This is a genomic window from Vibrio sp. MED222 (assembly GCF_000153005.1).
GTDB lineage: Bacteria > Pseudomonadota > Gammaproteobacteria > Enterobacterales > Vibrionaceae > Vibrio > Vibrio tasmaniensis_A.
The window spans coordinates 773,066-830,736 of record NZ_CH902607.1 but is presented as its reverse complement, the minus strand read 5'-3'; the positions used below and the strand labels follow the sequence as shown (position 1 = coordinate 830,736).

The 57,671-nt window shown below is 43.5% G+C and carries 56 protein-coding genes (1 of these 56 cut by a window edge); 31 read left to right on the top strand and 25 right to left on the bottom strand.

Features of this window, described 5'->3' with window-relative positions; genetic code table 11:
- The 3 genes from MED222_RS11210 to MED222_RS11220 form a co-directional block, all read right to left on the bottom strand.
- Positions 1-284 carry the 5' portion of a TerB family tellurite resistance protein gene (locus MED222_RS11210; RefSeq protein WP_009847013.1) on the bottom strand. The gene continues 166 nt to the left of window position 1, outside the view, so 284 of the gene's 450 nt are visible here — the first part of the coding sequence; it begins with the start codon at positions 282-284; its stop codon lies beyond the left edge, outside the window.
- Positions 285-663: 379 nt separating this feature from the next.
- Entirely contained in the window at positions 664-2,727 is a 2,064-nt protein-coding gene (locus tag MED222_RS11215; RefSeq protein WP_009847012.1) for a peptide-methionine (S)-S-oxide reductase, read from the bottom strand.
- A gap of 24 nt (positions 2,728-2,751) precedes the next feature.
- The gene (locus MED222_RS11220) at positions 2,752-3,237 is read right to left on the bottom strand and encodes a hypothetical protein (protein WP_083784073.1); all 486 of its coding nucleotides are present in this window, start codon (positions 3,235-3,237) and stop codon (positions 2,752-2,754) included.
- 81 nt (positions 3,238-3,318) lie between these two features.
- Between MED222_RS11220 and MED222_RS11225 the strand changes: the two genes are divergently transcribed.
- The 3 genes from MED222_RS11225 to MED222_RS11235 all read left to right on the top strand — a co-directional run bounded on the left by MED222_RS11225 (position 3,319) and on the right by MED222_RS11235 (position 9,580).
- Positions 3,319-4,632 carry a MipA/OmpV family protein gene (locus MED222_RS11225; RefSeq protein ID WP_009847010.1) on the top strand — a complete coding sequence of 438 codons (1,314 nt, stop codon included), beginning with the start codon at positions 3,319-3,321 and terminating at the stop codon, positions 4,630-4,632.
- A gap of 227 nt (positions 4,633-4,859) precedes the next feature.
- A complete protein-coding gene (gene hrpA, locus MED222_RS11230) occupies positions 4,860-8,942 on the top strand; it encodes an ATP-dependent RNA helicase HrpA (RefSeq protein WP_032555217.1) in 4,083 nt (1,360 codons plus the stop codon).
- Between the two features lie 143 nt (positions 8,943-9,085).
- Positions 9,086-9,580 (top strand): outer membrane beta-barrel protein, encoded by a 495-nt coding sequence (locus tag MED222_RS11235; protein WP_009847008.1) that lies wholly within the window; start codon positions 9,086-9,088, stop codon positions 9,578-9,580.
- A 161-nt stretch (positions 9,581-9,741) separates the two neighbouring features.
- Here MED222_RS11235 and MED222_RS11240 read toward each other — a convergent pair whose 3' ends face one another.
- Together MED222_RS11240 and MED222_RS11245 are read right to left on the bottom strand one after the other, a co-directional pair.
- Entirely contained in the window at positions 9,742-10,518 is a 777-nt protein-coding gene (locus MED222_RS11240; protein WP_009847007.1) for a hypothetical protein, read from the bottom strand.
- On the bottom strand, positions 10,439-11,236 hold the full coding sequence (locus MED222_RS11245; RefSeq protein ID WP_009847006.1) for a hypothetical protein: 798 nt from the start codon (positions 11,234-11,236) through the stop codon (positions 10,439-10,441). The genes MED222_RS11240 and MED222_RS11245 overlap by 80 nt, the downstream gene beginning before the upstream one ends.
- Before the next feature lie 207 nt (positions 11,237-11,443).
- On the opposite strand from MED222_RS11245, the gene MED222_RS22320 reads away from it, so the two are divergent.
- From MED222_RS22320 to pheT, 7 genes are all read left to right on the top strand, one after another.
- Positions 11,444-11,644 (top strand): hypothetical protein, encoded by a 201-nt coding sequence (locus MED222_RS22320; RefSeq protein WP_157044854.1) that lies wholly within the window; start codon positions 11,444-11,446, stop codon positions 11,642-11,644.
- Positions 11,645-11,866: 222 nt separating this feature from the next.
- Entirely contained in the window at positions 11,867-12,652 is a 786-nt protein-coding gene (locus tag MED222_RS11250; protein ID WP_009847004.1) for a TetR/AcrR family transcriptional regulator, read from the top strand.
- Between the two features lie 120 nt (positions 12,653-12,772).
- Entirely contained in the window at positions 12,773-15,289 is a 2,517-nt protein-coding gene (locus MED222_RS11255) for an efflux RND transporter permease subunit (protein ID WP_083784071.1), read from the top strand.
- A 44-nt stretch (positions 15,290-15,333) separates the two neighbouring features.
- Positions 15,334-16,125 (top strand): outer membrane lipoprotein-sorting protein, encoded by a 792-nt coding sequence (locus tag MED222_RS11260; protein WP_009847002.1) that lies wholly within the window; start codon positions 15,334-15,336, stop codon positions 16,123-16,125.
- Positions 16,126-16,134: 9 nt separating this feature from the next.
- Entirely contained in the window at positions 16,135-17,367 is a 1,233-nt protein-coding gene (locus MED222_RS11265; RefSeq protein ID WP_009847001.1) for a hypothetical protein, read from the top strand.
- 387 nt (positions 17,368-17,754) lie between these two features.
- Positions 17,755-18,738, top strand: a complete 984-nt coding sequence (gene pheS / locus MED222_RS11270; RefSeq protein WP_004734764.1) for a phenylalanine--tRNA ligase subunit alpha — start codon at positions 17,755-17,757, stop codon at positions 18,736-18,738.
- An 18-nt stretch (positions 18,739-18,756) separates the two neighbouring features.
- The gene (pheT, locus tag MED222_RS11275) at positions 18,757-21,144 is read left to right on the top strand and encodes a phenylalanine--tRNA ligase subunit beta (protein ID WP_009847000.1); all 2,388 of its coding nucleotides are present in this window, start codon (positions 18,757-18,759) and stop codon (positions 21,142-21,144) included.
- A 190-nt stretch (positions 21,145-21,334) separates the two neighbouring features.
- Here pheT and MED222_RS11280 read toward each other — a convergent pair whose 3' ends face one another.
- A complete protein-coding gene (locus tag MED222_RS11280) occupies positions 21,335-24,052 on the bottom strand; it encodes an NB-ARC domain-containing protein (RefSeq protein ID WP_009846999.1) in 2,718 nt (905 codons plus the stop codon).
- A gap of 492 nt (positions 24,053-24,544) precedes the next feature.
- On the opposite strand from MED222_RS11280, the gene MED222_RS11285 reads away from it, so the two are divergent.
- Complete coding sequence (locus tag MED222_RS11285) at positions 24,545-25,417, top strand: alpha/beta fold hydrolase (protein WP_009846998.1); 873 nt, start codon at positions 24,545-24,547, stop codon at positions 25,415-25,417.
- Positions 25,418-25,518: 101 nt separating this feature from the next.
- On the opposite strand, the gene MED222_RS22735 is transcribed toward MED222_RS11285, so the two are convergent.
- Positions 25,519-25,641: a hypothetical protein gene (locus tag MED222_RS22735; protein ID WP_009846997.1), complete on the bottom strand. Its 123-nt coding sequence runs from the start codon at positions 25,639-25,641 to the stop codon at positions 25,519-25,521.
- A gap of 60 nt (positions 25,642-25,701) precedes the next feature.
- Positions 25,702-25,959 (bottom strand): hypothetical protein, encoded by a 258-nt coding sequence (locus tag MED222_RS11290; protein ID WP_009846996.1) that lies wholly within the window; start codon positions 25,957-25,959, stop codon positions 25,702-25,704.
- A 436-nt stretch (positions 25,960-26,395) separates the two neighbouring features.
- Here MED222_RS11290 and MED222_RS11295 point away from each other — a divergent pair, with 436 nt between their 5' ends.
- Entirely contained in the window at positions 26,396-27,322 is a 927-nt protein-coding gene (locus tag MED222_RS11295) for a hypothetical protein (protein ID WP_009846995.1), read from the top strand.
- Positions 27,323-27,438: 116 nt separating this feature from the next.
- On the opposite strand, the gene MED222_RS11300 is transcribed toward MED222_RS11295, so the two are convergent.
- Complete coding sequence (locus MED222_RS11300) at positions 27,439-28,947, bottom strand: DUF3360 domain-containing protein (RefSeq protein WP_009846994.1); 1,509 nt, start codon at positions 28,945-28,947, stop codon at positions 27,439-27,441.
- A 412-nt stretch (positions 28,948-29,359) separates the two neighbouring features.
- Between MED222_RS11300 and MED222_RS11305 the strand changes: the two genes are divergently transcribed.
- From MED222_RS11305 to MED222_RS11315, 3 genes are all read left to right on the top strand, one after another.
- A complete protein-coding gene (locus tag MED222_RS11305) occupies positions 29,360-29,914 on the top strand; it encodes a hypothetical protein (RefSeq protein ID WP_009846993.1) in 555 nt (184 codons plus the stop codon).
- A gap of 335 nt (positions 29,915-30,249) precedes the next feature.
- Complete coding sequence (locus MED222_RS11310; protein ID WP_009846992.1) at positions 30,250-31,122, top strand: patatin-like phospholipase family protein; 873 nt, start codon at positions 30,250-30,252, stop codon at positions 31,120-31,122.
- Positions 31,123-31,137: 15 nt separating this feature from the next.
- Complete coding sequence (locus MED222_RS11315) at positions 31,138-31,506, top strand: hypothetical protein (protein ID WP_083784069.1); 369 nt, start codon at positions 31,138-31,140, stop codon at positions 31,504-31,506.
- 88 nt (positions 31,507-31,594) lie between these two features.
- Here MED222_RS11315 and folM read toward each other — a convergent pair whose 3' ends face one another.
- From folM to folK, 4 genes are all read right to left on the bottom strand, one after another.
- Positions 31,595-32,311 (bottom strand): dihydromonapterin reductase, encoded by a 717-nt coding sequence (gene folM / locus MED222_RS11320; protein WP_009846990.1) that lies wholly within the window; start codon positions 32,309-32,311, stop codon positions 31,595-31,597.
- A complete protein-coding gene (gene folE, locus MED222_RS11325) occupies positions 32,308-32,946 on the bottom strand; it encodes a GTP cyclohydrolase I FolE (RefSeq protein ID WP_009846989.1) in 639 nt (212 codons plus the stop codon). The genes folM and folE overlap by 4 nt, the downstream gene beginning before the upstream one ends.
- Positions 32,947-32,956: 10 nt before the next feature.
- Positions 32,957-33,334: a dihydroneopterin triphosphate 2'-epimerase gene (gene folX / locus MED222_RS11330; protein ID WP_009846988.1), complete on the bottom strand. Its 378-nt coding sequence runs from the start codon at positions 33,332-33,334 to the stop codon at positions 32,957-32,959.
- A 127-nt stretch (positions 33,335-33,461) separates the two neighbouring features.
- Complete coding sequence (gene folK / locus MED222_RS11335) at positions 33,462-33,959, bottom strand: 2-amino-4-hydroxy-6-hydroxymethyldihydropteridine diphosphokinase (protein ID WP_009846987.1); 498 nt, start codon at positions 33,957-33,959, stop codon at positions 33,462-33,464.
- A 171-nt stretch (positions 33,960-34,130) separates the two neighbouring features.
- Here folK and MED222_RS11340 point away from each other — a divergent pair, with 171 nt between their 5' ends.
- From MED222_RS11340 to MED222_RS11360, 5 genes are all read left to right on the top strand, one after another.
- On the top strand, positions 34,131-34,469 hold the full coding sequence (locus MED222_RS11340) for a hypothetical protein (protein WP_009846986.1): 339 nt from the start codon (positions 34,131-34,133) through the stop codon (positions 34,467-34,469).
- Positions 34,470-34,819: 350 nt separating this feature from the next.
- Positions 34,820-35,419, top strand: coding sequence for a hypothetical protein (locus MED222_RS11345; protein WP_009846985.1), 600 nt, complete (start codon positions 34,820-34,822; stop codon positions 35,417-35,419).
- Between the two features lie 191 nt (positions 35,420-35,610).
- Positions 35,611-36,210: a hypothetical protein gene (locus tag MED222_RS11350; RefSeq protein ID WP_009846984.1), complete on the top strand. Its 600-nt coding sequence runs from the start codon at positions 35,611-35,613 to the stop codon at positions 36,208-36,210.
- 191 nt (positions 36,211-36,401) lie between these two features.
- Positions 36,402-37,001 (top strand): hypothetical protein, encoded by a 600-nt coding sequence (locus MED222_RS11355; protein ID WP_009846983.1) that lies wholly within the window; start codon positions 36,402-36,404, stop codon positions 36,999-37,001.
- Positions 36,994-38,517, top strand: a complete 1,524-nt coding sequence (locus MED222_RS11360; protein ID WP_009846982.1) for a hypothetical protein — start codon at positions 36,994-36,996, stop codon at positions 38,515-38,517. Before MED222_RS11355 ends, MED222_RS11360 begins: the two co-directional genes overlap by 8 nt.
- A 237-nt stretch (positions 38,518-38,754) precedes the next feature.
- Here the strand turns inward: MED222_RS11360 and MED222_RS11365 are convergent, their stop codons facing one another.
- Together MED222_RS11365 and MED222_RS11370 are read right to left on the bottom strand one after the other, a co-directional pair.
- Positions 38,755-39,762, bottom strand: coding sequence for a tetratricopeptide repeat protein (locus MED222_RS11365; protein ID WP_009846981.1), 1,008 nt, complete (start codon positions 39,760-39,762; stop codon positions 38,755-38,757).
- Positions 39,763-40,047: 285 nt separating this feature from the next.
- The gene (locus MED222_RS11370) at positions 40,048-40,503 is read right to left on the bottom strand and encodes an Lrp/AsnC family transcriptional regulator (protein ID WP_009846980.1); all 456 of its coding nucleotides are present in this window, start codon (positions 40,501-40,503) and stop codon (positions 40,048-40,050) included.
- Positions 40,504-40,645: 142 nt separating this feature from the next.
- Here MED222_RS11370 and MED222_RS11375 point away from each other — a divergent pair, with 142 nt between their 5' ends.
- The gene (locus MED222_RS11375; RefSeq protein WP_009846979.1) at positions 40,646-42,457 is read left to right on the top strand and encodes a PLP-dependent transferase; all 1,812 of its coding nucleotides are present in this window, start codon (positions 40,646-40,648) and stop codon (positions 42,455-42,457) included.
- A 290-nt stretch (positions 42,458-42,747) separates the two neighbouring features.
- On the opposite strand, the gene MED222_RS11380 is transcribed toward MED222_RS11375, so the two are convergent.
- Both MED222_RS11380 and MED222_RS11385 read right to left on the bottom strand, forming a co-directional pair.
- On the bottom strand, positions 42,748-43,641 hold the full coding sequence (locus MED222_RS11380; protein WP_009846978.1) for a nuclear transport factor 2 family protein: 894 nt from the start codon (positions 43,639-43,641) through the stop codon (positions 42,748-42,750).
- A gap of 414 nt (positions 43,642-44,055) precedes the next feature.
- The gene (locus MED222_RS11385) at positions 44,056-44,898 is read right to left on the bottom strand and encodes a LysR family transcriptional regulator (RefSeq protein ID WP_017085524.1); all 843 of its coding nucleotides are present in this window, start codon (positions 44,896-44,898) and stop codon (positions 44,056-44,058) included.
- 382 nt (positions 44,899-45,280) lie between these two features.
- On the opposite strand from MED222_RS11385, the gene MED222_RS22730 reads away from it, so the two are divergent.
- Positions 45,281-45,406 carry a DOPA 4,5-dioxygenase family protein gene (locus MED222_RS22730; RefSeq protein ID WP_269667540.1) on the top strand — a complete coding sequence of 42 codons (126 nt, stop codon included), beginning with the start codon at positions 45,281-45,283 and terminating at the stop codon, positions 45,404-45,406.
- A 342-nt stretch (positions 45,407-45,748) separates the two neighbouring features.
- Here MED222_RS22730 and MED222_RS11390 read toward each other — a convergent pair whose 3' ends face one another.
- Positions 45,749-46,252: a YcxB family protein gene (locus tag MED222_RS11390; protein ID WP_009846976.1), complete on the bottom strand. Its 504-nt coding sequence runs from the start codon at positions 46,250-46,252 to the stop codon at positions 45,749-45,751.
- Between the two features lie 484 nt (positions 46,253-46,736).
- Entirely contained in the window at positions 46,737-47,234 is a 498-nt protein-coding gene (locus tag MED222_RS11395) for a GlcG/HbpS family heme-binding protein (RefSeq protein ID WP_009846975.1), read from the bottom strand.
- Positions 47,235-47,461: 227 nt separating this feature from the next.
- Between MED222_RS11395 and MED222_RS11400 the strand changes: the two genes are divergently transcribed.
- The 4 genes from MED222_RS11400 to nqrM all read left to right on the top strand — a co-directional run bounded on the left by MED222_RS11400 (position 47,462) and on the right by nqrM (position 50,455).
- Positions 47,462-48,136 carry a response regulator transcription factor gene (locus tag MED222_RS11400; RefSeq protein WP_009846974.1) on the top strand — a complete coding sequence of 225 codons (675 nt, stop codon included), beginning with the start codon at positions 47,462-47,464 and terminating at the stop codon, positions 48,134-48,136.
- Entirely contained in the window at positions 48,120-49,535 is a 1,416-nt protein-coding gene (locus MED222_RS11405) for a sensor histidine kinase (protein WP_009846973.1), read from the top strand. The genes MED222_RS11400 and MED222_RS11405 overlap by 17 nt, the downstream gene beginning before the upstream one ends.
- Positions 49,536-49,814: 279 nt before the next feature.
- Positions 49,815-50,261: a NifB/NifX family molybdenum-iron cluster-binding protein gene (locus MED222_RS11410; protein ID WP_009846972.1), complete on the top strand. Its 447-nt coding sequence runs from the start codon at positions 49,815-49,817 to the stop codon at positions 50,259-50,261.
- On the top strand, positions 50,258-50,455 hold the full coding sequence (nqrM, locus tag MED222_RS21940; RefSeq protein ID WP_009846971.1) for a (Na+)-NQR maturation NqrM: 198 nt from the start codon (positions 50,258-50,260) through the stop codon (positions 50,453-50,455). The genes MED222_RS11410 and nqrM overlap by 4 nt, the downstream gene beginning before the upstream one ends.
- Before the next feature lie 76 nt (positions 50,456-50,531).
- On the opposite strand, the gene MED222_RS11415 is transcribed toward nqrM, so the two are convergent.
- Positions 50,532-50,810, bottom strand: coding sequence for a DUF134 domain-containing protein (locus MED222_RS11415; protein ID WP_009846970.1), 279 nt, complete (start codon positions 50,808-50,810; stop codon positions 50,532-50,534).
- A 44-nt stretch (positions 50,811-50,854) separates the two neighbouring features.
- Between MED222_RS11415 and MED222_RS11420 the strand changes: the two genes are divergently transcribed.
- The gene (locus MED222_RS11420) at positions 50,855-51,346 is read left to right on the top strand and encodes a PaaI family thioesterase (RefSeq protein WP_009846969.1); all 492 of its coding nucleotides are present in this window, start codon (positions 50,855-50,857) and stop codon (positions 51,344-51,346) included.
- Here the strand turns inward: MED222_RS11420 and MED222_RS21515 are convergent.
- From MED222_RS21515 to MED222_RS11430, 4 genes are all read right to left on the bottom strand, one after another.
- Positions 51,327-51,530: a hypothetical protein gene (locus tag MED222_RS21515; RefSeq protein WP_012604160.1), complete on the bottom strand. Its 204-nt coding sequence runs from the start codon at positions 51,528-51,530 to the stop codon at positions 51,327-51,329. The two genes, MED222_RS11420 and MED222_RS21515, sit on opposite strands and share 20 nt — an antisense overlap.
- A 317-nt stretch (positions 51,531-51,847) precedes the next feature.
- Positions 51,848-51,991 (bottom strand): hypothetical protein, encoded by a 144-nt coding sequence (locus MED222_RS22500; RefSeq protein WP_009846967.1) that lies wholly within the window; start codon positions 51,989-51,991, stop codon positions 51,848-51,850.
- Positions 51,992-52,017: 26 nt separating this feature from the next.
- A complete protein-coding gene (locus tag MED222_RS11425; RefSeq protein ID WP_009846966.1) occupies positions 52,018-52,293 on the bottom strand; it encodes an HU family DNA-binding protein in 276 nt (91 codons plus the stop codon).
- A gap of 392 nt (positions 52,294-52,685) precedes the next feature.
- A complete protein-coding gene (locus MED222_RS11430; protein ID WP_017096977.1) occupies positions 52,686-53,381 on the bottom strand; it encodes a VC0807 family protein in 696 nt (231 codons plus the stop codon).
- 435 nt (positions 53,382-53,816) lie between these two features.
- On the opposite strand from MED222_RS11430, the gene MED222_RS11435 reads away from it, so the two are divergent.
- Positions 53,817-54,551, top strand: coding sequence for a DUF1826 domain-containing protein (locus MED222_RS11435; protein ID WP_009846964.1), 735 nt, complete (start codon positions 53,817-53,819; stop codon positions 54,549-54,551).
- A gap of 87 nt (positions 54,552-54,638) precedes the next feature.
- Here MED222_RS11435 and MED222_RS11440 read toward each other — a convergent pair whose 3' ends face one another.
- On the bottom strand, positions 54,639-55,262 hold the full coding sequence (locus MED222_RS11440; RefSeq protein WP_009846963.1) for a cytochrome b/b6 domain-containing protein: 624 nt from the start codon (positions 55,260-55,262) through the stop codon (positions 54,639-54,641).
- Between the two features lie 185 nt (positions 55,263-55,447).
- Here MED222_RS11440 and MED222_RS11445 point away from each other — a divergent pair, with 185 nt between their 5' ends.
- From MED222_RS11445 to MED222_RS11450, 3 genes are all read left to right on the top strand, one after another.
- The gene (locus MED222_RS11445) at positions 55,448-55,963 is read left to right on the top strand and encodes a c-type cytochrome (protein WP_009846962.1); all 516 of its coding nucleotides are present in this window, start codon (positions 55,448-55,450) and stop codon (positions 55,961-55,963) included.
- A gap of 76 nt (positions 55,964-56,039) precedes the next feature.
- The gene (locus tag MED222_RS22495; protein ID WP_009846961.1) at positions 56,040-56,183 is read left to right on the top strand and encodes a hypothetical protein; all 144 of its coding nucleotides are present in this window, start codon (positions 56,040-56,042) and stop codon (positions 56,181-56,183) included.
- A 477-nt stretch (positions 56,184-56,660) separates the two neighbouring features.
- On the top strand, positions 56,661-57,671 hold a 1,011-nt coding region (locus MED222_RS11450), incomplete at its 3' end, for a HAMP domain-containing protein (RefSeq protein ID WP_009846960.1).

Sequence of the window (57,671 nt, the reverse complement as noted above, 5' to 3'; positions counted from 1 at the left end):
GAAAGCTCTCGCAGTTGAGAAGTGAAATCGTACAGAGAAACAGATTGTTCAACTTGAGGCTCAGCTTGTGTTAATAAAGCTTTTGATTCTTCTTCGGTTATGTTCAGTAAACGCTGAAGTAAGTGCAGTTTGGCTTGTTGCTCTGATTCGTTGATCGCGTGGTCTGCACCAGCGACTTCGCATAACAAGCTGGCGATGGCTAAGTTAGGTGAGGCAGTGGGCGTTTTGCCTAAATCAGAGCCGTCAACTAATTGTTTAAATAACGAGGTAAGTGAGTTAAACATAAGAGCATTCCAGTTATGGTGAATATTATTACTATTGGGCCTACGGAGTGTGATCGCAAGCGTCTTTACTTAAAACTGACATTACGAAGAGGTCAGCAATAAGGAACACTTGTTTAGGGCGTGTTGACCTTTCGCGGTTAAACTTTGTTCGAGATAAAAGCGTTTTAATCGCGGCGAGGGGGAAGTAGCCTAGTCATTCTAAGCAAATCTCCCTCAACAAAGAGTAAAACGCTTTTAGCCGAACCCTTCGGGCAGCGTTTGCTGGTCATTTCTACTACGTTATCGGCTTCTCAAGTAGGCTAGCTACACATCGAAGCCTCTGCCTTGTATAAATACCCAGCAACTCGCTGCAAAAATTAGCTCGAAAGGTCAACACGCCCTAGTAAGGTTCAGGAAAGCGGGTGGTTTTACCGTCACCACTAAGTGTTGTGATCGACTGTGGTTTACCATCCTCATCTAGCCTTAATTCACCAATCGCACTTCGGTTTGAAAGGCGATAGAAGGTTTGATTGTCTGGGCTCCGCTTCTCGATCTTTAAGCGCTTTCGCTTGGTGAAATAGTTCAAAACTGAGCGAGGGCTGTATAACAGGCGGTCCCACACATCACAGAATTTAAGCAGCGGCGCTGGGAATTGATTTTTAATGCCACTACAGGTGATTTGATAAATGTTCGGGCTATTTCGGCGGTATCTAAGCTTGATATCGTAAGCAAAGGAGTAGTGAACATCGCCCGAAAGCACCACGAAATTGGTCGGTGTTTTGGTATGGGTAAAGATACTGATCAGCGTATTGGCACTGCCCGGATGTGCCATCCAGTTTTCAGCGTCAATCACCAATGGCTTACCAATTGTAGTCGCCATCTTTTGCAATGTTTCAATAAACTTCACGCCAAACATCGGTGCAGCTGAAACGATCACGACTTTATCTTGATGCATCAATTGATGTTGAAATTCAATCAAGGCCTCCCAGTCCATCAAACCTGAAGGTTTATTCATACGAGATTCCGAACGCCAGCGACGGGTTCGGGTATCCAACACAATGACTTTGGGTGAAGTATCTATTGTGTAATGCCACTCCTCAAAGCGACTCAGCATCTCAATGAAGGCTCGATGCTTGTTTGGCTCGATGTCGCTAACAGAGTGAGTAGTCGCGGCATCGCCGGTTTCACTGTTCGTTTGTTTAAGGTTGTCCGTTTGTTCAACGTCATGCGTTTGTTTAGCGTTATGCGTTTGTTTAGTAACGCGCGGTTGATCGATAAAAAGCTGTTTTGCTTGCTCGATGAATGTCTCGTCGAAGCTCTCCGGTTTATTACCCCAGCCCTGACACATCCAGTAGGCCGCAAGGCCGTTACCAATGACTTGAGTTGCGAACTGGTTTTGGTCTACGGCATGTTCCCAACCCACGGTAAGGTTCCAATCATCGGTCACATCGTGATCATCAAAGATCATGTACGTAGGGATATGTGCGAACAGACGTTGTACTTGCGGTAAGCCAGCAATGAAATCATCCATGATGACGCTTTCATCACGCCACTGTTGCTGCTCAGTCGGTGTTAATTGGCGTCCACCTTGAGTGAAGTTATTCTCAATTAAGCGCTCTCGATTGACACACTGCCACAGTGTCGGCGACCAAACTAACAGGTACATCGCGATAAACTCAGACAGCGTGACCAAGTGGTTTTCACAATCGGTAGAGCTAAAAATCGGTACGCCACGATTCGGGAAGAACTTATCGAGCATGGATTCTGAAGTGGTGTGGTGTGGCAAGTACTTATCACGTTGATATAAGTGATATTCGCTCTCAAACAAGGCGTCACTGCTGTTGATTCGGTTAACTTGCGAGTCAGTCGGTAAGCTCTCTCCCACTAGGCCAAGCAATTGAATCACTTGCTGAATAGCATCAAGTGTTGGGCCTGCCACATGGTCAGCGTAGATCTGATCGCCGCTCATCATCAGCATATCGGGTCTTTCAGCGACGGTTTGATCGGCCATCTTGTTATCGGCTGCGACTAGGCTGTCTTCGCTTGGATGATGTGGATTACGGCAAGAGCCATGAAGAATGTAATCAGCCGAGGTCGATATCTTAAACTCAACGCGAGATTTACCGTTGTAAACAAGGTGAGGGGCAAGCTCTTTTAATGAGCCTGACTCTGTGTGAACGTCATACTCTAGAGGTGTATTCGTCGGGAACTCACCTTGTAAGCGGATGAGCGTTACCCACGCATGTGTACCGATTTGAATCGAATCATGATCTTCAAGCGATGAGGTATAAAACGGTTGGTCTTGTGCTGCTTCAGAATCGTCTATTTCTTGAGTATGAAGTTCGGCTCTGCCTGTCAGAGGCGAGCTGGTGGCTAACCAAAGTACGACTTCAGTTGCAGTCGTTTTTCTTAAAATGGGTCCGGCGAGTAACAGGGGAAGAGATGATGTCGTAGAGGGTTTCAATACGGTACCTAAAATCGTTGGTGGCTAGTCGTCGTGGCGTTGTTTTGTTTCGAGCTTGTTCGTTTCAGGCTCTGTTATGTCAGGCGCGATCATTTCAGACTCAGGTGTTTCAGAACCATCTGCTTCAAGGAGTTCGATAACTTCCGAGCTAGAAAGTTCATGACCCATTAGAAATATTGCCAATAGGGCATCGGCTTTGGTCTTGGTATCGGATGTGTCGTCTAACACTTGCTCCAGTTTTTCACGAATCATAGTAATTTCGTGTTCAACAAAACCACGGCCTTCTTCATCCCCTTGATTGTCTTCAGGGGCATTATCGAACTCAAGAAATAGCATGTCGCCGTCTAGGTTGGTATTCACCAAACGCTCGGGCAACCATGCCTCACCAATAACAATATCCGGATCGGAATCTTTGGGTAAGTGATCTATAATGTTTTGTAATTCGGAGACTTTCACAATGCTTTCATTTAACCGAGAATATTCTACATTGTAACGGTCAATGCCGCTCAAACCTAAATTTAGTTAGCCGTTATCGCTAATAAATGTCTATTCAGTAACACAAAATTTATTACAAAGAGTAATTACATAAGAATGAAGCTCAAATATTTACCGACTCTCGCTTCGTCGGGCGCGGTTTTCCTAAGTAGCATTTTTCTAAGTGCTAATGCGTGGGCTGCTGAAGAGCAAGAGTGGGGGATTGCCGCGATGTTTCGTACGGCAAGTATTCCTTACGACACGTCAGGTGGTGACCAAACGGTTAGCTCTTTTGTTCCAATGCTATTTTTCAAGAACGATTATGTGTTCATTGATGGGACTGAGATGGGGGCTTACCTTTACCAACCCGACGACGAGAAATGGTCTCTGAATGCTATATCTCGCCTGCGCTTTATTGACATTCCAGCTTCTGAACAGAACGCTATTGAAGGCGATACAGCGGACTTCGGTGCCCAGTTAACGTATCAACTGGATGAACAATGGACTCTTGAGACAGAGTTTATGAGTGACAGTGAATACAACTTCCACGGTAACTTACGAGCGAAAGCCAAGTATGAAACCGGAGACTGGGAGCTCACTCCGCGTGCGACACTGCGTTATAAAAGTGCTGACTTCAACAGCGAGTATTACTCAGCAGCCAATGAAACCATCGGCGCAGGTGTGGACCTGAATGTCGGTGTAGAAGCGCGTTACCATGTGGTTTCGAACTTATACTTATTAGGTTCAACCAGTGTGACTCGACTGGATGACAACGCTTACGATTCGTCGATTGTTGAAGACCGTTATCAAGGCGAACTTTACCTTGGTTTTGGCTTTTTCAATGATAAAACCAAAGCGCCAAAACCTAAGCTGAGCAATGCGCCGTATTTACGTGTTGCACACGGCTGGGCGACGCCATCGAATATTGGCGACATCATGAAATTCAACAGGGAGAAAGACGAATACAACAACCAGTTGACCTCCTTCTTCTATGGCCACCCGTTAACCGATGAGATCTTCGGTTTCCCATTGGACATCTACTTAACGCCAGGTATCGCGCATCACTGGAATTCAGAGGTTCAGTCAAGCAGCACTGAATACATTGTCGCTATCAAAGCGTATTACACTTTCGACTGGCCGACACAATGGCGTGTTGGTGTGGCAGAAGGTATGTCTTACATCGATTCGCTGACTTACATCGAAGCGAAAGAGATGAAAGAGAAGGGTTATAACGGGAGCCACTTGCTTAATTATCTCGACTTTTCGGTCGATGTAAACGTAGGCGATTTGGTGGGTAAGAATGACCTGAACAACTTATGGTTCGGCTATTCGTTGCATCACCGTTCTGCTATTTTTGAAAACGCCTCTCAGTTTGGTCGAATCAAAGGCGGCAGTAACTACAACACGGTTTATCTACAGTACGAGTTTTAAGCGCGTTTTTTAGCAGGCAGTTTATAACAGGCGTTTTTAGCGTTTAGTTTTTAACTGTGATTTTTGAAACATTCGGTTTGCGTTCGTCACGCTTCCATCGCTTTTACTAACGTGAGAGTGACTAATCAGCCTGATAGCAAAAGGTTTTCCCTTTGTTGTCAGGCTTTTTTGTTTGAGACTTGTGATATAATCGCGCGAGTTTAATAAGTACAAGAATAGGACACGCTTTGACTTCGTCTCCGGAAAAAGCAGATAACAACAAGAATGCAGCACAGCCAAGTTCTCCACAGAACGAAGCGAAATCAAATAAGCCTGCATCGAACCGACCTGCTAAACAATTAAATGCTGAACAAGCAAATGCCAAGAAAGCTGAACAGTCAGCGACAAAGACAAAATCATCTCAAAATAGCCCAGTATCTCTTCGTAAAGCGCTCCACGAATGTATGATGCGTGATCGCTTCCGTTTGAGTAAGCGAATTACTGGCGCGAGTAAAATCAAGAACGAACAATCTAAGCACGCTGTCTTCGATGAGATTGCGTTAGATATTGCCAAGTCAATGATGACGGCAACTCAGCGTGCTGCGCAGAAACCAACCATCGAATACCCAGAGATTCTCCCAGTAAGCCAAAAGCGCGATGATATTGCGAAAGCCATTGCTGAAAACCAAGTAGTTATCGTGGCGGGTGAAACGGGGTCGGGTAAAACTACTCAGTTACCCAAGATCTGTTCTGAGCTTGGCCGAGGTCGTTTTGGCCTAATTGGTCATACTCAGCCTCGTCGCCTTGCGGCGCGTTCGGTTGCAAACCGTATTGCGGAAGAGATGGAAACGCAGTTGGGTGAATTCGTTGGTTACAAGGTTCGATTCAACGACCAAATTTCTGAAAACACCCAAATTAAATTGATGACCGACGGTATTCTACTGGCGGAAATTCAACACGACCGTTTCTTAAGCCAGTACGACACCATCATTATCGATGAAGCGCACGAACGTAGCCTGAACATCGACTTCATCATGGGTTACTTGAGAGAGCTTCTACCAAAGCGCCCAGACTTGAAAGTGATTATCACGTCGGCGACTATCGATCCTGAGCGTTTTTCGAAGCACTTTAACAACGCACCGATCATCGAAGTGTCAGGCCGTACTTACCCAGTTGATACGCGTTACCGCCCACTAGGTGGTGATGACAGTGATTCAGACCGCGATCAAATTGAAGGCATTTTTGAAGCCGTTGATGAGCTGTGTGATGAAGGCCAGGGCGATATCTTGATCTTCATGAATGGTGAGCGTGAGATTCGTGATACTGCCGACTCTTTAAGTAAACGTAACTTGCGTGACACCGAAATTGTTCCGCTTTACGCACGTCTATCGGCGGGTGAACAGAACCGTATCTTCCAGTCTCATACTGGTCGACGCATTGTTCTGGCGACCAACGTGGCAGAAACCTCGTTAACGGTTCCGGGTATTAAGTATGTCATCGACCCGGGTACGGCGCGTATCAGCCGTTACAGCTATCGCACTAAAGTACAGCGCCTACCGATTGAGCCAGTGTCTCAAGCGAGTGCTAACCAGCGTAAAGGTCGTTGTGGTCGTGTTGCTGAAGGTATCTGTATTCGCCTGTACTCTGAGGAAGATTTTGAATCACGCCCAGAGTTTACTGACCCTGAGATTCTTCGTACTAACCTAGCATCCGTTATCCTTCAGATGACAGCGCTGGGCCTAGGCGACATTCAAGCATTCCCATTTGTTGAAGCGCCAGATAAGCGCAACATTCAAGATGGTGTAAGGCTACTTGAAGAGTTGGGTGCGATCGCAACAGTCGAACCGTCTGCGAACAAAAACAAGAACCATGGCGACGACAAGAAGAAGCTAACCGCGATTGGTCGCAAGCTCGCTAAGCTGCCGATTGATCCACGTTTAGCTCGTATGGTGATTGAAGCGCCAAGTAATCGATGCCTGCACGAAGTGATGGTGATTGCTTCTGCATTGTCGATTCAAGATCCGCGTGAGCGTCCATCAGACAAGCAACAATCATCTGACGATAAGCACAAGCGCTTCTTCGATAAAGAGTCGGATTTCATCACGTTTGTGAACCTTTGGGATTACGTTAAGCAGCAACAAAAAGCGCTGTCGAGTAACCAGTTCCGCAAACAGTGTAAGCAAGATTATTTAAACTATTTACGTATCCGTGAATGGCAAGATGTGTACTTCCAAATTCACCAAGCGATGCGTGAATTGGATACCAAGCTGAATACAGAGCCGGGTAGCTACGATGGCATTCACATGTCTCTGCTATCAGGTTTGCTTTCACACATCGGTATGAAAGACCAAGAGAAGAATGAATATCAAGGTGCTCGTAACGCACGCTTCCATATCTTCCCTGCGTCTGGCTTATTTAAGAAACAGCCTAAGTGGATCATGTCTGCTGAGCTTGTGGAGACCTCAAAACTTTGGGGCCGTGTTATCGCCAAAATTCAGCCTGAATGGATTGAGCCATTAGCGAAACACTTGATTAAGCGTAGCTACAGCGAACCACATTGGTCGAAGAAACAAGCGGCGGTAATGGCTCACGAAAAAGTGATGCTTTACGGAATCCCAATCATTCCAAAACGCTTAGTAAACTACGGTGCGATTGACGCAACCGTCAGCCGTGAGTTGTTTGTACGTAGCGCACTTGTTGAAGGTGAGTGGGAAACTAAACATGCCTTCTTCAAACAAAACCGTAAGCTTCTACAAGAAGTGGAAGAGCTAGAACATAAATCGCGTCGTCGTGACATCTTGATCGACGATGATGAACTGTTCGATTTCTATGACCAGCGTGTGGGTGAAGAGGCAGTTTCAGGACGTCACTTCGACACATGGTGGAAGAAGACCAGCCAGAAAACACCGGAACTGCTTAACTTTGAAAAGTCGATGCTGTTCCGAGGCGATGCTAGCCACGTTACTGATTTGGATTACCCGAACTTCTGGCATCAAAATGGTATCAAGCTGAAGCTGAGCTACCAATTTGAGCCGGGCGATGACAACGATGGTGTAACGGTACACATTCCGCTGCCTATCTTGAACCAAATCGACCAGAACGGTTTTGATTGGCAGATCCCAGGACTACGTCAGGAACTGGTGATTAGCCTAATTAAGTCGTTACCAAAAACGCTACGCCGTAACTTTGTGCCTGCGCCAAACTACGCTGATGCGTTCTTGGCTCGTGTTACGCCGCTTGAAGCTCCACTATTGGATTCCCTTGAGAAAGAGCTGCGCCGTATGACCGGTGTGGAAGTGGTACGTGATGACTGGAAGTTAGACCAGATTCCAGAGCACTTAAAGGTAACATTCCGTGCTGTGGATCATCGCAAGCGCAAACTGAAAGAGCAGAAAGACCTGCATGAGTTGAAAGAGAGCCTGAAAGACAAGGTTCAAGAAACACTTTCTAAAGTGGCAGACGATGACATCGAGCAGCAAAACCTGCATACGTGGAGCTTTGGTGAGTTACCAAAAGTCTACCAGCAGAAACGTGGTGGCTATGATGTTAAAGCCTTCCCAGCACTGGTGGACACCAAAGACAGCGTAGAGATCAAATTGTTTGAAACAGAACAAGAGCAGATCACTGCAATGAAATCGGGTCAGCGTCGTTTAATTCTGTTGAACGTACCATCGCCGATCAAATACTTGCACTCGAATTTACCGAACAAATCTAAGCTCGGTTTGTACTTCAACCCATACGGACAGGTGCTCGATCTTATCGATGACTGTATCGCTTGTGGTATTGATAAGCTGATTGAGCAGAAGGGCGGCATAGTTTGGGAGCCAGAGCAGTTTGAAGCTCTAAAAGAACATGTACGTGCAGAGTTGGATGACACAGTTGTTGAGATTGCTCAACAGGTTGAAACTATCTTAACCACGGCATTCGCCATCAGTAAGAAGTTGAAAGGGCGTGTGGATCTTTCAATGGCATTTGCGCTTTCAGACATTAAAGCTCAAATAGAAGGTTTGATTTTTAAGGGGTTTGCCACAGAATGCGGCTGGAAACGCTTGCCGGATATTCTACGCTATATGAAAGCGATAGAGCGCCGAATGGAAAAACTGCCGATTGACCCGAATAAAGATCGCCTTCATATGATCAAAGTGGACTCTGTAATGAATGATTACAAAGAGCTGCTGAATAAAATTCCAAAAGGGATCGCGGTTCCAGAAAATGTAAAAGAGGTGCGTTGGATGATAGAAGAGCTTCGTGTAAGCTTCTTCGCACAGCAACTCGGTACACCTTACCCAGTATCAGATAAGCGTGTTAAAAACGCGATTGATGCTTGCTAAACGAATAAAGCTAGACGCAGTGGCAAGGTTTGGGTATAAATCTTGCTTATTGCATTACTAATTGAATAGTTATTACATACAGGGCGACTTGGTGGCAATTCATTACCACGCAAGGCCTGCCAACAGGACGAAAAAGGTCGAATATGAAAAAAACGTTATTGGCTCTAGCACTGCTAGGTGCATCTTCAACAGCGATGGCTGATTCTTGGTTGTACGGCGGCGCAATGGGTGGTCAAAACTCATTAGGTAATCAAGAAGAGACAGCGATGGGTATCCACGTGGGTACGGGCATCCTTCCATTTATTGGTGTTGAAGCGGGTTACTGGGATCTAGGTTCTTTCGACAGTGTTAAATACGGCAACCAAACACTGACTAAACTAGACGCAAGCACAACTTACCTAGCAATCAAACCAAGCATCGACTTTGGTCCTCTTCACGTATACGCGAAGGGTGGTCTTCACTCTTACGAGCTTAAAGCGAACGGCTTCAAGCAAGACGAAGTTGATATCATGTACGGTGTAGGCGCAGAATACTTCATATTTGGCCCACTATCTGTAGGCGCTAGCTACCAAAACTTCAACATGAAAGATGACGACTCAGGCGTTTTCTCTCTAAACGCAACTATCCACCTACTGTAATTAATCAGTAAGGCGATCGTAAATAGCGGTCGGATAATTGTTTGATGGGTTAATAAAACTCATAAAAAATGCCAGCTTGATAGCTGGCATTTTTGTATCTATTGACCGGGTAATCTTGACGGTATTTTTTGACCGTAGACCGTAGACCGTAGACCAGAAGGCTACTTTTTACTGTTTAGAATTTTCTGAATTCTTGGGTTAATCGCTTTGCCGTGTTGGCTTTCGTACTCTTCACGTTTTAAATCGTTCAGGTTCTTTACGGAGTTAGCAGCAAGAAGGAACTGCGGTAATTCAGTTTCTAGCATGCCTTTCTCATCTAAACGTTTTGCTTCCAAATAGTACTTCTTAAACAGGCCATCAAGCTTGTTTTCAGCGGTGCGTTTCAAGTCGTACAGCTTGTTTTGGATAAGCCACTTTTCAATGTTGTTAACAGCTGTGCGTGACAACACGCGAATGCGGCTATCAAGCAGCTCTTCTTCTGTTAATGAATCCTTTAGAATCCAAAGCTCACCCATTTGCGGCGGCCAACTGTTGCCTAGTTGAATACGCTCATGACAATGCATTAGCACGCGATTAAGGCCATCTGAGTCTACAGAGTGTGCAAACTCAAGAAACTTTCCGCTTGGCTCACTACCGTATTGGTATTCCCACTGAGTTTCGTACACGCTCAAGAAAGAACCGAAAACATGGATACACCAATCGGTCAGCTCCAACTCTGCGGGATCTTGGTCAACAACAGGCACTTGTTGAGACGAACCCGTGCTAGCAGCATTGGGTGTCGCTACTTCAGTGCTCTGTGCTTCAATAACCTCAGGTACTACAGAGCCTGTAGAGTCAGGAACAACAGGTGAAGCTGGCTCAGAAGGTTGGCTTTTTGCCTTTTTGAATGAGCTGCTGCCTGAAGCGTTCAGATGGGCTAAGCTTTTGTCTATACCCATTTCCTTGAGCTTGTCCTGCATTTCCTGAATATTGAGAGGTCTTCTGCTGTTGTTGTCTTTCATTTTGCTTCTCGTTAACTAGCCAGTACTGCAGCTTGGATTCAATCCGAGATAGTGGCATTAATTCATTGGCTTTGGCTTTATACCAGAGGACAAATTTCTTCCATACTAAACTATGGTCACCGGTCAAACCGGAGAATTTAAACGCACGTTCTGCCCATGATGGTATCTCTTCTTCGTTGAGATCATGAGTAGATACGGTGTTGCTGTTCATTGAGCCTCGGCCTTGTGGGCGAGGGGCATGCTGCATGTGTTGCATCGGTGCCGGAGCAGGCTGAAACTTAGGTGCAGGTGCAGGTGCAGGTGCAGGTGCAGGTGCAGGTGCAGGTGCCGTAGAGTAGACAGGAATACTGTTGGTCGGTTGAACCTCAACGTGCGCCGTAGCTTGCTCTTGCTCAATGAGCATTTTGAAAACGTGAATCTCTTTTTGATCTCGATAATCTACTTTTATCTTATCGAGAAAACCTTGGTCGACTAAACACTTAAGGCAGTCGGCTAAACCAAACGTAGAGAGAGCACAAAGTTGACCTGCTGTTTGTAAGCACACATTGGTGTAGCCGAATTCGTCAGCACCGTCTGCAAGCATCAATAAAACAAGCTTTTCTGCTGGGCTAGAAGTATTCACTTGCCAAGCTAAATAAGAATATTTGGCGCTCAATATCGTGTTCTCAAAAAAGGTAAGTCGTTGTCACTATTGTAAGTCACCCCTTACCTAATTTATAGCAACTTAGTAGAAAACGGCATTAGTAAGCCAAATATTAACCATAAGGAGAGGTCTGCACCAAAAAGTGAACCTGAACTCACTCATTCTCGTGGTTTACGTACCCCTCCATTCGGCTCGAATAGCTGACTGTCCTAAACCATCATGCTCTATTTAGATGAAGACAGCGTAATGGGTTTGTATTGGTTTCGCCAAACTAAGGCGCTTCTTCCTGTGTTGGTTAGTGATGTTGCGTTGGTTAATGATGCTGCGTTGGTTACTGATGCTGTGTCGGTTATTGATCTTATGTTGGTTACTGATGCTATGCCAGTTATTGACGGCAGGCTGGTGAGTAACGCGATGTGATTATTGATGGTTTCTCATCTATTCATAAGGTGAATTTAATTTTATGAAACACCTTGATATGATCAATATTTGCGCTATTATGACGATAAGTCAAAAATGACGAAGCGTCACAAAATGGTTAACTACATGAATTTACTATTCGTGTTAATATATTGGATAGGAGCGTTTTAAATACTGGCGAAGCTTAGATGATAGCTAAGCTCAAATACGGACTGAGAAATTATGTTTGGCTTTGGTTGTAAAGGCGATAAACAAGGTATCTTTGGTTGCAAAGGCGTGTTGTCTAAAAAGCAGCAGTCTATAGCAGACCGAGAAGTAGAATTGATGTTGTTAGCAAAAGATCTGGTTCGAGAACAAGGGTTCGGAAACCTCACGATGGATAGGCTAACGGCAGCAAGTTCTTATTCTAAAGGTACGATATACAATCACTTTTGCAGCAAAGAAGACGTGGTTTTAGCCTTGTGTATTCACTCTTTAAAGACCGAGGCATTGATGTTTGCTCGTTCTGGAGAGTTTGAAGGCAACACACGTGAAAAGATTGTCGCACTGCACGTTGCTTACCGAATCTATGCTCGCATGGAACCGGTACTATCAACCTGTGCGATCATGGCGAAAAGCCCGTGGGTACTAGAGAAAGCGTCTAGTGCACGTGTAACCGAGATGAATGAACTGGAAGAGTTGGTGATTGAACAAGCCGATTCAATGGTAAACCGAGCAGTAGAAGCCGGTGACCTTAAGTTCTCTTCTGGTGTGGGTTCAGATGCCATCGTGTTTGCTAACTGGTCAATCGCATTTGGTTCAAATGCCTTGTCTCAGAACGCATCAAACAGTCATTGTATCAAGCGGTTACAAGACCCGTATTCAGTATTACATAACGCGAACATGCTACTAGACGGCCTAAATTGGCAGCCCCTTTCTAGCGATTGGGATTACCGCAAAACCTGGCGCCGTGTAGAACAAGAACTGTTCAGTGAAGAAGTCGCTTACCTAGAGTCAGTAGGTCGATAATCTTCCATTAAGCCCACTCGTGTGGGTTTATTAATAACCATTAGTGACGATTCGTCATAAACTTGAGTTTGCCTAGTGTGGTTTTGGTTTTCTTGAGTGTATGACTAAGAATTGTGTCTTTTGTCAGCTCCGGCTGGCTTTTTAAGACACAACTATGACGAATCGTCACAAATGGAGACTGTGATGGGACATGACAGCCAGAAGCCAGCTTTCGATCACCAAAATCGAGATAACCGTAACGTCGATAGCGTAAACGGGGATCTAAATAACAGTTGGCACTCAATACCGACCAAGCGTTCGTTTATCGTTCTGCTGGTGGTTTTTTCAATCATCATTCTCTCTGCATTAGGGGCAAAGAACCTTTACTTTAGAGGGGACTACAACATCTTCTTCGAAGGCACCAACAAACAGTTGATGGCGTTCGACGAAATCCAAACTACCTTTGCGAAAACCGACAACCTCGCGATTGTCGTCGCACCTGAAGATGGCAATGTCTTCACCCCAGAAACTCTTACCCTAATTCAAAACCTCACGGTCGATGCGTGGCAAATCCCGTACTCAAGCCGTGTCGATTCGCTTGCCAATTATCAGCATACCGAAGCGGTTGAAGACGACCTCTTGGTCGAAGACCTGCTGTATGAAGAATACGAGCACACACCAGAGCGAATCGCCAAAGTAAAACAGATCGCGCTCAACGAACCACTGCTCAAGAACGCATTGGTGTCGGCCTCTGGTGATGTGACGATTGTTAACGTCACCGTGCAATTGCCCGAAGTGGATAAAACTGCTGAAGTGCAAGAAGTGATCGCGGCTATCAATACTATGATCGCCAAGTACCAAGCCGATTACCCGAGCGTCGAGTTCCACACAGCGGGCATCATTGCCATGAACAACGCCTTTATGATGTCGGCTCAAGAAGACAGCTCAACGCTCGTGCCGTTAATGCTGTTGGTGGTATTGGTGTTCCTGACCTTTATGTTGCGCTCGTTCTTTAGCGTGGTGGCTACCTTAGTTGTGATTATCTCTTCGATTGTTGCGACCATGGGTTTGTCTGGCTGGGCAGGGATGTTCCTCAGCACCGCAACGGTCAACGTTCCAACCTTAGTACTAACCCTTGCCGTTGCTGATTGTGTTCACGTGATTGTGACCATGAGACAAGCCATGCAACGCGGGATGGAGAAAGCACAAGCCATTCAATACAGCATTAAGCTTAATGCGATGCCGATTCTGATCACCTCAGTGACTACTGCGATTGGTTTCTTGATGATGAACATGTCGGACTCTCCAGTACTGCGTGATTTCGGTAACTTGTCGGCACTAGGCGTACTTATCGCATGTTTCCTATCTGTAACTATGTTGCCTGCATTGTTAAAACTGCTGCCAGTTAAACGCCTATCTACCAATCCTAAGGCGGCAGACAAAGTCACCTTCATGGATAAACTCGGCGATTTTGTCGTAACTAATCGTAAAGCGCTGCTGCCTATTTCTACCTTAGTGATTGTTGGCGCAGCCGCGTTAATTCCATTGAATAAAGTGAACGATGAATCGGTGAAGTATTTCGATACCTCAAGCGAATTTAGACAAGCAGCTGACTTCATGGAAGAGACAGTAAGCGGCATGACGACCATCAGCATCGCAGTCAAAACTAACGAGTCTCAAGCGATTGCTGATCCTGTATTCTTACAAGCGATTGGTGACTTTACCGATTGGCTACGCGTACAACCAGAAACCGACCATGTGGCAACGCTTTCTGATGTTTACATGCGTTTGAACAAGAACATGCACGGCGATGATGACAGTTACTACCAACTGCCACTTAACCGTGAACTTGCCGCGCAATACTTACTGCTTTACGAGATGTCATTGCCGTACGGTTTGGACTTGAACAACCAAATCAATGTCGATAAATCATCGATCAAAATGGTGCTGACGGTGGACAACCTAGGCAGTGTGGAATTGGTTGAACTCGAAGAGCGCATCTACTCATGGTTTGCCGCTAATGCACCTCAGTATGAAGTGGTCGCATCGAGCCCATCACTGATGTTTGCTCACATCGGCGAAACCAATATGGCGAGCATGCTATCGACTCTGCCTATTACCTTAGTGCTTATCTCAGGCTTGATGATCTTCGCATTGCGCTCGGTTCGCTTGGGTGTGATCAGCCTAGTACCAAACATTGCCCCGGCGATTATTGGCTTTGGTTTGTGGGCGTTGATCTCTGGTGAAATCAACTTGGGTTTGTCAGTCGTGGTCACGCTCACACTGGGTATCGTTGTCGATGATGCAGTGCACTTTTTGAGTAAATACCAACGCGCCAGAATGGAAGGGAAATCAGCAGAAGAAGCCGTTCGTTACGCCTTCCACACTGTTGGCCGCGCACTGTGGATCACCACGGTCGTGCTTGTGGCTGGTTTCTCTGTACTGGCGATGTCGAGCTTCAGACTCAATTCCGACATGGGCTTACTCAGTGCGATTGTGATTTTCATTGCGCTAGTAGTCGACTTCATCTTGCTACCGAGCTTACTGATGATCTTCGACAAACAGACTCACTATGCAGATAAACCTCAGCACGAATCAAAGCCTGACGCCAAGCCACAGCCTAGCTCGACTGGCGAACTGTCTACTTCGACTAAATAAGGAATCGTCAGCCTGCTGCGGTGGGCTGACTCAAGGAGAAATTTATGAAAAGCGTTAAACAATCATTCGTTACCACATTATTTACACTGAGCACATTCGCGGCTTTCCCTGCATTAGCAGACCCTGCGAAAGGCTTAGAAATTGCCGAGCAACGAAAAGCCGTCGATATGGGGTGGGGCGATTCTGTCGCGACCATGGAAATGCTGCTTCGCAACAAACAGGGCGAAAGCAGTACACGCCTAATGCGATTGAAGTCGTTAGAAGTGGATGACGATGGTGATAAAGGGCTGACTATTTTTGATGAGCCACGCGACGTAAAAGGCACGGCTTTCCTAAACCATTCACACATCTCTAAATCGGATGATCAATGGCTGTATTTACCTGCATTGAAACGTGTAAAACGCATCTCTTCACGCAACAAATCGGGCCCGTTTATGGGCAGTGAATTTGCTTACGAAGACTTGAGCTCGTTTGAGCTAGAAAAGTACACCTTCAACTACATTGAAGACGCCAAAATTGAAGGTGTTGATACCTTTGTTTTAGAGCAAGTACCGACCGATAAAAACTCTGGCTACACCATGCAGAAAGTATGGCTAGACCAACAATATTACCGCCCCGTTCAAGTGGAGTTTTACGACCGTAAAGGCGCATTGTTGAAAACCCTGTCATTCCAAGACTACAAACAATACCTAAACCAATACTGGCGCGCGCACACCATGTCGATGCAGAACCACCAAACAGGCAAAAGTACCGTTTTAACCACGACAGATTTAGCCTTCCAAACCGGTCTTAAGGACAAAGATTTCCAGAAAAACACACTGAAACGTGCAAAGTAAGGCAAGAATATGAAAAGGATTGTGTTAACAGGAACGCAGTTATCTTTAACCTTGGCAGCGACTGTTGGGCTTATGCAGGTGTCTTTGCCATGTGTGGCGGCTGGATTTAGCTCTGAGTTCGTAGAACAGGTCACCACGGAACTCGCAGGGCAGGTTAACCTCGAACACAGGCAGTTCTTTAGCAACGGCTTGCAAGGGCAAGATAAAGGGCAAAGCTCACTGGTGTTGCAACCAGAGTTTTATTGGGAGCAACAAGAGGGCAATGGCAGCTTTACCTTCACGCCGTTTTACCGTCTAGACAGTGAAGATGATGAGCGCACCCATGGCGACGTTCGTGAAGCTCTGTATCTCAATTATTGGGACGATTATGAACTGCGCGCAGGTGTTGGCAAGGTGTTCTGGGGTGTCACTGAATCGGCGCACTTGGTGGATGTGGTAAACCAAACCGATGCCATTGAATCGGTCGATGGTGAATCCAAGTTAGGTCAGCCTATGGTGCACTTCTCCTCAATCAAAGACTGGGGAACCATCGATGCCATGTTACTGCCGTATTTTCGTGAGCGTACCTTTGCAGGGGAAGACGGTCGATTAAGGCCAACCGTGCCTGTATCGGATGATGCGCTTTACGAATCTTCGAGAGAAGAAAAGCACGTTGATGTAGCACTGCGCTATAGCCAAATGTACGGCGATTGGGATGTTGGTTTAAGTTACTTAGGTGGTACAAATCGCGACCCTTATTACCGTGTGGAAGGCAATCAGCTCAAGCCGTATTACGCGCAAATGCAGCACTTCGGATTGGATGTGCAAGGCATTATCGGTGACTGGTTATGGAAGCTTGAAAGTATTTATCGCGACAGCTACGACAACCACACAGGCGTAGCAACAGGCTTTGAATACACATGGGTTGGAGCGCTTGAGTCATATTGGGACATCGGCTTTATCGCTGAATACTTGTATGACAGCAGAGGTAACAATGCCCAAACCATCGGCCAAAACGATGTGTTCCTTGGCGCGCGTTTCGCTTTGAACGATGAAGACGGAACCGAAGTGCTTACAGGCATCACTCAAGACTTAGATAACAGCGATGTCTACAGCGCGAAGCTCGAAGCGTCAAGCCGCATCAACAACAATCTCAAGTGGCGATTGAACGCTTGGTTGTTTGAGAACGAAACCCCAGAAGACTTATTGTTCTTCGCTCGAAAGGATGATTTTGTTGAGGTAGCGTTGGAGTACTATTTCTAAAGATTCGCTATTTTGATTCGCCATCTATTTTGCAAACCGATCTCATCAGAAAACCAAGGAGCGAAGGCCTTAAACCTCGCTCTTTGGCTTCCTTCCTCAGTTCCACTCTCAATATCTATCTCTTGTGAACATCACGGCCTCAGCTAAGGTTCGCCGAATGTAATCAAACTGTCTCACTTGGTGACGTTTATGTATCCGTTTCTCTTTGATTTCATCGATTTCAATGAAATTCTGTTTTCTAACGTTAAATTTGCCGTGTTTTTAGTCAATAACTTGCTCTTTTAGCGATTCAATTTGGCATTGGTAGCGTGTTTGATTACTATGTGTAGCTATCTAAAAAAACTAATCATCCGATACGGACACTACCAACTGGTAGATGAGGAAATGATGCAACATCTAGAAGAGATCATTGCTAATGCAACGACTGCTATTGATACAGCAGATTCGTTAGTCGCACTTGATGAAGTGCGAGTTCAGTATTTAGGTAAGAAGGGTGAACTCACTCTTCAACTACAAAGCCTAGGTAAACTTCCACCTGAAGAGCGTCGCACTGCTGGTCAAGAGATCAACAAAGCGAAAGGTGCTGTTCAACAAGCGATCGCAGCTCGTAAAGACGCACTACAACGTGCAGAGCTTGAAGCGAAACTAGCTGAAGAAACTATCGATGTGAGCCTACCTGGTCGTCGCATTGAGAACGGTGGTCTTCACCCAGTTACTCGCACAGTTGAGCGTATCGAACAGTTCTTTGGTGAGCTTGGCTTTAGCACTGAGTCTGGCCCTGAGATCGAAGATGCATTCCACAACTTTGATGCACTAAACATCGCAGACGATCACCCAGCTCGTACTGATCACGATACTTTCTTCTTCAACCCTGATCTAATGCTACGTACGCACACTTCTGGTGTTCAAATCCGTACGATGGAAAACGGCAAACCGCCATTCCGCTTCATTGCTCCGGGTCGTGTTTACCGTAACGACTACGATCAAACTCACACGCCAATGTTCCACCAAGTGGAAGGTATGTTAGTTGATGAGAACGTAAACTTCGCACAACTTAAAGGCATTCTTAACGATTTCCTTTGTAACTTCTTTGAAGAAGAAGTTGAAGTGCGTTTCCGTCCTTCATTCTTCCCGTTCACAGAGCCTTCAGCTGAAGTTGACGTGAAACGTAAAGATGGCAAATGGCTAGAAGTTCTAGGCTGTGGCATGGTTCACCCTAACGTACTTCGCTCTGTTGGCATCGACCCTGAGAAATACTCTGGTTTTGCATTCGGTATGGGTGTAGAGCGTCTAACGATGCTTCGTTACGGCGTAAATGACCTTCGTGCGTTCTTCGAGAACGACCTTCGTTTCCTTAAACAATTCAAGTAATCCGGGGCAGTCAAAACTATGAAATTCAGTGAATCTTGGCTACGCGAGTGGGTTAAACCTGCAATTAACAGCGAAGAGCTAGCTCACCAAATCACTATGGCTGGTTTGGAAGTTGACGATGTAGAACCTGTTGCTGGTGAATTCACCGGCGTTAAAGTAGGTAAAGTGGTTGAGTGCGGTCAGCACCCAGACGCAGACAAACTACAAGTAACTAAAATTGATATCGGCGAAGAAGAACTTTTAGACATCGTATGTGGTGCATCTAACTGTCGTCTTGGCCTAACTGTAGCAGTAGCAACAGTTGGCGCAGTACTTCCTGGTGACTTCAAAATCAAGAAAGCAAAACTACGTGGCGTTCCATCGCACGGCATGCTTTGTTCTTTCTCTGAGCTAGGTATCGACGTAGAGTCAGACGGCATCCTTGAGCTGCCAGAAGGCACAACGCTAGGTATGGACGTACGTGAGCTTCTTGAGCTTAACGACGTAACTATCGACGTAGACCTAACAGCAAACCGCGCAGACTGCTTCAGCATCCGTGGCCTTGCTCGTGAAGTTGGCGTACTAAACCGCGCAGACGTTACAGAGCCAACAGTTGAAGCTGTTGCAACAAGCATTGAAGACACAGTATCTGTTGAAATCAAAGCAACTGATGCTTGTCCACGTTACCTTGGCCGTGTGGTTAAGAACGTAGACGTGAAAGCGGAATCTCCAATCTGGATGCAAGAAAAACTGCGTCGTTGTGGTATCCGTTCAATCGACCCAGTTGTAGACATCACAAACTACGTGATGCTAGAGCAAGGCCAACCAATGCACGCATTTGATCTAGCTAAGATCGAAGGCGGTATCGTGGTTCGTCTAGCAGAGCAGGGCGAAAAGCTAACACTTCTAGATGGCAACGAAGCTGAACTAAACAGCAACACGCTTGTTATCGCTGACCACAACAAAGCACTAGCAATCGCTGGTATCTTTGGCGGTCAAGATTCAGGTGTTACTACTGAAACAACAGACGTACTTCTTGAAGCAGCATTCTTCGCACCGGATCACATCCGTGGTCGCGCACGTGCTTACGGCCTTCACACTGATTCTTCTCTACGTTTCGAACGTGGTGTTGATTCAACGCTACAAGCAGCAGCAATGGAGCGTGCAACACAGCTTCTAGTTGAAATCTGTGGTGGTGAAGTTGCGCCAGTAAACGGCAGCGAATCTGAAGCTGATCTTCCTAAAGCAAACGTAGTTGCTCTACGTCGCGCTAAGCTAGACAGCCTACTAGGTCACGAAATCCCATCTACAGACGTAGTGGAAATTCTTACTCGCCTAGGTTGTGAAGTTGAAAGCACTGATGCTGGCTGGACGGCAACGTCTCCATCTTGGCGTTTTGATATCGCAATCGAGCAAGACCTAATTGAAGAAGTAGGTCGTATCTACGGTTACGATAACATTCCAAACCAAGCGCCTAAAGCGGCACTTAAAATGAATGACCACAAAGAAGCTCACCAACCGCTTAAGCGCGTTCGTGACCTTCTTGTAGACCGTGGCTACCACGAAGCAATCACATACAGCTTCGTAGAACCAGAGCAGCAAAAACTTGTTGTACCTGGTGTTGAGCCGCTAATCCTGCCATTCCCAATCTCTGCGGATATGTCAGCAATGCGTCTTGGCCTAATCCAAGGTCTACTAAACACAGTTGTTCATAACCAGAAGCGTCAACAGTCTCGCGTTCGTCTATTCGAATCAGGCCTACGTTTCATCCCTGAAGCAACAGCTGAAAACGGCATGCGCCAAGAAATGATGCTTGCGGGCGTTATCTCTGGTACTCGTGGCGAAGAGCACTGGGACATTGCAACTAACACTGTAGATTTCTTCGATCTTAAAGGTGACCTAGAAGCCGTTCTTGAGCTTTCTGCAAACGAAATCGCATACAGCTTCAAAGCAGCGAAGCACCCAGCACTTCACCCAGGTCAAACTGCGGCTATCATAGTAGACGGCAAAGAAGTGGGTATCATTGGTACTGTTCACCCAGAACTAGAGCGTAAGTTTGGTCTTAACGGCCGTACTATCGTATTCGAAATCGAATGGGCAGCTATCAACACTCGCGTGCTTCCAGAAGCAGTAGCCGTATCTAAGTTCCCTGCAAACCGTCGTGATATCGCAGTAGTTGTTGACGAAGCAGTCGCTTCTGGCGACATCGTTGAAGCGTGTATCGCAGCGGGTGGCGAATTCCTAACAGGCGCTAAACTGTTCGACGTATACGTTGGTCAAGGCGTTGAAGAAGGTAAGAAGAGCCTAGCAATCGCACTTAGCCTACAGTCTGTAGAGCGCACACTTGAAGATGCAGACATCGCTGGTTCAGTAGATGCTATCGTAGCTTCAATCTCAGAGAAATTCGGCGCAGCACTTCGCGACTAATCTCTCTGATAGATAGAAAAACCAAAGGCCTCGCATTGCGAGGCCTTTTTGTTTTTGTTGGATAAGGAGTAGGGTGCTCACTCATTATTGGACATAGGCGAGCTAGATTCTAGCTCGTAAATATAGGATTAGTAATGTATGCCGAAACATCAGGGTAAACGCAAGACCTAACACTGATTCATATGCGAGACTAGCTATTAGATGATGCAACCTCAACGTTTTCTGCAATATATCCTTTATCATTTTTTCCTATAGTGAAAGACACGCTTATATCTTTTTCTCCTATTCTGTCATCTAATATATGTCTAGGAATAAGAGCATATCTACTAAAAAAGTATCTATTGCATTTGTTATCGAATACAAAACCATAAGAAACGCCATTACTATGACCGGCAATCAGTTTTTCTATATGACCATCAACTCTAGAACCTACCTCTCTAGTAAGGAGAGAATCAAATCGTGAGAGTATTTGATGTATTTTATAACTGTTCTCAGTTTCGTCTAATCCACCTATTTGAATTAAGTGAGACTTTAGCTCTTGTAAACAATCTATATTCAATTCATTTAACTGGCGGTCAATCAAAGATAGTATTTCATTGTTTATAGAGTTATCTGAACTAAATTTATAGTAAGATAGTCCTTCACGATAAATTTTACATAGCTTATCTATTATTGATCTATCATAATCGTCATTATCTAATGCTCTAGATATTATACCCACGGCAAGTTGCAACTGATTTTTCGCCTCATCAGAATCTTTGTGTGCGATATATTGTTCTGACATTCGTCTTCTGCAATCAGAAGCTTGATCATAAGTACTAATTCTAAATTTCTTATGACTTGATATCTGTTTGTCCGATAAAATGTCATCATAAATAATATTTGCATTAGCATAATCACCCATTACTTTATAAGTGAAAGCTAATTGACTTTTACAAGGAATAGAACTTGGGTCAATTTTAAGTCCGCATTCTAATTGATGTATAGCTTCTTCGTATTGCTCTTCAAAATTCAAAAACTTAGCATATGAGTATCTTGCAATCATTGATTTTTCGTTATATTCAATTGCTGTTTCATATTCTGATGCAGCAAGCCAAGGTTGTTCCTTTTGTAGCAAAAATGCATGTACCCTGTAGCACTCTGAGAAATCTGGCATTAGTTCTTTAGCTTGGTTGATTTTTTCAATCGCGCTTTCATATTCTTTTGATAAGTGCAACTTAATGGCAGTACTTAAGTAAGTCGCACAAATTTTTTGGTCGTTACTTTCCCAAACCACATTTTTTGGATCAAACTCATATGCATATTTAGATACACCTTGACTAGCAACTATAGTTCTTAAACTAGATCTTCTTTCCCTTACAAGTTGGTATATTTCCTTTGTAATTGCATTAATACTTTTCAAGTAGCTTTCAGCGACGTTTGTTAATATAAATTTAGGCTCATCGAAGTCTGCATCATCTGAAGACATCAACATACTTGAATTTCTTAGTCGGTGTATAGCTTCTTCTAAAACTATATGATGCATTTCATCTAGAAAGAACCGTAACTCAACTAAAGACATTGGCTTACCTAAGCATGCAATGACTAATACTATTTTTAATTCATCGTCTGTGAGTTTTTCGTACAAATTTTCAAAGCAAAAGCTCAAAGCTTCTTTGAAATTCTTGCTGTCTTTATTTACTAGTTTTTTTGGGTTAGCACCATAAGCATATGAGCGGACATACCATCTAATTAATAGTGGGTTATGGAATAGCTTTATACAAAGACTTTCCAGTTGCGCATTATTTTTTTTAAATAACTCAGTAACATTTAGGACTTTTGCCATATTACGAGTCAAATCTATAGCTGATCTTTTATCTAATTTATCTAATTTATACCTGAATTCAAGTTCTCCTAATGCCATTCTGGTTGTAATGAGAACTTTAGAACCATCTGGAATATTGGCAAGGAAGTGCCTGATTTTAGTTGTAGATATAGTTTCTAAATTATCAATGCAAAGAAGAACTTTAAATTCCCTCATGTAATTTAGTATTTCCTCTAAAGTGTCTTCAAAACTATCTATATTGGTAGATGTTAGAAAGTTATTTACATGTTGAAATAGTCCGATACTATCTGTGATTGCATTGGCTATTTGCCTTGCTCCATTAACAGTTAGTTCGTTAGCTTTTAATGTTACCCACGCAATTATTTCAAACCTTTGGTTAGATTCTTCACAGCTGTCTAAAATATCGTATAAGCATCTTTGAGCTAAAGCTGTTTTACCTATTCCTCCTTCTCCTACAATAGTAATTACACGTGTGTCAGATAGAAGTAGCTTATTAATTGAGTCTCTATCATGTACTCGACCTAGAAAACCAGTATCATCAAACTCTACCATAGGTAAATTATGGAAAATGTTATTTTTATCTTCTTCCCATATTTTTGGAGTAGATACAGTTGACAAATATGCTCTATTATCCAAATTGTGAATCGTATCTTTAATTTGTCTAAAGGTATAATTATCTGACTTATCAAGTAAATCAACACAGAACTGTCTCAAGTTGAAAAAATCGGAAGATTCTAAAGGCCTACTATGGCAAACACGATTTCGACAGGGGGCCAATACTTCTAGCTGTTCACATATATAAGATAGTAAATCTTTATCCAGTATTTTTTGTTGATTTTTTACTTTATTTAGGATTTTTAAAGTGTCAGAAAAATCGATAAACTGAAGGAAATCTATTAATTCCTCACTCCCGTCTAATTTTCCATCATTTTCTCGAGTGTATCTTTCAAGTACCTTTTCACTAATATCTTTAGGTAGCGAACTTCTTGAACCTAACGCTTTTAGTATGAAGTCACGTAAATCTTCTTCTATAGCTGAAATGATACCAAAACAAGATAACCTTACCGTTGTCGTATTACTCACTTTATATCCTTATGCTTTAAATCTTTTGCACATCGTAGCATATTAATCATTTAGTGATTTGTGATGAATGTTATAGTCAGAAACTAACGTAGTTACTCATTACTAGATACATAGAAAGTAGATAACGATTTGTAAAACTTTTTAGACCATAGGGTAGAAGTGTTTTAGTTATCCTGTGCGAGTCTAGGCTGTTTGCTACTTTGTGAGTTAATAAAATCTATGACGCTCGAAGCCGTTCATCAATGCGATTCTTGTCAAAGGGAATATCTTTTGACTCCAATTGCTTGGTGTTAGTAGGGTATGTCCTTACTATTTGATAGAAGAACCATTCTAGTGTTGCCAACAAACCTTGGGGCAGAAATGAGTCACCCCAACAGAAGAGTTCTTTATCTAGATCACACTTGACCTGTCTACAACTTCACACTCTATAGTGGCTATATTGATTGAGAGGGGCGTTTTCTGTGTTCCCTCCAAAGTAAGTAGAGAGACACTATGAAACGTTTAATTCTAAACATCACACTCTTGGTATTCATGGCACTTGGTAGCATGAATGCCATGGCTCATGATTCAACGGTTAAGTACGGTATTGCGATATCTCACGATGGTGAGCAAATTGCGTATGGCGAAAGTGGGAGTGGGGAGACAGCGCTGATCTTCATTCATGGTTGGAGCTTAGACAGCAGGCTGTGGCAAAACCAAGTGAGTGAGTTTTCAAAGCAGTACCAAGTGATCACCATGGACTTAGCAGGGCACGGTAACTCGTCGTTTAACCGCGAAGAGTACACTATGGTTGCATTCGCCGAAGACATCAAAGCCGTAATCGAGAAAGAACAACTCGAATCTGTCATCTTAGTCGGCCATTCCATGGCGGGTGGTGTTATTGCAGAAGCCGCTAAACTTATGCCGAAAAGAGTGAAGGGCATTATTGGTGTAGACACATCGCAAAACGTCGCACTAGCGGTTTCACAAAGCGACCTAGATGTAATGACTAAACCGTTTGAAGCAGACTTCCAAGCGGGCATTACTATGTTCGTGAAAGACTCGCTACCAAAAGATGTAGACGCAGATTTACTTTACTGGGTAACGCAAGACATGTCCTCAGCGCCGCCAGCTATCGCGATAAATCAGTTTCGTCATTATCTAGGCCAATACGTAACAGGCGAAGCACACCGCGTGTATGAGAACGTGAATGTGCCAGTAATATTGGTTAACGCTCGCCTATGGCCAACGGATTCAGAAGCGAACAAGAAACACATCAAGGATTACAGTCTTTACTACATTGAAGACTCAGGCCACTTCCCAATGCTTGAGCAACCACAGCAGTTCAACACAACGTTGATGAAAGCGGTTAAGTCAGTGAAGTAGGGCGGTTGTAATCATTCTATAGATAAAATTAAGGCCTCGCGATTGCGAGGCCTTAGTTTTTTGAGTCTAATCGATGGAGTCTGTCACTCTGACAGAGTCCATTATTTTTTGTCTTGAGATTCTTTATATTTTTTTGCAATCCACTCATGCAAATGAAGCCCCGTTTGACGCTGTAGGAATACACTGATACCAGCCAAAATTAACAGTCCAATTATTGTGCCCATAATCATCTCCACGCTTTGTCATTTTTTAAATTAAGTTTAATCAATACGTTAGTGTTTTGATTAATCCATTGATTTCATTATTTTATCTATATTAAGCCCACCAAGATCCTCGAGGTTATTCTTAATCTCTTCATCTATTGATAGCTGGCGTTCCACTTTCTTTATTTCCTTCTCAAGAAACTTTTCAACTTCTTGAGATACGTTGAACATTAAGCCCTGTTCACGCGCTGCTTTTCTCGCTCGTTTAAGACGAACATCTAAGTCTGGTGAGATTTTGATGTTCAGTGATACTTTGGATTGTTTTTTCTGTAATGACATATCGATTCTCAACTTTATCTAAAAAATACTATAAACTTTTCTACCTTTTTAGCAAGAAATTTCGACGTTGACGGATTTAGAAGCGAACAAGAAAAACATCAAAGACTACAGCATTTACTGCATTGAAGGCTCAGGTCACTGTAGTTGTTAAAGGGTAGTTATAGCCGTTAGATAGATAAAACTAAGGCCTCGCGTGTGCGAGGCCTTTTTTTGTTAGTTGGAGGTTTTGCTAGCGACATTTATTCTCAACTTGCGAGTGATGATCGTATCGTTCACTCGTTTATGGTCCTTTAACGACGGCCTCATAGTTATATAAATGCTCTACCAACCACCCCTAGATACGGAATTAGCACCACTGTTATTAGTAAGGGCTGACCGAATCTAGTAGTGCTTTCTACTGATAATAATTTTAACTATGTGTTTAGGACGTCCTGCTATGGCTAAGAAAATAATATTCATTCATGGTCGCGCTCAAAAGCCCGATAAAGCTTCCCTTCAAGCACTTTGGTGCGAGGCTATAGAACATGGCTTACAGCGAGATTGTGGAGACTCAAGTTCGTTACAAGCCTTTAAAGATGTCGATAAACGGTTTGTCTATTACGGTGAACTATCAAACTCATTGTTAGATAAACCAACGGAAGATCCTGCAAGTCGACAACAAGCGCTGTCTGAACTCAAAAAGTACAAGACAAGCCAGTTCAATAAAACAACGTATAATAAGGTATCTAAAATTGGTTTTCTGAAAGAGGCGTTAGCAGATACTTTTTCATCGCTCTTTGGAACGCTAGGTGTGGCTGAGACACTGATAACGAAGGTCGCGCCAGATATGGCGCATTATTGGAATGAAGATACCTATTTTGGTAGCGATGTTAGGCGCAGGCTAATGGTTGAACTGAAGGAAGCGCTTGATAATCAAGATGATGTGATGATTGTATCGCACAGTCTCGGGTCGATGATCAGTTACGACGTGTTGTGGAAGCTGTCTCATTACGGAGAGTATAGGCATGAATATGGTGCGGATAAGAAGGTCAACTTATTGCTTACGCTCGGGTCACCGTTAGGCGATGAAAACGTAAAAGATAGGCTAAAAGGGAGTCGCTTGAAAGATGAGAAGAAGTACCCTTTAAACATTCAGCAATGGATAAACATATCGGCAGAAGATGATTTTATCTCTCATGACAGCAAAATTAAAAATGACTTTAAAGACATGCTCAAACTGGATCTGATACCCGGTGGAATGAAAGATATCCACCCGATCTATAACCTTAATATTCGCAACAGAAAAAGCAATCCGCATGCTTCCATCGGTTATCTAATCAATCCTAAATTCATTACAGTACTGGACGAATGGCTCTCTAATTGATTTGGTTTTATCATCGCCAATTGCTTCGGTGATCGTTCGTTGAAACTTAGATAAAACAAGGCCTCGCATGTGCGAGGCCTTTTTGTTTGTCGACTAAAACTAAATATTAATGGAGCTTAACGAAAACTCGGGATAATCGCCGGAATCCCCGGTAGAAGGCCAACTAACGCCATTACACCACTTAGCACAATGAACATAATGCCAGGCAACACCCAACGGCTCATTTTACTAAGCTCACTACTACGTTCTTTACAACCGACTAAGCCTAAGTTATCCAATAGCATGGTGAGAGCCCAACCAAATGCAGGGTTAACGAGCGCTGAAGAAAATACAACAATCGCTGCTGATTGTGTGGTTTTCCCTTCACGCGTCATTTCCATTCCAGCTTCTAGCAATGGCACAAATACCCCAACAATGAGCGCAACACAAAGCACAGGTTGCCAGATAGCTAGATCCATCGGGTAACCCCAAACCGCGGCGATGATACAGAACAGAGCTGTGAGCAATGCGCCGGCAGGAATAGGGCGTTTAGCAATCGCCGCTGGTACGATGTAAGTACCCCATGAAGACGTAAAGTTAGTACCGCCGAGCAGAGAGCCGAACGTTTGACGAATTGAAGCCGTGGTCATGGTGTCGTCAATGTTCATGTGTACTTTCTCGGTACGTTCTGGATAGCTGATTTTTTGAAACACTTGATGGCCTAAGAAATCTGGCGACCACATCGCTACGGCTAGAATCGCAAACGGCAATACCACCATGAAATGTTCAATCGTTGGTAGGCCTAACATCCAGCCTGTATCTTCTCCCCACCAATACATAGGGTTCATGTTAGGTAAGCCTGGCTCAGTGTGGAAAGCGAATGGGGCACCCATGGCAAATGCAATCGTACCACCCAGTAAACAACTAAGAGGTACGGCTAACCAACGTTTGCGGAAGTGTTCCAATAACGCGTACAAGATAATGGTGCAAAAGATGACGACAAACGCGATGTGGCTCATGCCAATTCCTTCAGCCCAAGCGAACAGCTTTTTCACTTGAGAAGCGGTTCCAACAAAGCCAAGGTAGAGCAATAATCCGCCACATACGCCTTTACTGGTGAGGTTGGCCAACATACTGCCCCCTTTACTGATGGCTAAGATTAGGCCAAAAGCGCCAATCAGCAATCCAAACGCCATAGGGTGTCCGCCTGCTGCAACCACAATCGGAATTAAAGGAATGAGTGGGCCGTGTGTACCTGCGAGGTTCGCGGTCGGCAACAGGAAGCCAGAGAAAATAATAATGAAAACAGAGGCGATGAGGAGTTCATAACGAACGTTTTCTAGAATGAAGTCTTCATTTAATCCGAGAGCCCCAGCAAAGGTGGCTGCAATAGCGCCCACCATAACCACTTTACCAATGGTCGCCGCCATCGCTGGGATGGTGTCTTCTATCTCAAATCGATAATCTTTAAACGGCAAATTTGGACGCCAGCGCTTAGGCGACATGATTTGCAATTCGTGTTCTAGATACTGTTCTCGGGAATCAAATTCCGATCTTGGTTTATGTTGTTGTTCATAGGTGAGTTCATCCTCATGGACTTGAGGCTTCTCTGTTTGTATATGTGCGGACTCTAAAGTAGTGCTCATTTTGATTCCTTTCGTTCACACTCTGAGGTGTGTTATTCCAACAAACGTTGTTGACTCACGGCATGAAGTGAAAACAATGCGTCAACTTATCATTAAAAATTCATTAACATTTAGTTGTTAGTACCTTATACCAAACCAAAAAAAACAAATAGACTCAGTCGGTTAGACATTAGTCGTAGAGTCGGACGACTAGTATTAGACCCTGTAGATAGTATGTGTCTGTTTATTTGTAGGCGATGAGCTTTATTGGTAATAAATGAATATCTAACAAGAAATGCTTGGCGTTAAAGCATCAGATAGCATCCATCGATGAGTGGTTTCTGGGGTAACGTTTTTGGTTAAAAACTATTGATAATAATTCTCATTACGTTACCTTGTGGGCTCAAACACACTCATTGTTGCGGAGACCAACATGGAACACTCGGATATTACTCAACTGCTTATTCCAAAGAGCGATTGGGCATCGCCTGATCTCTTTCTCTATGAAGGGGAAGACAAACTTCATCTGAGCTTAGAAGGCGCAATTCAATACAGTGGATTGAACAGCATTGGTGGCGTGGTTCTGGGCTTTAGGATGATCCAACATGCGGTGCAACTCGCGGCGGGTGAGCAGTCTTTGCAACGTGATGGCATCAGTGTTTATACCGCGTTCCCTGGACGTGGTGCTCAAGATGCTTTTGAGTACACATGCCGCGCACTGCGTGATAGGCGCTATTGCTGTGATACCACATTGCATCACCCAGCAGCGCAAACCGGACAACGTGGTCAGTTCTTGTTTACGCTTCGCTTGAATGAACAGTCTATGGTGATGACGCCAGCAGACGGGCTTCCAAGAAAGAGCTATTTTGAGGCCGACAGACACGCACAAGAAGGTCGAGAGGCAGCATTGAGATGGCGCGATGAGAAGATCAACTTCGCCAATACGCTCTTGAGCTTGTCGCCAGAAGAGTGCTTACGCGTGTTGTAATTCTTTGTTCTCACTTACAGAATGAGCTCAAAAACACAATGAATAATAAGAGGTCGCTCCCTTTCAAGTGGGCGACCTTTTTTGTATCAAGCGCTCACGGAAACCAGATTCCTAGTCGCGCTTAGGCTTGCTGGAATGACTCACTTTTAGCTTAGTGCGGTAGTCTAAAGTCTATGAGTTTCGGCAATCAACTCAAGCTGCCCGATCTCGATCCGCGACACATTTAGGCACGCAGGTGGTGCAGTTTTCAAAGCATTACACAGCTTACACTGACACGAAGTGATATAATTTTTGCCTAAAGCTTTGAAGAGCTAATGAATTAAAGGATGAGTACGATGGAAAAAACGATCTCGTTGGTACTTGGCAGTGGTGGCGCAAGAGGCTTGGTTCACGTTGGAATCATCCGTTGGTTAATTGAGCATGGCTACCAGATAAAATCCATCTCTGGTTGTTCAATTGGCGCACTTATCGGTGGTGTCTATGCGGCGGGTAAGTTGGATGAATTTGAAGAGTGGGTCACCAGTATCGACCAATCGGATATGGCGATGATGTTGGACTTTTCATGGCAATCGAGTGGTATCTTCAAAGGGGACAAGATCATCGAAACGCTGCGTGGGCTGATCGGCGAGATTTCAATTGAAGATCTGCCTATACCTTATACCGCAGTCGCTGCCAACGTCGCCGATGAAAAAGAGGTTTGGCTGCAATCCGGTTCTCTGTTTGATGCCATTCGCGCTTCTATCTCTTTGCCATTGTTCTTCACGCCTCATGTGATTAATGGCGAAGCGCTGATTGATGGCGGGGTACTCAATCCCGTACCGATTGCGCCTACCTTTGGTGATAAGACAGACTTTACTCTTGCTGTGAACTTAGGCGGCGAACCTGAAATTGTTCAACAGGAAGTGATACCGGTTTCCCTACCGACAAAAGAGAGCAATCTGCATGAGAAGGTTGTTCACTTTATCGATAATCTAGGTAGCAGTGTAAAAAGTAAAATGAGCTTTAACTTTGCAGCCTACGACATTGCCAACCAAGCGTTTGATGCGATGCAATCGACCATTGCTCGCCAAAAATTGGCCGCTTATCCTGCCGATATTACGCTTGAAATCCCACGTAATGCCTGTGGCACCTTAGAGTTTGATCGTTCACAAGAGATGATAGATAGAGGCTACCATTTGGCACAGGCTAAATTGGGCAATCGACTTTAATGTATTTGCTGCTGAATGAGAGTATTTATGGAAACTGAACTAAAACTATCTGAACTCAAAGAATTGGTCACAACAAAAGATGTCATCGTGCTCACCAGCTCAGAAGCAACTGCCGTATCTTGGTTGATAGAGTGTTATCAAGAGAACGCCGATATCCAGATTATCGAGAGCGCACACCAGCTAGATACTGAAGCGGTTTTGGCGCAATGCCGAAGCAGCCTGAGTGAAAATAAAAAGGTCATACTTACCGCGCAGTTTCGTAGCCAGCTCCCTATCATCAACATCGCTTCACTGTGTAATGAGAAGCGCAAGTCATTGATCAATATTGAGTTGTTAGGCTGGGATGAAGAGACTCGCCTTCCTCAGTCTTATACTAGTTTCTAGGTCATAGCAGTTTCTAGCTTATAACGGTTTCTAGTTAACCGCATTCGCTATATAGCAGCAGTTTTAGGTAGCAGACAATGTAAGCGCATTACTTCAAATGTCTGCCGCCATCAAGGTGCAAAGTTCTTCCTGTCATGTAGTGACTGGCCAACACAAACTTGATGCCATCTATTATTTCCTCAAAGCCCGCTTCTGTGGGAATCAGAGCTTTCTGCAGCGCTTTGGTCTTGTATGCCTCATCGTCATGCTCATTAAACTTAATCATGGCTGGAGAGAGGGTATTTACTTTGACCTTGGGAGCCAGCATCGCTGAAAACGATAGCGTTAGGTTGTTGAGCGCCGCTTTACTGGCCGCGTAAGCAATGTGCTTTTTACTGCCTTTTTCTGCAACGTAGTCACTGATGTGGATGATGTCTGAAGTTTGATCGCCAGATATCAGTTGGTCTTTGAGTGTTAAATTGAACAGATAAGGCACGGTAGCGTGAATCGTCATCATCTGGTGCATGATGTGTGATGCATTTTCACTGGGATCTTTCTTGCTCTCAGGTTTCCAGTCCGAAGCGTTGTGTATGACGGCTCTGAGTGTCTTATATTCTTGACCAACATAATCAAGAAAGCCCTCTAAGCTGCTTTGTTGATAAAAGTCTACTTGCTGCAAGTCGGCTCCATTGTCGCGCAACCGTTGCAGTTGAGGATAGTCGCTGCGGTAAGTGCCAACCACTTTGTATCCATCCGCTATAAGTTGCTGCGCCAATGCGAATCCGAGTCGCTTTCCCACGCCGGTTATCAATATCGTTTCACTCATCGTAAAAACTCAGCTCTGGTTTGAGGGTTAGTTTTGAAAATACCACCGAGAGCGGTTGTTGAGGTTTCAGAGTTTGCATCCATGACGCCCCTGGATTTAACGCAATAGTGCGTGGCTTTAATCGTCACGGCCACGTTTTCTGTCTCTACTAGAGTCTGTATCGCGACTAGGATTTGCTGAGTAAGGCGTTCTTGTACCTGAGGACGCTGAGCAAAGAATCGAACGATACGGTTTATTTTAGACAGCCCAAGAATCTTGTTTTCAGGTATATAAGCCACTTCCGCTAAACCATCGATGGTAATGAAGTGGTGTTCGCACGTCGACGTTAAATCGATATCCGATACCTTGACCATTTCATCAACCGACATTTTGTTTTCTATAACACTGATTTTCGGGAAGTTATCGTAATCGAGCCCTGAAAATATCTCATGGACGTACATCTTTGCAATGCGATGAGGTGTTTCAGCAAGGCTGTCATCGGTTAAATCCAGTCCAAGCGTACTGACCACTTCCGTCAACAGTCCTTTGATGCGGTTGTACTTCTGGTTGGGGTTCATTTCGCTCTCTGTCATTGGAGTTTCAAGTCCTCTTGCGAGCAAAGCTTCTCTTACTTTTTCGGCTTCTGTGTTCAGCATGACGCACTCCTTATGAATTATTGTCGTTGTCTGCTTCATAGCTCAGAGTGAGCGAAACAGAGTCAGCAAAACGTAGTGCATGAGGCTTGTCGATTCTCACTTGAGCGTATTTCACCCAAGGATGGTCGATACAAATGCCGAGAACGTCACTGGTTAGCTTTTCCAAAAGCAGAAACCTTCCGGATTCGACGTGTTGAATGATCTTCTTGCAGATGTTTTTGTAGTTAAGCGCGTTGTCCACATCATCAGAGAGGCAAAGGTTGTTCGCGGGGTAGTGGATCTCTGCATTGATAACAATGTCTTGCTGCTTGGACTTTTCTTCTTCGTTGAAGCCGATGAAGGCTCTTAGTCTCAGGTTCGTAATAGTGATAATGGCGTTGTGATTCATAACAGTGTCCAATCCTTAGAAAGTGAAGTCAGTTACGTGCTTGTTTTAAGAAAAGATCAGTAAAGCTCATGCGAATAAAATTTCAGTTGTTCCTATTGCAGCAGTTCTTTTTTCAGTCATGGAAAGGCTAAGTGAAACTGAGCTCGAACGGGATGGGTTCGGTTTTCTGACTTAACTGATTGAAGTTTTCCCAGAGCTGCTGAAATGAGATGTCTAGAGTGGGGTGACGTTCTTGCGCGGCAATATCAACTAACGGCCTAAGCACAAATGCGTACTCGGTGATTTCGCCTCTAGGCAGCTCTACGCCATCGATAACGCCCACTTGATTACCATAAAGAAGGATGTCGATATCCATCGTCCGTGAAGCATAGGCTTTAGTCTGACGCTTGCGATCATTCTCTGATTCGATTTGATGCAGAACCTTAACCAGATCTGCGATAGGAAGGGTACATTCGAACCCAACGACTAGGTTTAAGAAGTTATCCCCTTTAAAACCGACAGGCTCGCAATCGTAGAATTTAGAAATGTGTAGGGGCGCAAAGCGGTCATGCAATGCTTTGAGAGATTCTGTGACGTGATGTTCGCGGTTAATGTTGCTTCCGATGCTTACATAGACGGTGGCCATAGTCTTTCCTTTTTGTTTAAGAAACCTATACGTCCAACTCGCGATGAAGATCAGCTATGCATCCTCTTAAAAACAGGAAGATAAAAGAAAATAGGGTTCTGCCGCAAATCGCGTCTGATAGTGATAGAATCCCCGCATCAGAATTATCGAGAATCTAGGTATTTATAAACAATGTTTATCCATCACGTTAACGGCATCGACTGGCTGGTGATTACAGCTTTTGAAGAACTGAAAACTATGTTTATCGAAGATGCAGGCCCCATCCCATCTTACTTCTCGACCGCCAGTGAATTGAGCCTGATTGATCAAGCCAAGCGCAGCTATGGATTTTTACCTAAACTCCGCGGTGTGATCACCGATACCGGCACGTATCAAAGTGAAAATCTTGACGAAGATTTGAACCCACAGCTTGCGTGCATAGTGGAAGGGCGAGGTCGAGTGTTTATCTATCACGGCGACTATGTGGCTTTTGTCGATGACGAACAAACCTTCATTACCCGAATGGACTGAGAGTGATTCAGTGGGTTTGGAGCGGTTGATTGGTTAATTGAATAATGGGTTGCGAATAAGCTGCTCTGTAGATAAAACTAAGGCCTCGCGTGTGCGAGGCCTTTTTTATGTGTTGTTTAGCGAGCGAAATAACTTGGCCAGAAGCTCGTGATAATATACTGCCAACCCCCGTTCAAATATCCCCCTTAATTGATATTTTTCCCCTCTTTTGAAACACAGAAAAGATTGAGGGTAACAACATCTAATTTCCTATTTTTGTTTGTTATGCCCCTATGCGAACTCTTTATTATTCAGTGAGTTAATTTGTTCGTATTCTCTGGTAACTATTTGAAATACTAGGGGATACAGAAATGAAAAATGGGTTAGTCTGCGCATTAGCCGTGATGATAATCGTGGGGTGCAAAGAATCGAATGAGCCAAACGCTGCTGTAGTGGAACAACCGAGTGTCATATCTCACATAGATAAAACACCTGAGCTAGTTGCGGAATTAAAGGCACAAGAAACAATTGATGATCAACTTAGGCTGCTTTATGAGCGTTTTGAACCCATGCTTGACCGCAGTGACTCTCTTACTGGTACGGATGCAAACAATGATGGTATCCGCGACGACATTGAGGCGTTTATTAATGCGTTAGAAGTGACCGAGCCAGTCCGAAAAGCCTTAAAACAAGAGGCTCGGCAGGCACAAGAAAGTCTTTATCACGACTGGAGTGAAAAGAATAACGCCAATATAAAAAAGGCACTAGCGATTAGCCATAAATATAACAAAATTCTCGCTTGTAAGAAATTTGTTGGTATTGATGTTGATGACAATATAAATACAGGAAGAACCGTTGATGTACTCACTTACAATACAAAAGCCCGCACTATGACTTACTTGGCTTATAACCACCTATTAGATGGTTCCGTAAGTACCTCTCTAAAAGTAGAGGCTAAGTACTGTGAATAAGTTAGTCACCCCGTTCAAATCTCCCCCTTAATTGATATTTTTCCCCTCTTTTGAAACACAGAAAAGATTGAGGGTAACAACATCTAATTTCCTATTTTTGTTTGTTATGCCCCTATGCAAGCTCTTTATTATTCAGTGAGTTAATTTGTCCGTATTCTCTGGTGTCTATTTGAAATACTAGGGAAACAAAAATGAAAAATGGGTTAGTCTGCACATTAGCCGTGATGATAATCGCGGGGTGCAAAGAATCGAATGAGCCAAACGTAACTGTAGTGGAACAACCGAGTGTCATCTCTCACATAGAGAAAACACCGGAACTAATTGCAGAATTAAAGGCACAGCCGACCATTGATGATCAACTTAGGCTGCTTTATGAGCGTTTTGAACCCATGCTTGACCGCAGTGACTCTCTTACTGGTACGGATGCAAACAACGATGGTATCCGCGACGACATTGAGGCGTTTATTAATGCGCTAGAAGTGACCGAGCCAGTCCGAAAATCCTTAAAACAAAACGCTCGCTACTCACAAGAAAACCTGTACCACGACTTCTCGAAAAAGACTAAAGCCAATATCGACAAGGCAATGGCGATGGGTAATAAATATAACAAAGTTATCGCCTGTAAGAAGTTTGTTGGCATTCCAGTCAGAGATAGAACAAATACAGGAAAAACCATTAGAGCTCTCACCTACAACACCAAAGCACGCACCATGGCCTACCTTGCTTATAGCCACCTATTAGATGGTTCCGTAAGTACCTCTCTAAAAGCAGAGGTACAGTACTGTGAATAAGCTAGTCACCCCGTTCAAATCTCCCCCTTAATTGATATTTCCCCCCTTTTTTGAAACACAGAAAAGGCGGAGGGTAACAACATCTAATTTCCTATTTTTGTTTGTTATGCCCCTATGCAAACTCTTTATTATTCAGTGATTTAATTTATCCGTATTCTCTGGTATCTATTTGAAATACTAGGGAAACAAAAATGAAAAATTTGTTAGTTTGCACTTTATCGGTGATGTTAATTGTAGGATGTAAAGGATCTAATAAGGCAATTGAAAATGGAGTGGAACAACCGATTGTCATATCAAACATAGAGAAAACACCTGAGCTAGTTGCGGAATTAAAGGCACAAGAGACAATTGATGATCAACTTAGGCTGCTTTATGAGCGTTTTGAACCCATGCTTGACCGCAGTGACTCTCTTACTGGTACTGATGCAAACAATGATGGTATCCGCGACGACATTGAGGCGTTTATTAATGCGCTAGAAGTGACCGAGCCAGTCCGAAAATCCTTAAAACAAAACGCTCGTTACACACAAGAAAATCTCTATCACGATTTTTCACAGAAGACCCATGCTAACATCAAAAAAGCCCTCGAAATTTCATACAAGTACGACGAAGTCCTCGCCTGTGAAGAGTTTGTAGGAATTGATATTGATGACGGCATAAACACCTCCTACACAATCACATCTCTCACCTACAACACCAAAGCTCGTACTATGGCGTACTTAGCTTATAATCATTTACAAGATGGATCTGTAAGTACACTCCTTCCTGCTGAGGCAAAATATTGTGAATAGGCAAACAATATTACTCATATTAGTGGTTTTACTGCCATTCAATGCAATCGCTAACTCATGCAAAATAGAAGGTTACACTATCGCCTTTTTTAATGGGGTAGCAACAACCAAAGAACAAGCTAAAAGGGGACAAAAGAAGATCAAAGCTACTTTAGGTATCAGCCAATACAAAAGTGAGTCTGTCGAATACCAGCTTTTCTATAACGATTCTTATATTGAAGGAAGTGGCCTTAACGTACTGGCTGATTTTGCTGAAACCTTTGACCAAAGAACTTCCGAGTTAGAGCAGAAACAATTCGACCGGTGGGAGGCCTTTTGGGACATCGTAAGCGGTAGGCAAAACAGCGCTATCATCAAAAAAATCAGCGCCACATTTACTTGGTTTGCTGGATTCGTTCTCGACTTCACAAACCAAACCATCAATGCAACCATCACGACATTTTTAAAAGAACTAGCCTCACTTGTTGATGCCCCCGAAACCAGCCAAACTAGAATGCAGCATCATCTTTTAAATGACTCTCTTACGTGGAAAGGAAAAAAGCTCATTTACATCGCGCATTCACAAGGGAACTTGTGGGTAAACGAATCGTACAAGCATGTTACATCTCAATACGGTTACAGTGCCGATAACATTCGCGTCGTTCACATCGCTCCCGCTTCTCCAACCCTTAGCCCAGACAGTGATTATATTTTATCGGCCTCAGACCTTGTGATTAATTTGCTTAACTTTACAGGGATAGGCAGTGTTCCGCCTCCCAACACCACGATAGCACCGAGTAAATTAGACATTACTGGACACGGACTCATTCCTATTTACCTCACTCACCCCAAATCCATTGAGAAAATCAAAGCGTCGGTCGATAAAGCTTTCACGTCTCTTACTAAACCCGAGATGGAAGATTTTTTGTTTAAAATTGAGTTCGATTATAGTGCGAGCTATGACTCACTTCATGATAATCCTGTTTATGAAATTGTTGACGCAAGTAAAACTGACGAATTTGGGTCTTACCTAAAGTCTCCTTCTTTCTATCTCAGCCCAGAGGGTGATTCTTGGTTCAAAAGGAACGTGGATTCTTATGTACAAGATGAAGATAGATTGCCATTTAGAGTTGAGAACAATGCTGTGGTTTTGTTTGATACTTGTAAAAGCCCGAACGAGGCAATGAATGACATTCCATCGAATCCCTCGCAAGACACTTATATGTTCGTACAATGGCGAAATTTAAAACGCTTTGAGCTAGGTACATTTAAAGATATTTGGAGGTCAAGAAAGATGACCGATAGATATGGATTGGTAGATGAAACCCCAATAGCATTTCGAGATATGGACGACGACTATTTCATTTGTGCTGGGGATGGAGATGCTATTGAACTAGAAGCAACACAACACTTTTATAATGAGGAGCAACGTCAGTATTTAGTCACTCAGCATTTGTCTGGACGCTATGATGTGTCGGCACGTTATGCTGTACCTTTTCAAAGTTTTCATCCTACTAATCTCTGTCAAGGCCATTGATTACTAGCTACGTTGAAGGTTCAGGCTATGTCCATATGCTAGAGCAACCAAAGCAGTTTAATGAAAAGTTGATGAAAGCGGCTAAGTTGGTGGAGTCGGGGGACAACCTTTCGATAGATAAAACTAAGGCCTCGTGTGTGTGAGGCCTTAGTTTTGAGGCTGTTACAATAAACCGATCTCTAACGGGTAATTGGATAGAAGTGTTCTAGTCCATGACAATTAGAGTCGTTACTATCCTTACCAGATATCTTCGATTAAAGAGTCTTTAAGCTGCGCAGCTGCGGCAATGTTTTCTTTCGACATGTACTGTTTCACGTCGATTATCTCTTTCTCTGCATCCGAGTTTCCGTATTCCTGCGCGACTTCAAACCATGCTAGCGCTTTAACAAAATCGCTCCATGTACCGTGACCATTACGGTAGGCGTAACCAACGGAATATTGACCATAATCGTTGCCCTGCATTGCGGCGTGAGTGTAATACTCTAATGCTTTTTTTGCGTCTGTAGTTTTGAAACCACACGGTTTTTTGTATCGCGTAGAAGAGTAAATATCACCCATCTTCACATAAGAAAGTGTATGTTCATCTTCTTCAATGGCTTTGCTAAATAATTGCATCGCTTTAGAGCAACTCTTTTCAACGCCTTGTCCATTTAGGTAAGAAATACCCAAATTGTACATAGCACTTGCATCGCCTAAGTTAGCCGATTGCTCAAACCAATACGCAGATTTGGAGAAGTCTTGAGTGACGCCTTGACCTTCATCGTATGAAAATGCGAGTTGATACATAGCGTCAGAATACCCCGCTTTTGCAGAAGCTAGGTAATAATCGTTGCCTTTCTTTAGGTCGACAGGTGTACCTTCACCATCAAAATACATTACGCCTAATGAGTAGAGCACATAAGGGTCTTTGCTGGTTTCAGCTTTGTGGTACCAAGCCAGTGCTTTTTCGTATTGCTCTTCGTAGTAATAATTATCTGCCAAGGTAATCATCGCTTTTACCTCACCAGATTCCGCTACTTGATTCATGTACTCATATCCCCGTTGTAAGTTCTCTTCATACATTGAATCTTCAATTAAAAGGTTAGCAGCCTGCATTAGCAATTCGTTATCGCTAGACGTTTCTGCGTTCTTTAAAAGTGCGAGTTCTTCGCCTTCAAAAGCTTCTATCTCAAGATCGTATGCAAAAGTGCTAGCGGATAGCAGCAGCGACAGTGACGTTAAAAAAGTACAACTTTGTTTTATCATTTAAGCCATTTCTTATATTAGTAATGTTTCACATGAATATAACAAAACAGCTTTGAAAATAAAGGAAATTTCGGGATATCGAAAACCGAATTCACGACAATGAGACCTAGGGCATCTCAATATACTGGAAGCAACCAAGACTGGTTAATAAACGTTGACCCAAGCGATTAACTCTATGGCTTAGGCGCGGAAACTAGGTGGCACTGACTCAGTAGCAATGGACAGAGCTCTATATGTGCCGATAATGATCTAGAGGTCTTTAAACCCAAGTTATCGTGACACTCATTACCTGACTGGCAGCTTGGTCTTTGTTTTTACCTGACCGAAGGCGAAGCTGGATTCAATCGAAGCAATATTGGGCAGGCGGGTTAATTGCTTGCGGATAAACTGCTCGTAGCTTTTTAGCGACTCGCTGACTACATGCAATAGGTAGTCGTGATTGCCCGTCATTAGAAAGCACTCTAACACTTCATCAATCACTTCGATGTGCTGTTCAAAGTCTCGCATGTTCTCTTCTGTCGGCTTTTCAAGTTTCACCAACACAAACACATTGACTGGCAGGCCACACGCTTCTTGGTCAACACTGGCGTGATAGCCGCGAATAATCCCTTGTTTCTCTAATGCTCGAATTCGGCGTAAGCAAGGAGAGGGCGACAGTGCCACGCGATCAGCCAACTCTTGATTAGTCAGCCGAGCGTTGCTTTGCAGTTCAGCCAGTATTTTCTTATCGATCTCATCCATTGGCATATTCCATCAATATTGAATTTAGTTTGGCAATATTATTGCTCAAAGTGTATGTCTTACTTCGTAAATAGCAATTTTTAGCATCTGCACAAAACTAAAATTAAAGGAGGAACAACAAGCATGGAATGACTTAGGAACTATGAATACTTCAACTCAACTTAGCCCGCTGCGTAAAACTACCAAACACGAACAAGCAGAAGCCCTTGCCATTGAGCAAGCCAAGCATTTTGGTATCGACCCAAACAGTGATTACGGCGTCACGCTTATCGAACTGGCGACGACACTGTACAAAGCCAATACCAAGACACTCGATCTTTGGGCATTGACGGTTGATGGCCTTTCAGAGCTCGATAAGAGCGACCGAATCGCTTGGTTTAACGCCAAACGTTTTTTGTCATTCCAGATCGCTAAGATCCTCGACAATCTGCAAAACCCAATGCGCGCCACTTACCAATCTATAGCTACCAATAATGGTAATTTTGCATCCAAAGGCGCGTATCCTATCTTCGATAATGTCGCTGCTATTTTCTCTGCGAGCCCTGTGATTACACGTACCGCGACCTATTTGTTTGCGTGTACAGAATGGATTGAAGATGCGTTTAATGGTAAGGAGCCGCTGCACGATATTTACTCTCGACTGCTTAACCCAACATCGATTTCACTGGCTAACCACATGGTTGATATTGAGGCAGGATCTAGAGCCAATGAGTACCTCGCATGGAACTTTAACTCGGGGATGGCGGCCATTGATGGGTTGTTGAGCCATTTACTTGGCCATGAAGACATTGTCTTGGCTTCACGCAATATCTACGGCGGTTCTTACCAGTTGTTGGAAGATTGGTTTGGTAAACCTTCTAATTTGAATGTCGCGGTAGAGTGGGTGGATGGTTACTCCGGGGATGAGTTTGCGACGCGACTTGATGAGGTTGCCGATAAATACGCAGATCGCATCGCTGCGGGTAAGAAAATCTACGTCTACCTAGAGTCACCGTGTAACCCGCATGGATACGTGTTAGATGTTGCTAGTATCAGTAAAGCAGGTCACGTTCGTGGTTGGGATGTGATTGTTGACTCGACAGTGGGCACGCCTTTATTACACCCGGTACTGAAACGTGATGATGTGATGGAAAGACCCGATTATGTTATTCACTCTTACACCAAAGAACTGGCGGGTTCTGGCACCACAACTGCTGGGGTTGTGATTGGCCGTAACGAGACCATGTTTATTCCAAAAGGAGAGGAGGTCACTTTCACCAAACCTAACGGCGATGAGGTCACCATTCCATGGAACGAAACGCTGTTTTGGAATGTGTACTACATTAAGGGCGCATTCCTAGACGCAGACAAAGCGTTTGAAGTGCTCAATGGTATGAAAACGTATGAGATGCGAGTGGTGCAAAAAACGATTAATACCCTGGCTCTGGCGAAGATCTTCGATGCCCACCCAGACATCAATGTGTCATGTCCAGCTTTGCCAGACAGCGATAACTATGAACACTGCCAGAACAACATGTACTTGGGTTTACCAGCGGCGCTTTTCACAATCGATATGGAAGGTAACGGCGACCGTGCACCAATCAATCGAGATGGGTTTAAACAGTTCTTCGACATGCTTGAGCCAGCAATCGGCATGCAAGTGAGCTTAGGGCAAACCAACACCGTGGCCTTGTGCCCAGCACTGACCACGCACTCAGAGCTCAGCGATGAAGCGTTAAATGAAGCAGGCATCAAGCCAACCACAATGCGTATCTCTATCGGCTTGGAAGATCCGCGAATGTTCATCGCTCACATTATCGAGGCCGCTAAATTGTCGATTGACCGCAAACACGCAGACTTCTCATCGAGTTTCCCGAGTGGTGAGAGTATCGATGAAATCTATATGGAAACCTATATGGATGTACACCAGAGGTTTGTGAAGAGCTTGCCGAAGTTCAGTCAGCTTACTCAGTAACTTAGGTCAGTAAGGAAAGTTAACAAGAGAAGTCAGTGAAGTAGGGTAGCTGTAAACGTTAAATGAAAAACGTAAGGCCTCGCGTGTGCGAGGCCTTTTGGGTTTCGGGTAATAACATAAACCAATCTAGAAAAAATCTTAGAAAAATGCGTCGATGAATCACCTAATAGCCTTTAACTCGTAGAATATGGGTAATTTATTTCTTATAACATAAGGCAAATATGAGCGGAAAAAGTAGTTTTTTGGACAACACTGATGTTGAGCACTTTTTCCACTCAATGAAGCTGCAATTAACGTTGGCTAGGGTAACCAAACACATCGTTCTCGTTGGCTGACTCTCCAGTTTGAGTTTCTGCAATATCCCAATGCTCTACAATTTTCCCTTCGTTATTAAAGCGGAAGATATCAATGTAACCAACACCTAAATCGCCTTTTTTACCGAGGTCAATTTGCTTAGAATGAACAAGAACCATGTCACCCATCGCGATTGTTTTTGCAATCTCCGTTTTTAGCTTAGTCCCGTTACTGTTTAAGTAATCAAGGTAACCAACCAATGCTTTTCTACCATTTGGAACCTCTGGGTTGTGTTGAATATAGGTTTCGCTAGAAATATACTTTTTTAACGCACTTGTATCCGCTGGGTTTTCAAAGCTTTTCAACACAGCAATGGCTCTGCCTCGATTACGCTCGATGTCTTGAGTTGCATCATAGATATTCGCGTCTGGCCCTTGGTACATGGTGTTTTTGTTTTCAGATTTTTCCGGAACTTGTTGGTAGTGATCCCAATGCTCTACCAGCATGCCATTTTCTTCTCTCCAGATATCAACATAAACATATTCCGCACCGTCTGAAGTTGTCCAAACAGAGTGTATTGCGACATAAGGACCTTCTGCAATGGTACGGTAGATATCTACTTTCACGCCAGGATCAGCAGTTAACTCGCCAGCTACCGCTTTAATCAGTTCTGCTGGTCCATCGCCATAAGCTGTAGCGTGTTGGATGTAAGTGTCACCAACGTACTTTCCGAAGTTGTTCAAATTCCTATAAACCAGTACATCTTCATAGAAGCCTTCCGCTAGTTTAATGGATTGATTAGTTTGAGCATCAATGGTGCTTAGGTTAGCAAAGCTTGGGGCAGTAAATAGACAAACAGCCATTCCGATTGCAACAGATTTAATAGACATGATTCTTCCTTTTTAGGTTTGTTTTGTTTGAGCACCTGTATGCTAGCCAGTCTAATTAATTAAAAAAATAGGGTATTATTCATACTTCTCATGAACAAATTCGATTGGTTGTAGTTGTAGTTGTAGTTGAGGTAGTTGCGAGGTGGTAGGTAAAGTCTATTACTTAAATCGAGATCTAATGATGGTCACGGGATACTGGCTGGGATCTGATAACTACTTATTTTAAAGGGCAAATCAGAGCAATATAATTACTCTGAATAGATGAATAGATGAATAGATGAATAGATGAATAGATGAATAGGTGGGTTCAATACACAGGCGTTTACTTGGTTTCAAAAAACAGAAACCTCATACCATGGTCGGTCTTTTTTAACATACAGCCAAAAAACTAAGAGTATCAATCCCAAATAATACTCACTGTAATCGATTTTTAAGCCAAGAATGACGTTCTGACTGCTTATTTCTATTGTGCCAGACTTTAACAATATTGAAGTGAGGAAGCTCAAAAGGTAAGGGGACCTGCTTAAAGTCTCTAAATAACGTTTCTGACAAGCGAGAAGGCATAGTCACTATGATATTTGTATCTTTAATTAAAGACGCTATCGCCCCAAAACTAGGCGCACTAGCCACTATTTTTCTCTTCACGCCTCGTTTTTTAAGTATTGTGTCTATCTCGGTTTGGTGAGAATGCTCAAAAGACATGATGGCGTGAGGTTTGGAGCAATATTGCTCTATCGTTGTTGGCGGTGTTTGCTTTTGAGGATTGTAAAAACAGACCTCTTGGTCAGAAAACAACTTAGTTTGAATTAAATCCGACTCGTTACTCGTTAGTTCAGGTGACAAAACAAAATCTACATCGCCAGACCTAAGTAATGAAGCCCACTGAAGTTGAGTTCTGGCTGGAGCTATGTGCAACGAGCTCATCGGCGCTGCTTTTTGGAAATCATGAAACATAGGTTTTATAACGGTTTCTATTTCATAGTCGTTAGCCGCGATGGAAAAAACTTTATCATCTATTAGTGGGTTGTATTGTTGTGAGCTTGCGAAGGCTTGCATCGCTATTACGATTTCTCTGGCCTTTTCAATAAGTTCTCCCGCCTTGGGCGTAGGTGCGATGCCTCTTCCTGAAGTGACAAACAATTCGTCTTTTACTATTTTGCGCAGTTGGTTAAGCCCATGACTAACTGTTGATTGAGTAACCCCCATACTATCCGCTGCCTTTGTTACTGATTGGTGTTCGTAAACGCTAATAAACATGCGAAGTAGCCGTCCATCCAACGTAGAGTAATCGAAAGTATTCATAGGTAACATTCAACTTATTCAGTGTATTAATAATATAGGTTGTAACATACTCTTTCTCGATAAAACAGAACCAAAGATTGACTCACCGGAATGAACGATATTTTCGAGTTAATCGTGAATAAAGAATTCCAGTTTATAGAGGTATTTTATGCCCAGTTTCACTCCCCAATTACCAATTGCGTATGGTAATCACCAAGCAAACGGCTCAAAGGGTAATTAACGATATAGCATTAGAAATTACAGATCTAAGACAAGGCCAACTTCATCGAAAATTGGTTGGCCCTCATCCCTGTTGGAGCTGTCAGCTTTACTTTAAACCACATTTATTAAGACTTGGTTGACGTTCAACCGAAAAGGCTTAACGATACTTTTTCACCCCATCAGTGGAAATGAGTTGTTAGATCATAAAGATAGAGTTTTTTGGATGGGAGATGTGAAAGACCTAAGTCTAGAGAATCTATAAAGCCCCAAATTTGTATCGATGATGAAAACAATGAAAACATTAGACATAAATGTATTGGCCGTACTTTCCAATACAAAAAACGTTTTAATTTATGTTCTACAAAATGGAAGGAATTATGTTCGAAATTAAGTCGTTAAATTGACTTTATAATCCAACAGGATGGGATTATTGGAATGGGTGGGATTTATGGGAATGCTTGAGAAGATTGATCAACAATGGCTAAAAAGTTTTCACTGTGTCTATGAGAATAATAGCTTTTCTCAGCTGCTTTTTTAGTTGTGCCATACGAATTATTAAAGATGATAGAAAAATGCCTGCCAAATTGGCAGGCATTTATTGATGCTAATTTGCTTTGGGTGCTTTGGAAGCTTCGTGTTGCTCAACCATGAACGCAACGGCTTCATCGTTTAGACAAGATTTACTGACGTATTGGCGCTGTTTTCCAATATGAAGGATAAAACCTAAATCGGTTTGTTCAAGTTGGTCGATGTCACGCCAAGCGATAGTATTGGTGGTTTTACGGTTTTTATAACTCACACCATCAGTATCCCCTGAAAAGACCACTTTGCTGCCAGCACCTGAGCTGATTTTTTGTCGCCATAACCACCAGGTTCTCTTGCAATATACACTGAACGCTTCAATCACACTCAAAACGATAAAAAACCAGCCTACGTAGCCACTAGGTAACAGTTCAAACTCCAATAGAACCCAACCAAAAATAAGAAACAAAAATGCCTTTAAATAGGCTTTTGGAAACTGAGTCGGAAGGCTAGTTTGATCATAACACTCTGCGAAAAACGTTTTGTCGAGGGTGTATTCTGTGGTGAAACCGGGATCTTTAGGCATGTGTGGCTACTTTGTAGTTCTTTGTTGAGGCGCATTATATCGCTTCACGCTGGTTTGTCTTAGCGGTTTCAATCCTCTTTTGTAAATCAATAATACTGAATGCGTTTACTCGCATGATAGCTAAATTGTTACGCTGTAGCTAAGTGGTCGCCCCGCGACAAGCTGTCATGTCTCATAGCTATTTTAAGTAACCTTGTTGCTCCATTCATTGTATTGCGCTTTAGATACCGACTTCATGCGACACCAACTTGGCGACCCCAGTCTTCCTATACTCACGGCTTTTCTTTTTTCGTTGTTGTAATTTTAATCCAAAGTAACAGCTGTTCTATACGTTTCTATATTAAATGAATGATGTTAGACCGCTTACTGTTCTATCAGATGAAATGTTGTTCTTATAACAAATTACCCCGCAAGTGCGAGGTATTTAGAGGCTAGCGTATCATCAAATAGGGCTAGCCAATTAGTTTTCTGTTAATGGGTTTTCTTAGAAAAACTTCTTAATCGCTTTTTCAGCACAAGCGACATCTAAGTGGCCACCCGGAGCGCCACCCACACCAATCGCGCCTATCATGGCATTGTTCAGTTGTACCGGAACACCACCCGCCAGGAATAACAAGTTGTCGTCCATATTCTGCAAGGGTTGCATGATAGGTTTGTCGGCGATGAGTTTCATCAGGTTACCTGACGGCTGCTTCATGCTTGCCACTGTGAACGCTTTTTTGCGTGAGCTATCAAGAGTGTGGATGCCTGCGCCGTCAGAACGTAGTTGAGCAATCACATTGCCCGACAAGTCGACAACAGTCGCAGAAACCTTGTAGCCATCGGCTTCACATTGATTAACGGCTTCATGGGCAAGCTTGAAGGCCGCTTCTGATGATATTTGAGTGAAAGAGACCGTTTGTGTTTCTGCTGCCATTGCATTGTGAGAAAGGCTAAGGAAACCAAGGGTTGCTGCTAGTACTGTTAGTTTTGTCGTTTTCATGTTTACTCCGTTAAAGCATCTGTTTTCAAAAAATATTCGTTTTTCAAATTCCGAATTCTATTTTTTGTTTGTTTAGAAAGGGTGTTTTTAATCAACTGGTTCATACTAACGAATGCATGATTACGACTGGCTTTCTTGAACATTACAAAGTTGCAATGTTGGTTATATTCGAGAAAGGATATTGATAGAGTGTATTAAGACCACGGCAAATAAATAAACGGACGTTAATGAAAATACTATTGATTGAAGATGACATTCATATCGCGAGATTTTTGGTGAATGGTTTTCAGCAAGAAGGGATAACGGTGACACACGCAACAGATGGTGTTGATGGATTACACGAGGCCGTAACCGAAGAGTATGACGTGATCATTCTCGATATCATGTTGCCAAAGAAAGATGGGTTTGAAGTGTTGGCTGAACTCAGAGGGCAAGGCTACGCGACGCCTGTCATCATATTAAGTGCCAAACACTCAGTGGAAGAACGAGTGCAAGGGCTACAGTCAGGTGCTGATGATTATTTGGTAAAACCTTTTGCATTTCCTGAGTTATTGGCTCGTTGCCAAACCTTGGTGCGTCGAGGTAAGCAACCGACAACTCAGCCATTAGAATTGCATTACGGCCCGCTTAGCTTAGACCTACTTAAACACACGCTGCAAAGAGATCAACAAACGATCACCATTAATCAGCGCGAGTTTATGTTGATGAAATTACTGCTCGAAAACCGAGAGGCTGTGATGTCGAAAACGGCGATTCTTGAGCATGTTTGGGGGCATCAGTTTGATCCGCAAACCAACGTGGTCGATGTTTTGGTTTGTAGGCTTCGCAGCAAAGTTGATAAGGGTTTTTCTAAGCCGTTAATTCACACACTTCGAGGTGTTGGCTATGTCCTCAAGTCGTAGTATTGAACAGGCGCTTGCTAAAACGCAGAGACATTTGTTGGTTCGCTTTATGTCGACTTTACTGCTCTGCTTGCTGCTGGTGGAACTGATTGTTGGGGCTATCTTCTTTTTCGACCTTTACCAAACGGAAAAGAAGATCCTTACGTCTATGTCGACCGAGTATCAGCGTATTTTGACTTACGATTCGAGTGAGCGATTGATTCATGTTTTAGAGGCGAATCCTCATCGGCTACTCGAAAACAACATTGCGGCGTATAAGCTTGAGAAGGGCGCTTCATCTGATGGCGTGTTTATCGCTGGTGTTCAACATTTATCAACAGCACAGCCTTTTTCTAACTACCAAATTGATGACAATCGTTCATGGCTAGAGAGCTTCATCTTTAGTCCCTATATGTCGTTACCTATTGAAGGGGATCAGTATGATTTCTGGTTGGTTTTGGATAACCGAGCAAGAGACTTTATCGCCTACAATCAATGGCTAATGACCTTATATGCGTTGCTTGCTCTCGTGGCTGTGACCGCAGTATTCACTCGTAACATCATCCAGAGTGCGATGTCTCCGTTAGTGACCTTTGGCGACCTGCTCGATAAGCTGAAAAAAGGGCAGTTAGAATTTCCTAGCACTAGCACTAGCACTAGCACTAAAAATGAAGCCGAATCTGATTTACCGCAAGGGCTCAACGTGATCAGTTATAGTGTCCATACTGCGGTTGCCAAGTTACAGCACGTGACGACAAGCTTGAATACGACCGTCGATGCGATCGCTCATGATATTCGAACTCCTTTGTCGCGTATTACGTTAGCCTCTCAAACTGCTTTACTTAACAACGCCGACCAACAAGCGATGAAAGATGCATTGGCGGACTGCTCTGAGCACGCTATGCAGGCCAGTAATATGTTAACCGCCTTGATGAAACTGAATGATGAGCTAACTGGTAAACGCATACCGCAGAAAGTATCGACTCAGGTCTCTGACGTGATTAGCAATGTGGTGAGCTGGTATGAAGATGTTGCAGAGGACAAACGAATCGAGCTGGTGGTTGAGAGCGCTGATGGTCTTGCGATTCAGTCAGACCCTGATAAGTTGACTCAGGTGTTGGTTAATCTTGTTGATAACGCGATTAAGTACACCGAGCCCGAAGGAAGAGTGACGGTCAAAGCGGAGCAAAGCACCGAAGGTAAGGTCGAGATAAGTATCCAGGACACCGGTGTGGGCATTAAACAGAAATATCAGGACTTGATTTTTGACCGACTTTACCGAGTCGACAGCAGCCGCAGCAATATCGAGGGGTATGGTCTTGGATTATCTTTAGCGCTTGCCATGGTCGAGAATCTAGAAGGAACGCTAGTCGTTGAATCTGAATTGGGTGTGGGAAGTACTTTTACTCTTTCGTTGTAACAACGATTTATATCGTCACTTCGTCTTTGAAATTTCAACTCTTACGCACAAAGAATGCCCCGCACTAGTGGGGCATTCTTGTTTTGGGGAAGGGAGGTTCTCCATGAACAGGTTCGGGAGGTAGAGTAACCTGCGCCAACCCTATTGGCTGCTTGTAGCTTGTAGCTTTTGATCTTAGCTATCGATCCAGTAAATCTTATTTTTCACATGATAGTTGTTGGCATATGCCAATAACGGGGCGTATGCTGAACTTCTGATCATCAATAACAGGAAGTTACTATGTTATACGCAATACCTTGTCGTGACCTTCATGTCGGCAACCATTTTGCCCGTTCTCCACAGATCGCGATTGTCGATGAGCAACAACAAATAAAGCATCTTATTCCTTTGGTTGAGTCAGACAGCCCGTGCAATAAGAAGAAGCAATGGATGTCCGTCGTTAAATCTTATGATGTGAAAGCTGTTGTGGTTCGTCACATCGGGAAGAAAATGCTGTCGCACTTGTTCAATCATGATGTTCGCGTTTTTACATCTAAAGGAAAAGCCGAAGTGACCACTCTGGATTTTTGCAATCTACAAGAAGTAACCGACCTCGATTATGGTCGCGAGTCGCGCAATATCGGGGGTAGCAATAAAACGTGCGGCGAGAAAGGGCACAAAAAACAAGCTTCGATTTTAATGGCACAGCCTAATCAGCTAGGCGCTATTCGAGGGTTCCGTAAATGACCTTTTTGTTGACGCTATTGGGGTTTGTCGGAGTCGTTACACTGATGGCTATAGGCGTGATTTTTTCGCGCAAGCCAATCAAAGGCAGTTGTGGAGGACTCGCACAGTTAGACATTGAGCGCGAATGCAATTGCAAGGATGTGTGTGAAGGGCAAAGCCGAAAGTTGTATCAGATTACTGAGCCATCAAGCTAAGTATCAAGTTAAGTATCAAGTTAAGTATCAAGAGTTCTCGCTCGCTGAGTTAAATAACTTCTGGCTAACACGTGAATTAACTGCCTTGAATCACTAACGCATGGCCGTTGACGATGCACTTGGCGACTTTGGCTCTTGCACGCTTAATGATGTTGCCGAACGTTTGGCGAGACACCTGCATCTGCTCGGCGGCTTCAAGCTGGCTCAATCCTTCTTGATCAGCCAAGCGTAAGGCTTCTAACTCTTCTAATAGCAATTCTTCTTTATGAAGCTCGTCCATAGGAACGCCATTAGGCTTAAAACATGAGTAAGCCGCACGGGTACATAATTGACGATGTTTTTTTGGTCGAGCCATATCTATCTCTAGGAATCTAAGGGTACACAGGAATAAGGGTAAGTATGAAGGTTTTCATTCCTCACAACCATCGGCGTTGCCAAGTGTGCAGCCAAGGTTTTTTCACAGATAGCCCCATTTGTTTTGAAGCTGTTGGCGAAGGTGAGACTTTGGCTCAGTACGAAACGCTAGCTAAGCATGAAACGCCAGTTAAGCGTGAAAATTTAGCTAAGTATGAAGCTATAGCCAGGATTGTACCAACAGATAAAGCTGAGGGCTACGACGGTATTATGCAGGGGGGTATTGTTACTGCGTTACACGACAGCGCGATGTTGTATTGCTTGTTCCATAACAATATCAATGCGATGACGGTGAGTTTAACTTCTCGCTTTCACCATCCAATCGCCATTGGTCAGGAACTCGAAATTCGCGCTCAATGGGTGAAAAGCAGACGTAATCTTTATTTCCTCGAAAGCCAAATTACGCAGTGCGGGAAGTTATGTTCGTCGGCAAAGAGTCAGTTCATGTCAGCACCGCCTAGATTTGATCTGAACTAGAAGCTTTGTTCTTTTTGAAGTATTTGAACGCTGTCCAGACGGCATAAGCCGAAACACCTACGATCAACGCTGAGCGAAGTAGAATAGGTGCATCATGCTCAAGTTGACTAACATGCGGCACAATACTAGCGAACAATCGACTGGTAAAAAGCAGCCCCATTACTAACATAACAATTTTATTCATGTGACCTGCCGTTCAATAGGGTACGTTGCACAGAAACAATTATGGGGTGGGTTACACGGCCAAAAAACTATTCTGCTCGAAATAAAATCATGCGCTTCTCAAGCTTGGTCGTCAACGCGATATCAGCTTAAAGCCAGTAAGCTAAAGTTTCGTTTTTGAAAGCGAGGGGGATTAAAAGTGAAGAGGGGATTGAAAGGGGGAAGAAGAGTGATGCGCTAGGGCTTGTTCTTCAAACTAAAATGCCACCGCAAATCTGCAGTGGCATTTGAATGACAACAAACCATCATGTAAATCTTTAATTACAGCTCGAATACAAACTAAAGCTCTAACAGTTTGGCTAATTCACGCTCTTCGAGAAGCTCTTCAATGCGTTGACGAGCCTTAGGCCCTTCAGCTTGTGCTTTGGTTGACTTGCCGGCTTTTTTACTGCGGCTCGTTTTTGTTTTTTCCTTAGTTGTCATCGGTAACCTTCCTTGTATTTTCTATCTTACAGGTTGCATGTCTCTTTTAGTGCTTTACCTGCTTTAAATGCTGGTGTTTTTGACGCTGAGATTTGAATCTCTTCTCCAGTTCTTGGATTGCGACCTGTGCGAGCAGCGCGGCTATTCACTTTAAAGCTACCAAATCCAAGGATAGATACATCGTCGCCATTAGCAAGCGTAGTCGAGATGCCTTCAACGAGTGCATTGAGTGCTGTGCCTGCTTGCTCTTTTGAGATGTCAGCAGAAGTTGCGATGTGTTCAACTAATTGAGATTTGTTCATGTTTTAAATTCCTTGTCGAGTTCGTCTGGCGTTTGGTTTTTGCAAACTATTGGTTAAATATGACCAATATGAACTGAAGTTATGTCATTGCTAGGATTGAACTTTGTAAAGTAACAAACGAAGTTGATTATAAAAACATATCACGCCTCATTCAATGCAAATCATTGACTATTACTTGTTTTCGGCCAGTTATGGACAGTGAGTCATGAAAATGAACATCGTTTTGTTTAAATTAATTCATGATATCAATTGAAAGTTAATATTTTGCTGTATGTAGAACAGACAAAAAAGCCCAGCGTGTGTGCTGGGCTCATGCTTTTTTGAAGCAATCTGTTTTTTAAAGCAATCGAGTATTTGAAGCGGTTTTGTACTCGGAGCTAACGCAACGAAAATTATTTAGTAATAAAGATCTGTTCCGTTTTTAGCGAAGTCATCGAGCGAACTTGGCGCCAAATGTAGTAGAAGATACCTAACATCATCAACATACTTGGTATAGCGATGGCCGGGTAGCTGTAAAGTGTCAACTTACCCAATTCTTCATTAAAAGCTGCAGTACCTGCTGGGCTAGTCACAATCCAAGTCGCTAGAAAGTAGTTCATCGCAGAAGAAAATGCGAAGGTACTAGCGAATAGGTAGTTTGACTTCATTAGGCAACGATTAAACTCTGCTTGGTTACCAAACTCTCTTAAACGCTCTTCGATTAGAGATATGTTTAACAGTGCAGGCGTGAAGATAACTTTTTGGATAAACGGGTAGCGAGTGAAGGTTGAGCCAAGAACCGCTAAACCAATTAGGCCGGGTATTAATGCTTCTTTTAATGCTAACCAACGAGTATCAAGTTCGAAGAAGCCGATACCGCCGGTTAATAATACGCTGACAAAGCCAAGTGCCGCGATGAAGTTAAACTTCTTGTTGCGGACTAACTCCATACCACCGTAAGCAATAGGGAAGGCAAGCGCGACAAGTAGTGCTAAGCCAGTTCCTAGGTGTTCCTCTCCACTGAACTTCATTAAGATGAATGAAGGAAGAAAGACGTTAAATACGACTTCGAAAAGAGGACTCGATTTTTTGTTTTCTGTGCTGCTCATAATTTCTAAATACATTATGTTATGGATTTATTCTCAGGGATTGTTGTTTACCTCGCTCAAGATGTAAAGCCTTAAGACGTCATGCTGTGTAACGACATGTGACATCAACGACATCTCTGAACTTATAGAACGCGTAATTCAACACTTTCGTGTCTGAGTTCTCGATTAACTTGGGGCTTATGGTGTGAAAGCCGTTGCTTGCTGAGTCAATTTATATGAACGCCATAGCTAAGCTTTCGCGTTTTTCTGCAGTGATCCACGTTCATCAAGTTACCTAAGGCTGCAAACGCATATCCATATAATTGGAAACATGTATGCCAAGTTGCTTGTGATATTTTGGTTATGTTATAACATAACCAAAATATCACTCTTACTGAGAATAACGTTCGTATCGGTAAGAGGAAAACAACAAGCATGTATCAAGGAGATGACGTAATGAATGCCGTGTTAACGAAACCTGTGACAACCGATAATAATCAGCCACTTAACATTGGTTCTGCTGCAAGTATCAAGGTTCATGCGAATCATGCGAATCATGCGAATCATGCTCCATGCTATAGCGCTTCTGAGCAGCCAACGGTGCTGGCAGACATCTATCAAAGCAATGTCAATATTGCGATTTGGCAGCGTACATTTGATGAAGATTTAACCATGGCAATCAGTGAATTTATCGCCTTGAATCCAAACTTCAGTAAATCTATGAGCCTGTCTCCAGACAACGCCTATGAGAAATTGGAGTTTGCTACCGACGAAACCGCATCTAAAGCACTACTAGAAAACATGGTAGAGCTGGTGGATATGTTCTGTTGTTTGTTTGATCTTGAAGAAGTAGGGCTCCGTTTAGCGGTTCTGAATAAAGCGATGTGCCCACGCTTCCATGTTGACCAAGTCCCTTGCCGTTTAGTGACTACCTATCATGGTGTTGCCACTCAATGGCTGCCAAACGACTTGGTCGACCGTTCGAAGCTAGGAAGAGGAAGTAACGGACAGCCAGATTCAGAGTCGGGCTTGTACAGTCATGACTCGGATATCGAGCAACTTTCGAGTGGTGATGTGGCATTGCTTAAAGGGGAGCGATGGAGTGGCAACGAAAACGCGGGTCTGGTGCATTGCTCACCCGTAACTTCATCTAACGAGACGCGATTGTTGCTGACGTTAGATTTTGGTTAGTCGCGCTCTATTCGCGAGACGATTTTTAGAAGTCGTCGGCTTATCCCTTTTTGTACATCCGGTTTTATACTCATCAAACCAATTAATTTACGCCAACACTGTCAGCATAATGATGAGCAGTGCCGCTAAAGCTAGTACGCCTAACGCACGCCATTGAGAAACAAACGCAACACTGCCATTAAGTTCGATTTTTGTTTGAAAGCCAGTGACCATTGCCCAAGTTAATGGTTTAGAACGTAATTTATAGAACAAAACGGCAAGGACGTGTACCGCGACCAGGGTCGGAAGCACTTTTATCATAGTGAGGTGAATGTTTTCTAATAGTGAAAATACGGAGTCATTCAACCAGATATTTGCATAGGGTAAGTGATCAAGAAGCCCAGCTAAGGCTAAACCAGAAACACACTGAATAGTTAAAGCTGATAACAGTGTAACAACCATCCAACCGCCAGCAGGATTATGGCCTGGCTTTTCTTTTTCTTTTCCTAATAAATAACGAACCACTGATTTAGGTGATCGTAAAAACTGTCTGAACCGGCTCGTTTCGCTACCCACCCAACCCCAGATCAATCGCCAAACGATTAATGTCATAAGTGCTAGCCCAAGTTGAACGTGGGGTCCATTACCTGAAATGCCCGATGCCATTAACCCCATGAAAAGCGCCGCTTGCGTCCAATGGTATAGGCGAGTTGATAGATCCCAAATCTTCATAGTTTCACTCTCTCTTTTGTTTATTTAATCTCTGTTCGCTTTACAGTAATTTACACAGCAATAGTTGCAATTGCAACTATTGCTGTGTAAATTGACTTTATCAAGGAAACACAGGCATCAAAGAAACACAGACATCAAAGAAACACAGACATCAGAGCAAAACGGAACATCGAAACGAATCATCGATGTCTGTATCGAAACCAGACAAAAAAAGCTATATGAAGCGAGGAGAGATCAATATGAACAAGAGAATGATGCACAAGAGATTGGTGAGACTACTGTGTACTACAACCGTTTTACTTAGCACCCACGCTTTGGCATCACAAGATCATTCGAGCCAAATTGAACAGCGCCAATACGCATTTACACAAGTTGAAACCTTGATTGAGCAAGCCAAAGACTCATTAGATGGCAACGATACGAGTTGGCAGGTATTAGAAGAAACGAGTTTAGAGCTAACGGCTCATAGCGAATTGTTATTGACGTCATTTCCGGTGGGCAGCCAAGAAGGAAGTAAAGCTAAAGAGAGTGTGTGGAGTGAACCTGAAAAATTCCAACGACTATTAAGTCAAATGAATCAAGGGTTCCAAGAACTCTATCAAGGTAGCCAACAAGGTGATGTATCACTGGCGGAATCAGGATTAGAAGCAGCGCAGGCGACTTGCAAAAGTTGCCATCGTTCATATCGCTCACGTTGGTAATAACATTCAGTCCGCTCAATTAACTAACTAACCCCATTTAACCAGTTAAAACTATTTAGCCAAAAAGGAACAAAATATGAAAATGAGTATGTTTATAACACTAGCCGTTTCAATCATGTTTTCTGCTTTAACAAACGCAGCAGACTATGCCGTTGCTCTAGGCTACGCTGATGTGAATGTTCAACATTTGGGCTACAAACTGTCTGTGACGAATAACTAGTAGTCGTTGGTTATTGAGTTAGTATTGGGAAAGTGAAAATACAATAACTGACAAAACTAATAGTTAGTAAAGTAATTAAAGCGATTATTAACTAACCCCAATTTCGGTGAAATCTAAGTAATCGAATATAAGTGTTGATCTGATAGAAATAAGAATGCCGTTAGGTTTAAATGACAAGAAATAAAGGGCTGAACGTTATGTGTTGGGTCCTTTGCTATTTTTCGTCTAGGTAACAACGCTATGCTGATTGTATTTGATTAATTTACCTTTCAACAGGGTGTTCGGTATGATTTCTCATTCAATCAATGATTTACTTGGTGAATATCTCGCTATGCGTGCCCCTACTCACATATATTGCTGATATTAACCTTAGGTGGTTTATTATTTTATTTTAAAGCGTAAAATAAATGGTGCTTGCAAACCGCATTGGTGACAAATTTGTCACCGCGGTTTTTACTTCCAAATTATAGGTTTCCTATGTTCAAGAAACTCTCGCTTAAAAATAAGCTGGCGATCTCTGCCAGCATGGCCATTATCCTGGGGGGGATTTTGGTCGAAGTATTGTCTTTTCGTGCTTCATTGCAACGGTTGGATATTGAAGTTGAACAGCGCTTAGAAGGTGCATCAGCTTCTTACAATCAATATGTATCGGATTGGATCTTATCCAAAGAACGTGCGCTTACTTCACTTTCGAAGGAGTCAACACAAGAAAGCTTGGTGACTCACCTGAAGCAGGTTCGTGATTCAGGGGCGTTTGATAATGTGTTCTTAGCGTTCCCAGATGGCTCGCAAAAAAATGCGAATGGCGTAGTGTTGCCACCGGGCAATGATGATCCACGCGTATGGGGTTGGTACACCAATGCGGTTGCGAACCCAAGTAAGGTGTTCATGGATAACCCAACGGTTGCCGCGGCAACTGGGGCGAACGTTGTGTCGTTGGGTACTGCAATGCAACTGCATGGCCAGCAGGTCGTTTTGGGGGCCGATGTAGAAATTACCGACATTCTAAACAGCCTTGAAAAAGTGATTCTTCCAGGCGAAGGCTACATGTTTATCGCGACCAACAAAGGCACGGTTTACACGCACGCTGATACAAAGTTGCTGAATGAGAACATTAGCTCGCTAGGGCTAGATTTTTCTGATGTACAGAAGGCACTGACTAGCGGTAAAGACACGGCTATCGAGTTAAATGGCAGCGACTATGTTCTGTACGCACGTGCGATTGATGGTACAAGCCTGATTACTATCAGTGTTGTTAATCATGACTCTTTGGTTGCACCGTTATTTGATGCGGTGATCGGTCAAGTGTTGGTGACACTGTTGGTTGTGATTGTATGTACCATATTGTTTAACCTGCTGTGTACTATTCTGTTCCGTCCGTTGAACCATGTGTCTCAAGCATTGGCGCAGATCGCTAATGGTAGTGGTGATTTAACTCAGCGTATTCATGTTGAGAACCAAGATGAAGTAGGAGAACTAGCACAGAAC

Excerpts from the sequence above, each read along its gene's own strand:
- MED222_RS11225 (WP_009847010.1), top strand. The coding sequence starts at position 3,319 with ATGAAGCTCAAATATTTACCGACTCTCGCTTCGTCGGGCGCGGTTTTC.
- MED222_RS11235 (WP_009847008.1), top strand. The coding sequence starts at position 9,086 with ATGAAAAAAACGTTATTGGCTCTAGCACTGCTAGGTGCATCTTCAACA.
- MED222_RS11240 (WP_009847007.1), bottom strand. The coding sequence starts at position 10,518 with ATGGGTATAGACAAAAGCTTAGCCCATCTGAACGCTTCAGGCAGCAGC.
- MED222_RS22320 (WP_157044854.1), top strand. The coding sequence starts at position 11,444 with ATGCTCTATTTAGATGAAGACAGCGTAATGGGTTTGTATTGGTTTCGC.
- MED222_RS11250 (WP_009847004.1), top strand. The coding sequence starts at position 11,867 with ATGTTTGGCTTTGGTTGTAAAGGCGATAAACAAGGTATCTTTGGTTGC.
- MED222_RS11260 (WP_009847002.1), top strand. The coding sequence starts at position 15,334 with ATGAAAAGCGTTAAACAATCATTCGTTACCACATTATTTACACTGAGC.
- MED222_RS11265 (WP_009847001.1), top strand. The coding sequence starts at position 16,135 with ATGAAAAGGATTGTGTTAACAGGAACGCAGTTATCTTTAACCTTGGCA.
- pheS (WP_004734764.1), top strand. The coding sequence starts at position 17,755 with ATGCAACATCTAGAAGAGATCATTGCTAATGCAACGACTGCTATTGAT.
- pheT (WP_009847000.1), top strand. The coding sequence starts at position 18,757 with ATGAAATTCAGTGAATCTTGGCTACGCGAGTGGGTTAAACCTGCAATT.
- MED222_RS11285 (WP_009846998.1), top strand. The coding sequence starts at position 24,545 with ATGAAACGTTTAATTCTAAACATCACACTCTTGGTATTCATGGCACTT.
- MED222_RS22735 (WP_009846997.1), bottom strand. The coding sequence starts at position 25,641 with ATGGGCACAATAATTGGACTGTTAATTTTGGCTGGTATCAGTGTATTC.
- MED222_RS11290 (WP_009846996.1), bottom strand. The coding sequence starts at position 25,959 with ATGTCATTACAGAAAAAACAATCCAAAGTATCACTGAACATCAAAATC.
- MED222_RS11295 (WP_009846995.1), top strand. The coding sequence starts at position 26,396 with ATGGCTAAGAAAATAATATTCATTCATGGTCGCGCTCAAAAGCCCGAT.
- MED222_RS11300 (WP_009846994.1), bottom strand. The coding sequence starts at position 28,947 with ATGAGCACTACTTTAGAGTCCGCACATATACAAACAGAGAAGCCTCAA.
- MED222_RS11305 (WP_009846993.1), top strand. The coding sequence starts at position 29,360 with ATGGAACACTCGGATATTACTCAACTGCTTATTCCAAAGAGCGATTGG.
- MED222_RS11310 (WP_009846992.1), top strand. The coding sequence starts at position 30,250 with ATGGAAAAAACGATCTCGTTGGTACTTGGCAGTGGTGGCGCAAGAGGC.
- MED222_RS11315 (WP_083784069.1), top strand. The coding sequence starts at position 31,138 with ATGAGAGTATTTATGGAAACTGAACTAAAACTATCTGAACTCAAAGAA.
- folM (WP_009846990.1), bottom strand. The coding sequence starts at position 32,311 with ATGAGTGAAACGATATTGATAACCGGCGTGGGAAAGCGACTCGGATTC.
- folE (WP_009846989.1), bottom strand. The coding sequence starts at position 32,946 with ATGCTGAACACAGAAGCCGAAAAAGTAAGAGAAGCTTTGCTCGCAAGA.
- folX (WP_009846988.1), bottom strand. The coding sequence starts at position 33,334 with ATGAATCACAACGCCATTATCACTATTACGAACCTGAGACTAAGAGCC.
- folK (WP_009846987.1), bottom strand. The coding sequence starts at position 33,959 with ATGGCCACCGTCTATGTAAGCATCGGAAGCAACATTAACCGCGAACAT.
- MED222_RS11340 (WP_009846986.1), top strand. The coding sequence starts at position 34,131 with ATGTTTATCCATCACGTTAACGGCATCGACTGGCTGGTGATTACAGCT.
- MED222_RS11345 (WP_009846985.1), top strand. The coding sequence starts at position 34,820 with ATGAAAAATGGGTTAGTCTGCGCATTAGCCGTGATGATAATCGTGGGG.
- MED222_RS11350 (WP_009846984.1), top strand. The coding sequence starts at position 35,611 with ATGAAAAATGGGTTAGTCTGCACATTAGCCGTGATGATAATCGCGGGG.
- MED222_RS11355 (WP_009846983.1), top strand. The coding sequence starts at position 36,402 with ATGAAAAATTTGTTAGTTTGCACTTTATCGGTGATGTTAATTGTAGGA.
- MED222_RS11365 (WP_009846981.1), bottom strand. The coding sequence starts at position 39,762 with ATGATAAAACAAAGTTGTACTTTTTTAACGTCACTGTCGCTGCTGCTA.
- MED222_RS11370 (WP_009846980.1), bottom strand. The coding sequence starts at position 40,503 with ATGGATGAGATCGATAAGAAAATACTGGCTGAACTGCAAAGCAACGCT.
- MED222_RS11375 (WP_009846979.1), top strand. The coding sequence starts at position 40,646 with ATGAATACTTCAACTCAACTTAGCCCGCTGCGTAAAACTACCAAACAC.
- MED222_RS11380 (WP_009846978.1), bottom strand. The coding sequence starts at position 43,641 with ATGTCTATTAAATCTGTTGCAATCGGAATGGCTGTTTGTCTATTTACT.
- MED222_RS11385 (WP_017085524.1), bottom strand. The coding sequence starts at position 44,898 with ATGTTTATTAGCGTTTACGAACACCAATCAGTAACAAAGGCAGCGGAT.
- MED222_RS11390 (WP_009846976.1), bottom strand. The coding sequence starts at position 46,252 with ATGCCTAAAGATCCCGGTTTCACCACAGAATACACCCTCGACAAAACG.
- MED222_RS11395 (WP_009846975.1), bottom strand. The coding sequence starts at position 47,234 with ATGAAAACGACAAAACTAACAGTACTAGCAGCAACCCTTGGTTTCCTT.
- MED222_RS11400 (WP_009846974.1), top strand. The coding sequence starts at position 47,462 with ATGAAAATACTATTGATTGAAGATGACATTCATATCGCGAGATTTTTG.
- MED222_RS11405 (WP_009846973.1), top strand. The coding sequence starts at position 48,120 with ATGTCCTCAAGTCGTAGTATTGAACAGGCGCTTGCTAAAACGCAGAGA.
- MED222_RS11410 (WP_009846972.1), top strand. The coding sequence starts at position 49,815 with ATGTTATACGCAATACCTTGTCGTGACCTTCATGTCGGCAACCATTTT.
- nqrM (WP_009846971.1), top strand. The coding sequence starts at position 50,258 with ATGACCTTTTTGTTGACGCTATTGGGGTTTGTCGGAGTCGTTACACTG.
- MED222_RS11415 (WP_009846970.1), bottom strand. The coding sequence starts at position 50,810 with ATGGCTCGACCAAAAAAACATCGTCAATTATGTACCCGTGCGGCTTAC.
- MED222_RS11420 (WP_009846969.1), top strand. The coding sequence starts at position 50,855 with ATGAAGGTTTTCATTCCTCACAACCATCGGCGTTGCCAAGTGTGCAGC.
- MED222_RS21515 (WP_012604160.1), bottom strand. The coding sequence starts at position 51,530 with ATGAATAAAATTGTTATGTTAGTAATGGGGCTGCTTTTTACCAGTCGA.
- MED222_RS22500 (WP_009846967.1), bottom strand. The coding sequence starts at position 51,991 with ATGACAACTAAGGAAAAAACAAAAACGAGCCGCAGTAAAAAAGCCGGC.
- MED222_RS11425 (WP_009846966.1), bottom strand. The coding sequence starts at position 52,293 with ATGAACAAATCTCAATTAGTTGAACACATCGCAACTTCTGCTGACATC.
- MED222_RS11430 (WP_017096977.1), bottom strand. The coding sequence starts at position 53,381 with ATGAGCAGCACAGAAAACAAAAAATCGAGTCCTCTTTTCGAAGTCGTA.
- MED222_RS11435 (WP_009846964.1), top strand. The coding sequence starts at position 53,817 with ATGAATGCCGTGTTAACGAAACCTGTGACAACCGATAATAATCAGCCA.
- MED222_RS11440 (WP_009846963.1), bottom strand. The coding sequence starts at position 55,262 with ATGAAGATTTGGGATCTATCAACTCGCCTATACCATTGGACGCAAGCG.
- MED222_RS11445 (WP_009846962.1), top strand. The coding sequence starts at position 55,448 with ATGTCTGTATCGAAACCAGACAAAAAAAGCTATATGAAGCGAGGAGAG.
- MED222_RS22495 (WP_009846961.1), top strand. The coding sequence starts at position 56,040 with ATGAAAATGAGTATGTTTATAACACTAGCCGTTTCAATCATGTTTTCT.